Genomic DNA, 57,671 nt, shown 5'->3' with positions numbered 1-57,671 from the left:
TGACGGGCAGTACGAGATCGCCCGCAAATCCTATCCATACTTGATCCTGGAAATGATCATCAGCGGAAAAGGAAAGCTGCGTATCAACGACAAGGAGTACGAAGTCAGTTCCGGCTTCTGCTTCTGTGGCGGACCAGAGGTCGAATACGAATTCAGATCAAGCTCTCGCCAGCCGATCTCAAAGTACTTCGTCGTTTTTGGAAAAATCCAGGCAAGCAGTTTCGCACCACAGAAACGCCTCTATCCCGGATTCACCACTCGCTACGCGCTACCAGAAGAGATGAAACGCTGGTGCGAGCTGATTATCGCCGAAGGCTCGTCCCAAGAAGCTGACGCCCTCGAAAATATCTCCGCCCTCATCGGAATACTCGTCCGCAAGATCGCGCCTGACGCAAGAGGCAAGACCGCACGTCAACACACCGACGCCCTCGTCATCAAAGCCCTAGGCGTGATCGAACGTGACTTCAAAACGATCGGGACCCTGCAAGAACTAGCCGACTCCCTGTCCGTGAGCCGCGAGCACCTTTGCCGCGTATTCAAATCCAACGACAAAGCCCCTCCCTACCGCATCCTCATCCGACGCAAAATGGAGCACGCCTACGCTCAGCTAAAGATGACCCAAACGCCGATCCAAGAGATCGCCTACGATCTGGGATTCACAGACAGCTTCCACTTTTCTCGCGCCTTCAAGAAACGTTACGGGATCCCGCCCAGCGCCGCAAGGTAGCTAATTCCCTCCACAAAGGGAAGTCGCTCCAGAAGAAGCCCTTTACCAAGTTGGCGGAACTCCAGAGAAAATCGAATTTCATAAATATCGATTGCCAAGGCGTTGTGGTCCGAAGGCCATTGAAGCACATTGGAGATGCTTAAATTACCAACTGTATAACCAATGCCAAATACCCCTACCCCGACGTGTCCGGCATGCCATAAACTGCTCCGGCCACCCATTCGCTAGTCAAGCATCTCCTGCGAGAGTGCATGCTCTTTTGCCGTCCCGAACGGCAGTATTACACAACGGCGAAAGCGCCCCTTCCGCCCAGCTCACGAGCGTGAGTCCACCTCTTCTCGCTTCTACGCAATCCGACAAAACAAGACAGAAACGGATCCCACATTCGAATATCCGCGCCTAGCGGCCGATACCAAGCCACTCCAATTTACACGCCTGCTGAAGTCAGGTTGTGAACCCGCTCAAACCTAAATCCCGCCCTTTCAAGACTCTGCGAGTTGCCCCTCACAGGGAAAGCAATGGGAAACTCAATACAATTAGGAACGAGCAGGATCAATACTACAACGAACCTAAAATACCCTATGAAATATCACAGCAAATATCGCTGGCTCACTATGACTCTAGTAGCCGCGACCCCCTGCCTAAGTGTGAGCGCGCAGGACTCGGACGATTCAGACGAAGAGGACATCTTCGAACTGTCTCCATTCCAAGTGGACGGATCCAACGACGAAGGTTATCGTGGAGCCTCTACGACAGCCGGCAGTCGTTTGAACACCGAGCTCAAGGACGTATCAGCATCTGTCACGGTCCTAACGGACGCGTTCATGGACGACCTTGGCGCTACGGACCTGACTTCAGCTCTCGAACTCGTAGCGGGGGCAGAGACTAACGAACTCTCCGAGCAAACCTCCGAAACCGTTGCGGCGTTCGGGCAATACACCGGGGGCGATTTTGGCGACCCGACAGCCTCAGAAGCCTCCGTTCGTGTTCGTGGGCTCGGAAACGCAGCCAAGACTCAAGGCTTTCACGAAGTCTTCATCGGCGGCGACCGCTACAACGTGGAGCGCGCTGAATTCCTGAGAGGCCCCAACTCGATCCTTTTCGGACTCGGTACCCCCGCAGGTCTCATCAACTACTCCACCAAGAAAGCCCACACGAGTCGCGAGATCAACAACGTCGGCCTCGTCGCGGACAACTGGGGGACCTGGCGTACGAGCTTCGACTTCAACCGAGCGTTGATCGAAGACAAGCTGGCCTTCAGAGTCGCCGCGAAATTCGGCGACCAGAAGTACGACGTGGAGCACGCACGCGAACGCGACAATCGCGCCTACGCCACCTTCACCTACCGCCCTTTCGAAAAGACGACCATTAGAGCCTCCTACGAGGAAATCGATCGCTTCAGCCGCAAGCCGACCTACCGACTCGTACACGACAACGTAAGCGGTTGGTTGCCTCTCTACAACGACTTCTACTCCGAGCAAGTGTCAAATGGGCTAAGCGGCGACGCTCTGGAAGAAGCCCTTTTTGATGCAGGATTCTGGTGGGATCCTACCGATCCAAGCAACACAAACGCCAGCTCCGTCCGCTCCGTTTCAGGCATCATCGATCCAGACTACGACCTCGACGGTGTAGGTCACGGACGTCCCGCGGGACAAGTTCGACTCGGCGACGACTTGGACGGCAAGGACAACGCCTTGATCATCTATCATGACGGAGCCTTCCCAGACGACGAGCTGCACGGCGGTATCAATCTTTCGGGTACAAGGACTCCAACAGGCAGCCGCGGCCCGGCCTCGGCTCGCCGGACCCTTATCCGCACTGCCCACCCATTGGAAAATCGCACCACTGGATTCTTGGATCCGCAAGTGACAGATCCAGACATCTTCCCGTACCATGACTTCGATCTCGGAAGTCTGCCGGGCAACTACCGCGACGAAGAGAACGATAAAATCTCTTTCGAAATCGAACAGAAGATCACCGACGACTTGTACATCTCCTTCTCCGGATTGCACGAGGACTATACGATCGAGAACAACTTCCCGATCATCTCCCAAACCCGTGCGATCCAGCTGGATAACAACCGTTACATGCTCTACCTCGACGAGGACGGCAACAGAGTTCCCAACCCGAACTTCATGCGCCCATTCATCTACGGTCGCCCACTCGGTCTCTACCGAGAACAGGCAAGCGAATCTTACCAGTTCCAGGCGAACTACGACATCGATTTCGCGGAAAAATTCGACAGTCTGGGGTGGCTCGGGAAGCACCGCATAACTGGGGTCGGCAACTATCGCTGGTCGGAGAATTTTGAATACCGCTGGGAAACACGCGCCCACAACTACATCCCCGATGTCATGGCATCTGGCGTACGCGCCGGCCGCGAAGACAACTTCAACGATGGCGGACGCCGCATCTACAATATCTGGTACGTCGGCGACGCGGTACAACCGGGCGACACCTCGCTCAATATCAATGCGATGCCATCGAACATCGAGACCGAGGAAGAGGATCTCTACTACAACTACCTGACATCTACTCCAAACGTCATCTCGACTTCGCCGACTCCAGTCCAGCTCCGCCGTAACTCCATCGGCCGCGGAAACTGGAGAGAGCAGATCAACAAAGGTATGAGCGGCTCAATCCAAAGCTTCTTCTTCAATGGCCGAGTGGTTACTTTGCTGGGCGCCAGAGAGGACTCTGTTTACCCATACCTCCGCACACGCCAGTCGGACGCAGCCTTCAACCAAGCGGTTGGCCGTATCGACCCGAACGATCCATCGGGCGAACGCGAACTATTCGCGAACGATATCGAACGCTCCTACTACAATGCTAGACCAGACGCGGTAAATCCTCTCGAAGATGTTTCATCCGTATCCAAAAGCGTGATCATTCACATCATACCGGACAAGCTCCGCATCTTCGCCAACGAGTCCGAAAACTTCCAGGTCTCAAATCCTCGCTCCGACAACTTCGGTTTCGTCATCCCGCCACAAGGCGGAGAGACAGAGGAGTTCGGAATCGGAGCGAACCTTTTGGAAGGCAAGATGGACCTTCGTCTCTCGTTCTACGAGACATCCCAAGTCTATGCCAACGGTCCAAACTGGCTCCCTTCCCAGGCCATTCCAGGAATTGAGAACCGTATCTACAACGCCCTCGAAGACGCAGACCGTCTCGGCGAATGGTGGACCTACGACGTCAATGCCCAAAGAACGACTGCCCAGTATATTCGCCCTGACAACGTAAACGATACCCAAGATTCCACCTCCGAAGGATTCGAGTTCACCGGCACGTACAATCCGAGCAAGAACCTCCGCTTCCTGTTCTCCGTCAGCCGACTCGAAAACCAGGTCAACAATGTCTCGCCTCGCGTTGAAGCATGGTTGTCTGATCGCATGGCCTTCTACGGTCCATTCTTCGAAGAAGGCCTCAACAACGACGGCACTAACAACCCAGACATCTTCGAACGCGACTCCGACGGCAACCTCACCAACGAGCTGGCAGACGGAACCATCGCGCGCTGGTTCGTGGACAGTGTCGTAGGTCGCTATGCATCTGACTTGGCCAGAGAAGGCCGCCCTAACCTTGGCGTATCCGAGTACACTGGTAAGCTCGTGGCGGACTACTCCTTCCACGATGGACGCTTCAAGGGCTTCTCCGTGGGAGTGAACTTCATCTACGAAGACGGCAAGGTCATCGGCTCAAACCCGAAGGAAGTGCCCGTTACCGAGCTGATTCCTGAGTTTGAAGACATCCCTGGATTCAATGATCCAAACAATGTGGTGGTCGCAAATGTCGGCGATCCAGACAATCCACTGTTTGGCGACTCCGTTGTCACTGGCGGCCTCAAGCTGGGATACAAGACCAAGATCATGAACGACACCGTAGACTGGAGAATCCAGCTCAACGCATCTCGCCTCATCGACACTTCGAACGAGGGTGGATTCCGGGTAACCGGGCTGAATCCCGAAACGGCAGACTCCGACGGAAACGTTCTGGACAACAAGCGTTACCGACTCTCGGTCCCTACCACATGGCGACTCTCCAGCACCTTCAGCTGGTAGGCCTCTAAGGCCAGCTTGTTCATAAAGCAGCGAGCCCGACGCACATGGCGTCGGGCTTTTTAGTTTTCGAAGCCCAACGAAGGGAGAAAGCGGCCAGCTTCATATGTATGGAATTCTTGCTGCAACTTCTCCGTCGCCACCGGAACGTGAATTCGAAGAATCATCGACTAGAATTTCCCCAACTAGTCACGATCTATGAAACGTCGTCTCTTACTCTCTCTCGGCCTCATACTGGCTTCCGCATTCAGTTCCCTAGTCACTGCCGCAGATGACTACGAACTCGTCAATCGACAGGCTCTCGATCGCGTGTGGTCAGGGACCCACGTTCGCTTCGCTTTCCTGACTCAAGGTCAGCACCAGTACGTCGCCTACTACGACGCGAACCGACAGATGAGCGTCATTTACCGCCACGGGACAACGCCCTGGAGACACTACAAAGTGGACAGCTGGTATGGCTGGGATAGTCACAACTACATAACCATGGAACTAGACTCGGACGGTCACCTCCACCTGATGGGCAACATGCATGCCGACCGGCCCGAGTACTTCCGTACCCGACATGCTCACGACGTCCGGACACTAGAGCGAATCCGAGTCCTGGAGAACGAGGAACTCGAACGCTTCTTCACCTATCCGCACTTTCTCAAGCGCCACAGCGGAGAGCTCATTTTAAAGTACCGTAGCGGCGGCAGCGGGAACGGTGTCGAAGTCTACCTGAGCTACAACCCTGCAAGCAAAGTCTGGAGTCGCCTCCATGACACCCCCCTTATCGACGGTGAAGGTCTCATGAACGCCTACGTCGATGGTCCGATGGTTGGCCCCGATGGCCTGTTCCACATGGCATGGATCTGGCGAGACACTCCGGACGCCGGAACCAACCACGACATCAGCTACGCCCGCAGCGCCGATCTCAAAAGTTGGGAAGACTCCGCTGGGACCCCAATATCCCTCCCGATCACCTTCGACAAAAGCGACATTGTAGATCCCGTCCCAGCTCGCGGCGGAGCGATCAACGGCAATAACAAGCTCAGTTTCGACTCGCAGAATCGTCCCATCGTCGCCTTCCACAAATTCGACGAAAACGGCAACACCCAGATCTTCATCTCCCGTCGAGAGGCTGACGGCTGGATCACGCGTCAAGTCACCCGATGGGAAGATTTCCGCTGGTCTTTTGGGGGCACCGGCGCGCTCTCCTCCTTCGACGTTCGTATCCGCAAACCAATACTGCAGTCAGACGGAACCGTTAAAGTCACAGTCAAGAAACTCGACCAATGGCTGGATCTCATTCTGGAAGAAAAAACGTTCAAGCTAATCGAGGCGACCCCGGCCTTCGCCTACCCGCCGATTATCTCGGAAGTCGCCTCTTCCGACGATGTCCTTCTAAACGGGAAAGACTCCTACGGAACGGAACTCATCCTAAGAGCCCAGTCGACCCCAGCGTTCGACGGCGCGGAGGACGAAATCTTCTACATATCCTGGGAATCGCAAGCCCCCTTCCGCGGCCAAGCTCGCGACCACATACTCCCACCGAGCATACTCTACCTGCATCACCTGAAGAAAAGGTAGGGCTGTCTGGCCCAGACAGCCGCAAAGACCCGATCAAGTTTTCCAAACACGCCAGTCTAGGGCCAGACCGCCCTAGCAAACACTTCTAACTCGATCATGAACAAAAATACTCCATTTCACGCATCCAAAGCACTGCGGAGCCTACTCTCGGCAACTGCGCTCATCGCCGCTACACTTTCTCAAACAACATCCGCTGAATCGTCTCCGGCAGAACGGCCAAACATCATCTTCATCCTCACGGATGACCTCGGGTTCAATCAAATCGGAGCGTACGGCGACACGCCCATAAAGACTCCCAACCTGGATCGTCTTGCGAACGAAGGCGTGCTCTTCACCCAAGCCTATTCCGGCAATACAGTCTGCTCGCCCTCTCGTGTATCCCTTTTTACAGGACGCGATGGGCGGCTCATGACAAACAACTCTAACACCGTAAAACTCGCACCTTACGATCATACGATCGCCCACGTCCTCAAGTACGGAGGATACGACACTGCCCTCTTCGGCAAGTATTCCATTGGGCCTGAAATGGGAGTCACAGATCCACTCGCGATGGGCTTCGACACTTGGTACGGCATGTATACGATCCTCGAAGGTCACCGCCAGTATCCGCACTTCCTCTGGCGTGATGGCGTAAAGATTCGGATCGAAGAGAATGAAGGCGGCAAGCAAGGCGCTTATGCCCAAGAACTCTTCACAAACGAGGCCATCAAGTACATCGAGCAAGACCACGAAAATCCCTTCTTCGTTTTTCTCTCATACTCTTCCCCGCACGCAGAACTCGCCGCGCCACAAGAGTACATCGACCAGTACGATGGCAAATTTGAGGAGACGCCCTACCTCGGAATGAGTACCGGCAAAGAGGTCGAAAAATATGGTGCCTACTACCCTGCTCCAGTCGAAAAACCAAACGCAACGCTCGCAGCCATGGTCACCGCCCTCGATGATTACATCGGGCAAATCGTAGCCACCCTCGAGGAAAAGGGCATCGCCGAAAACACGATCATTTTCTTCTCCTCAGACAACGGGCCTCATGACGAAGGTGGAGCCAGTCCTGAGTACTTTGAAGCATCCTCTCCCTATAAAGGCATGAAACGCGACCTTTACGACGGCGGTATCCACGTTCCCATGATCGCTCACTGGCCAGCAGCCATCAAAGAACCTCGCATCGACGATACGCCTTGGGCATTCGCAGACGTTTTCCCGACCTTCGCCGACCTCGCCAATGTGGACATAAACATGATTCCTCGCCTCAAAGTAAACGGCGTATCCATCAGTCAACTGCTGAAGGACAACCCAACTCCTATGCCGGAGCGCACACTCTATTGGGAATTCGGCAAACAAGCTGGCGATCCAAACTCCGGAGTCATTGGAGTCGTCTTTCAAGCAGCCCGTCGTGGGAACTGGAAAGCGGTCCGATACGGACTCGATGCACCTGTTGAACTCTACAACATCGACACGGATCCTGGAGAGAGCAAAGAGCTATCCATCAAGCATCCAGAAATCCATCAAGAGTTCGTCGACCTCTTCAAAGAGCACGAAGGCTAACTTAGCTTACATCACTGCAGACTGTAGAAATGGATTATCCAATGTTCGAATGATTCACAAAGCGTTTCTCCCCTTGAACTAGCCTGCTAAAACACTGGGATAACTCCCATGAAGCCCCTGCGCTCAGCCTATCTCCTTATCATCGCTCTCAGTCTGAATGCACCCTCCCTAGTGAGTGAAGTGTCTCTTTCGAGCGACTTCACTACCCCATCAAATAAGGCAGGCGTCATCTACGATTTCTGGAACACTCACAACCGACTTCCTCCTTACGAAAAGATAAATATTCCAGCCTTTGGCATGGAGGGCTCATCGGTCAATTGCGTCCGGATGCTCGGTGGTTGGTCAAAGAAGGGCGAACGCATGCTCGACTACGACTGCTACAAGTGGGATGGCGATAAGTACGTCTATGACTGGGAGCCGTTAATCCGTCGCATCGACGTCGTATTAAACTCTGGGATACGCCTAAAACAGATCGTTCTCGACAATCCCCCTTGGGCTTTCCAGCACGGCATCACCTTCGTAGAAGAACCCGATGGAGTCAACTACCTCGCGTCTGACAAAAACTCCACCTACGGCAACGCCGTTCCACCCAACGATCCTGCTGCGTGGCACGAGTTCATAAAGGCAGCCATCTCTAAACTCGTCGAAACCTACGGAGAAGAACAAGTCGCCTCCTGGCGTTTCCGTGTTGGCTCCGAGATAGATACCCGCCCTGGTCATTGGATTGGCACCCGCCAGCAGTATTTCGACCATTACAAGAATACCATTGATGCCGTTCACGCCGTGCTTCCAAAGGCCAAGGTCGGAGCTCAGTTTCGCGAAGCGAGCTTCACTGGGAAAAAGGACTACATCGACTATAAGGGGAACGTCGAAGGCTCCTACGCTCGCGCTTTCATCGAGTGGGCTAAGAAAAACGGCATCCGCTACGACTTCATCGGCACCTCCTACTACCCCTTCTACGACAAGGAAGACAGCGTCGACATGGACATCGTCTACCGCGAGCAGATCGAACCAATCCAACACCACCCAGATTGGAGGCCCGGTGCCCTCTTTGAAATCCACGAGTTCTGGGGACTCTCGCAATTCCGAAATGGGGAGTTTGTCTGGTTGAGTAACTCCTACAGCTCCTCCCTGTTCGCCAGCATCTCAAAGATGGTCCTCGAGAATGACATCAAGCAGGTACACCTCTGGGGAAACATCCGAGATGGCCTCGTCGAACCAAACGTGCTCACTCAAAAAGCCCTACGTTCGATGCAAGGCATGGACCGCTACACCAACACCACGAGCGGCTCTCCATCAATAGAGGGGAATATGATCAACGGCATTTTCGCACGCTCGGCTGAGAGCGAGAACTACGACGCCCTCATCTTCAACTACAACAAGAAGAGCATGGACTATCAAGAGGACGAAGCCGTTCAGACCGTCTTCAAGGTAAACACGCCACCAAATACTCAATACAGTTTCCGAGTCGCGACTTACGGCAAGGATGAGTGCGCATTCCAGCAATTCGCCGTCGACTTTCCGAAAGCGACAAAACACGAGTCCGACGGCGGATGGATCAAAGACTCCTACGATACCAACGGTACTCCTTACATCATGCTCGTCAAAGAAGGCGTGGACACTTTCGTCGAGAACACCTACCGTTACACACACCTAAACGATCTGCAGTGGTCCGAATGGGAAACTACCGCATCCGAATATAGCGACGACGAAGGCTCTCTAATCCGCATTCAAACTCAACTCCCCTCCTTCGCTTTTCAGAAAATCGAAGTGCGTTCTATCTCAAACAAAAACTCCCGATGAAGAAATACATCCTCCCCCTTTTCGCCCTAGTACTTGGAATCTGCCATGCAGATTCCGACCGTCCCAACGTGCTCTTCATCGCGATCGATGACCTACGCCCCGAGCTCGGATGCTACGGTGATACCATCGTTCAAACGCCACACATCGACAGGCTTGCTTCTCAAGGGATGATCTTCGAACGAGCCTACTGCCAGGTCGCAGTTTGTGGAGCTTCTCGGGCGAGTATGATGACAGGTATTCTTCCCACGGATACGCGTTTCGTCGACTATCTCGCAAAAGTTGACGAGGACACTCCGAACGCGATCACAATCGGTCAGGTATTCAAAGAGGCAGGCTACACTACACTCGCTCACGGGAAGATATTCCACAAAGGCTCCGACACCGCAGAGCGAACATGGAGCCGAGGTGTCAAATCAGCGGGAAGAAGCCACACCACGAGTTTCGATCCTGCCACCACGTCTGCGCTCACCGAAGGTGGCCGAGCCCGATTCTTCGAGAGTCCTGATGTACCTGACAACGCATATGGAGATGGTCGCGTGGCAGAGAACACGATCAAGAATCTCCAAGAGCTCGCACAAAGCGAAGAGCCTTTCTTCCTCGCCTGTGGATTTATTCGTCCACATCTCCCTTTCTACGCCCCAAAGAAGTATTGGGATTTGTATGACGAGAAAGAGATCCCTATCGCTGACAACCAATTTAGACCTCACGATGCGCCCGACGCCTTGCGAGGTTCGGGTGAGTTCCGCTCCTACCATTTAGGCGATTTCGATCCTGACTCCGAGGCGTTTCATCGCAAGATGAGGCACGGCTACCTCGCCTCGACGAGCTACGTGGATCAACTCGTTGGCAATGTTCTAGCGGAGCTGGAACGCCTCAAACTCGCGGAAAACACCATCGTGGTAATCTGGGGTGATCATGGATGGCACCTCGGCGAACACACGTTCTGGGGTAAGCACAATACGATGCACAAGGCCCTCCGCATACCACTCATCGTAAAAGCTCCCGGGGCACTTGCCGGAGAACGCTCATCGTCACTCATATCGAGCGTAGACCTTTTCCCAACTCTCTGCGAGCTAGCCGGACTAGAAACTCCAGATTCAGTGCAAGGCAAGAGTTTCGTCCCAGTCCTCCAAGAGGCAGAAGCGACGATATCTGACGTCGTCTATACCCGATTCAAGAACGCCGACACCGTCGTAACGGACCGTTTCACCTACACTCTCTACGACAACGGCGAACAGATGCTCTACGATCTCCATAAAGATCCCCAAGAAAATCAGAACATCGCTAACAATCCCGAAAACAAGCCCCTCGTCCGATCGCTACGCGACAAATTGGAAGCCCAGATCGCTTTCGCCAAGTCAGCTCGTTTTTAGCCTTCCGAGCTGAAAACAAAGCTCGGGATCACCCATTTCATAACGGATTCGATTAGTATCGAATCCGTTGCTGTTGGGTCAGCCATCACTCCGTGGCTCAATGCGGGAACACGAGTCGAAACGGGTATTCGTACCCGCGAGACGAAGCGGCTTCTGCCAGCCTCCCTCTAGAAAGCACAAAAATCCCAAGCAAGCAGAGATCAGATGATCAATAGTCTAACGACACTGGAAACAGCACTCGAAAGCTCACTGAACATAATTCGGAACAACGTAGACCACTACTTCGACCGTTTTCAGCACGTCAGCGAGGACGGGGTCTATCCGAAGGAAGAAAACAAGCTTTGGACCATGGGATTCTACCCAGGGCAGCTCTATTTGGCTCACATCGTCACCAAGGACGATTACTTCATCTCTAAGCGTCAGGAGATCCTCAACTCCTTCAAAGAACGCTGCGAATCGGGCCATATGGATACACACGACATCGGATTCCTCTACGAGATGACGGCCTACTACGACTACAAGGCTACCGGTGACGAAGAGAGCAAGAAACTGTTCCTCGCTGCCGCCGACAAGCTGATGGATCGCTACAACGAAAAAGGTGGATACATCCAGGCTTGGGGACCGATGGAAGCAAACGCGGAAAAGACCCGGATCATCATCGACTGTATGATGAATCTCCCAACCCTCTATCTCGCAACCGAGTTGACAGGCGACCCTAAGTACAAGGACGCTGCCATCTCCCACGCGAACATCAGTAGCAAGACACTCATTCGCAAGGACGGCTCGAGCTACCATACCTATTGGATGGATGTACAATCCGGCGAACCGATCGAAGGGAGAACCCACCAAGGCTTCAAAGACGAATCGACATGGGCAAGAGGCCAAGCTTGGGCGGTCTATGGATTCTACAAGAGCTACACTTTCACCCAAAACCCGCACTTCCTCGATATCGCCATGAAGTGTGCAGATGTCTTTCTGGCAAACCTGCCGGAGAACGACATCAACTACTGGGACTTTTCTTTCACCGACAAGACTCCCGATATCCGTGATAGCTCCGCCACCTCCATCGCGATCTCCGGCCTACTGAGATTAGCAAAAGTGGTTAAAGGCGAGAAAGCCGAAACCTACCATAAAGCGGGCGTCGAGCTTTTGCACATCCTCGCAGAACGTTACCAGAATACGGAAGCGCAAGTGGGTGCAGGTATCCTCGAAGAAGGAATGTATCACAGAATTGACGGTGCCAGAGCCTATACGAGCTGGGGAGATTACTACTATGTGGAAGCGCTGGCTGCCTTCCTCGGCTATCCGGCGGCCTCCGAGGAGATGTAGTCCAACTACAAATACAGTACCTCAAAACTAAAACACAGAACAAATTGATATGTCTACTTCCGAACAAGTAACCCTAAATTACCGCTTCTCCGCTGGCCTCGAAACGTACGGAAAGCTCTCTACAGACGAATTGCGCAACAACTACTTGGTCGAAGGGCTCTTCGTTCCTGGCGTGGCAAATCTTCAAGCGACAGACCTCGACCGAGCTATCGTGGGAGGCATCGTTCCTTTGGCGGATCCCATTGTTCTCGAAACGATCGAAGAACTTCGCAGCGACTTCTTCTTCCAACGCCGCGAGGGCGGAATCATCAACCTCGGTGGAGCAGGAGAAATCGAAGTCGATGGCACCTCGTATCCCATCGAAAAAGGCGAGTGTCTCTACATTGGTCGTGGTTCGAAGAAGGCGACCTTCTCGTCAGCTGACGAAAAGAGTCCCGCTCTGTTCTACTTCCTAAGCTACCCAGCACACGCTGAGTATCCAACAACGTTCGCAAAGAAGGAAGAGGCCAAACGCATAGACCTCGGTTCAGGCGACACGTGTAACGAACGCTCAATCTTCCAGTTCATCCACGAAGATGGAATCAAGAGCTGTCAGCTCGTCATGGGGTACACCGTTTTGAACACTGGTAGCGCTTGGAACACCATGCCGTGCCACACTCACCTCCGACGCTCCGAGATCTACTGCTACTTCGATTTGGACGAAGAAAACCAAGTGCTTCATCTCATGGGCCAGCCACAGGAAACACGCATGATTTGGATGAAGAACCATCAAGCCGTCCTCTCTCCAAACTGGTCCATCCACTCAGGAGCTGGAACATCCGCCTACTCTTTCGTTTGGGCAATGGGCGGCGAGAACCAACGCTTCGATGACATGGATGGCATCGCCATCGCTGACATCAAATAGGTTCTCGTAGTCTGAATTTAACTACTTTCAAAACCTCGATTTAATCACACAAAAATGAGCATCATTAACGAACTATTCGACCTCTCTGGAAAAGTGGCCCTCGTCACCGGCGGTACACACGGTATCGGCATGGCAGTTGGCAAGGTATTGGCCAAGGCTGGCGCAAAACTCTGCGTCAACGACTTGAGCGACGAGAAACTCGAAGAGTGTAAAGCTGAATACGCGAAGGACGGCATCGATGTTTACACATTGAACTTCAACGTCTGCAGCGAAGAGCAAGTTGACGCAGGTATCAGCCAAATCGAAAAGGACGTCGGTCCAGTCGACATACTCGTTAACAATGCCGGCATCATTAAGCGTGTTCCTATTTTGGATATGCCGATCAAGGACTTCGAGCAAGTGATCGATGTCGACTTGGTTGCGCCACTGATCGTAGCGAAGCGCGTTGCCCCAAGCATGATCGAGCGTCGAGCTGGCAAGATCATCAACATGTGTTCGATGATGAGCGTCTACGGTCGCCAAAACGTTTCCGCCTACGCTGCGGCAAAGGGTGGCTTGAAGCTTCTCACCGAAAACATGACCTGTGAGTGGGCGAAGTACGGCCTACAGGTCAATGGTATCGGCCCGGGCTACATCGCAACATCGCAAACCGCTCCGATCCGCGTTGGCGGACACCCATTCAACGATCTCGTGATGACTCGTACTCCAGCAAACCGTTGGGGCGAACCAGAAGACGTCGCAAACGCGGCCCTCTTCCTCTCATCGAAAGCTGCAGAATTCGTCAACGGACACATCCTCTACGTCGATGGCGGTATCCTTGCGAACTTCGGCTACGTGAAAGGCGAAAACGAAGTCTAGGAACAGAGGCATCCCTAATTACATCATTTTCAGCAACTTGCAGCCTGGCGCAATTTCCGGGCTGCAACTTTTTTTACGCAAAGGCTGGGCTCGACCGCCGGGCGAGCCGCTCAAGGCCCCACCATACAAGCCCTCCTTCCACCCCAGCCCCGAATAAATACATACAGTTGAAAAAAATAGACCCGTTGCCGCTTCCCTAGCAGAACTATTAAATCAAGAACCCCGCGTTTGGTTGTGTGCATAACAACGCGAGAGCCCCCGTCCCAAGATTTTAGAAGACTTACAAACCTTATGATCGACAACAGTTGGACCGACGATGCCTGGAGTGCATTGGTCGAGAAAGTTAAGAAAACCAGCCTCGTCATCGGTGATCGATTTCCGTCAATGACCGACGAGGACGACAAATACACTTACACCGAAGATTTGTGGCGTTGGGTTACCGGCTTTTGGCCAGGTCTCCTTTGGCTGATTTACGAAGATACAAAACACAAGCCATTCGCCAACATCGCGCTCAGCTGCGAAATGCAGATGGACCAGGCCCTGAACGAGTACGTCAACCTACACCATGACGTCGGTTTCATGTGGCAACTAACTTCCATCAAACGCTACGAGTTGACTGGAGACATGGACGCCCGCCGCCGTGGACTCATTGCCGCCAGCCACCTCGCCAGTCGATTCAATATCGAAGGCAACTTTCTCTCCGCTTGGAATCAGAACGGACTCAATGATTCCGATCCCAGAGGCCTCAGTATCATCGATAGCATGATGAATCTCCCATTGCTCCACTGGGCAAGCAAGGAGACTGGTGATCCACGCTTCAAGCACGTAGCGGTCGCCCATACTGAGACCGTCATCAAGCATTTCATTCGCGACGACTTCTCCGTGAACCACATGGTCGAGTTTGATCCGTTCACAGGCAAGAAGGTCAAAGTGCAGAGCGGGCAAGGTCACTCCACAACCTCAGCCTGGTCCCGAGGCACATCCTGGGCAGTGCACGGCATGGCTCTCGCCTACAAGTACACAAAGGAACCCCGCTACCTCGAGGTAGCCAAAAAGGTAGCGGATTTCTTTATACACGAACTGCCAGAAGATAGCGTTCCACACTGGGACTTCCGAATCCCTCGTGATGCCGATACGCCACGCGACACCTCAGCAGGTATGTGTGCAGCTTGCGGCATGCTCGTTCTCTCTTCGATGCTCGAGGGAGAAGAAGCGGATAAGTACCTCTCAGCCGCCAACGCGATCACCAAATCGACCTATGAGAAGTACGGCAATTGGGACAACGACAGCGACGGTATCATCCATGGCGGTACATTCAACCACCCGGCAGGCATAGGCATCGACGTCTCGCTCATCTACGGAGACTACTACTACGTCGAAGCCCTTTCTCGACTCAGAAGTTTGAATACACAAACACAAGAAGTCGAAACAACCGCCAGCCAACAGGCGTAGAAAAGCGATTTACACAATCAAAGCCAACCTCGTCACAACGGCAGGTTGGCTTTTTGCGTTCACCTTTGTAGGGCTGCCGCTTGCGGCAAGCCGCAACAACCTCATAAACCGCCCTCCTGCAATGCACATCGGCGTCAACTTAAGCCTAAACGCTGTGCGCAGGAGGGCAATGCTCCGTCATTGCCGCGGAGCCTACGGGGAATAAACGATGTGGCAACGACAGACACGTTGCCCTCCAGATGATGCTATTTCTGTCAAGTTGACGCCAATGTGCAAAGCAGCACGGGCAAATGCCAGCCCTACCAGTTACCTACAGTACGTCTTTTCCGAATACCTCAATCTGAGTCAGAGCGGAAAACGCCGCTGAGATCTCTCGCTTGAGTTCGGAGAGTTCAATCCAAGTCACCTTCTTGGGCTCTACCTTGTACGACTGCCCTTCTTCGACCTTCTCCATTTTGATCGGCATGGAATCACCATCAGAGAAAGTGAGTAGTCCTGACTCCCAATTGATGTCGTGGTCGTCCGTGTAGTCAGCTCGCAAGTAGATGATGATTTCATCGATCAAAACCTCCCGACCGAAATCCAGTCGAAAGACCAAGTCATCTCGCAAACCGCCGCCCCAAGACTGGTAAGGCCAGGCTCCGTGTCCGTCTCTCAAAAGATGTCCATCAATGGCATTCTTTGCTTCGAACCAAGGCTCATCACGCGTCACAACATTCGCTGACGCGTGTGGAAAGTATCCAGTATCCCAGCGCATATCCAAAGAGTTCATCGCCAAGTTTCGACGCTTCGTGAGCTCTTCCTGCGGAACGACCGACATGCTGATCGAGTGAGACTCACCTTTGAAAGCATCGGGATCATAGGCTCGTGCCTTAGGCCCGACTGGAAGTTGGTAAACAACCTTACCATCCGGCACATAAACAATCGATTTATTGAAGGTAGGATCGATATCGATCTCAACAAATGCGCCCGGTTCTGTTTCGAAAATCAGGATGTCCTCAAAGCCAAATTCGCCTTTGATCTCGATTTCAACGCTCTGCTCTCCTGAAGCCTCGGTGAGCTTATTTCCCAAACGGTCCGTGTGAGTAATCTTCATACCATGTTAACCACACACATCCGCCGATGAGATGTACATGCCATCTATCTGTATGGATGGATTCGTAAGAAGCATAGATTTCCGCAAAACCTTCCCCATCCGCGTGTTTGAGGGCGCCGCAAAGATCGGAGTGGGAACAACCAAACGATCGATACGTATAAACAGGATCAGCGGGGTAATTTATCCGCTTCGCTCTTCAGCCGCTTAACTGGGCCTTTGTCACCTAGCAGGTACACACGGTGCCAGTCAGAACCGCGATGCTTCTCTGCCACGATCACACGCGCCTCAGGCGTCGAATTGCGGATAATCGAGGTAATCGCCCATCCAGCTTTCTCGCGACGTAATACCTCATCGCCCTTGGTGAAGGTCGCTCCGCCATCGGTGCTATTCCACCAGGCCACGATCCCCTGCCCTCCGTCTCGGTAGGCGAGCAGGAAGCTAACCTCATCAGCTGACCGGACGATAAAATCGCCGCGTGACTCGACACCGGCCACTGAATTTCCACCAAACCACTTGGTGCCGTTCCATCGAAAGTGACTGGTTTGCTTCGGACCGCCGGTCCGTTCACCAATGTCCTTGCCGATATTCATACTGATATGCGGATGCCCGTCGGGATTAAGATGCGTCGACCCGTTAAAGGTCCAATCCTCGCCAGTGCGAGCCACTAGGGTCATCTCATCCGCGTACTCCCTCGTGATAGGGATTGTCAGCTCTTCTCCACCGACGTTTCGCCAAGCCCCCGTTTTCGTATTAAAAACCATGTAATAGACATCGTGACGCTGGGGGCCATGACCACGACCGTCCTTTCCCGCATTGGAATCCCAGCAAAGGTGATAATCATAGGACATGATGATATCGTCTCCCTCGCCTCTCGTCACCCAAACATACCAACTGTCGACCGCTGCAAGATCATCGCGTCGCTTGTGCTTCATGAAGGAAACAGCAGGGCTAAACGTACGACCGTTGTCAGTGGATTTTTGATACACCCAGTCGCTGCGATGCGCGCCATGACGGTAAAACAAATAGATATCCCCGTTATCCATTTTCACCGCTTGGTTGTAAGTCCCAAACGGCGGGATCGTGTCCAATTCTTCCCATTCCGTAATATCGTAGGGACGCTTTGAAACGGCATGCTTGTTCGCTCCAAAATGCGTATTGCCTAGTTTATTCTCGCCGTGCTCAGCCGTCGCCCCATGCCCGCCAAAGAACACATGAATATAGCCAACATCATCGATGATCAGAGTCGGCTTTCCATGGTTATCGATCCTCGCCGGCTGCTTCGGGCTCTTTCCTAGCTCACTATTCCCCGCTTTATACGGTCCCTTCCACTCTCCGGTCTCGTGGTTGTAGGAAGCGACGTACGGATCCTCCTTCGGCCCTTGGTAACTCACATATGTAATCCCATTGTGATGCTCTCCCGCTGGGTGTTGCACGACCGCCAACGGGTTGCCCCAAGCATTGTCGGCAAAGTGGTCGACCATCTCGCAGACCGACGCTTTCACTTCAGTTGCACGACACTCACTGTCTGCAAACGTAAAAAGCATTCCGAGCGAGCACGCAGCTAAGAGATAGCGTAAGGAGAAAGAGCCCGTATGAGCGGAGCGAGAAGATGGGGTCATCATTTAATAGTTATCTGCTTCGGGATAGATAAGTTCCAGTGGCCATTTCTGCAAACTGCAGACCTGACCACCGCGATATAGTTAGCATTTACTTCGAAAGCACTCCTGCAAATACATCCTAATCGATACGTATGACACTGTATGAGAATAGGCACCTGCTACTTTAGGACGATCTCATCGAGCAAAACCTGTCCCAGCCCCGCCGAAGCGACGCGAATGTAGTTTGCCCCTCTGTTCAGCTTCACCTCTAGCGACACAGTCTGCCAGTCTTCGCCAAGCGTCTCGACATTGTTCACGAATACGCGATGAGGAACCCTCACTCCATTCACCGTGACCTGCAAATTACAGCGACCGTCATTCGGGTTGAAAGCGCTGCTGCGTATCTTAAGGATGTATTCACCGGCTGCACCGTCGTTTTCCTGATACCATTCAACATAAGCAGACTCAGCCTCCCCTAGGTCAACATAGCCCGCCCCGTTGAAATTTTTACCCGAACTCAAAACCTCAGCCTCAAATACCCAAGCATCCTCCGCCTGCTCTCCTATTGGTCCTCGCTTTGACTCCCCTGAAGTCCAAACGAAGCCAACATCATTCGCAAAACGCTCTTCCATCTCGAGGGTCGGTTCACCATCGATCATCACCAGAGCTCTAACCGTCGTACCCAGCGACACGTCGAACCCTCCCTTGTACAAAGTAGACTCAGCCGTCGGCTCACTGCCATCGAGCGTGTAGTACACTTCAATCATTGGGCGAACAAGCGCTCCACGTAACGCAAGCAGTTGCGTATCGATGTGAACCTTACGCGACGTGATGAGCTTTTTCTCTCCCAGAATCGCGCCCGCAAGCAAGATTACTGCACCTTCCGAGCCCTTCGATTTCACATAAGCACGCGTCAAACCAAAGAAACCAATCCGGTTGTTTTGCCCGTGATGCGGTTCGACATCCATCGGACTACCGTTATCCAGAGCATCGATCTCCGCGGGTCCCATCACATGAAAGTAGGTACGGTTCTCGCCATACGGATAGAAGTTCCCATCTAAATCCTGAGTGGCAACTCTGACCTGAACCCAATCCTTTCCACTCTCTGCCAGAGCTTCGCCGTCTATCGAGAGAGCATTCTTCGCCGGAGCGCCCGCACTCCGTACCACCTTTTCCAATACGGCTTCGCCACCCTTGTAGGCGACCGCCCTGAGTTCGCCTCGTTGCCAGCCAACCATCCACTGGCATTGCATTTCGTCCCAGGTTTCTCCGGGCGTACGCTTGCCGAGCGACTTGCCATTCAAAAACAACTCGACCGAGTCGCAGTTCGTGTAGGCCCAAACAGGGATCTGTGTACCCTCCTCCATTACCGGATGCGTCCAATGCGGTAGAAGGTGCAACATCGGCTCATCCGTCCACTGGCTCTGATAGAGGTAATAATGATCCTTTTCAAAGTTCGCTAGGTCGATGACTCCGCCCATGAAGGCCTTAAACGGCCAACCGCCGTGCACAAATCCAGCTTCCCCAAGATAGTCGTGCCCCGTCCAGCGGAACGACCCCGCATAAAACGGAATATCGCGCAGCTGAGCAATCGCCTGACGCGCATTCAAGCGGACGGTCGCGTTGTCATAGCTGGAGTTAAAGATCTGCTTGTGGCTACTCTTGTTGATCTCCTCCGTCCAATCATAGGTGAAAATCTCCTCTTCGGTCAGATCAGGAATCTCGTGTGGCCCGCGCTTAGGATTTGGATACCCATCCCGGAACCAGCTTTGGGTTCGGTAATATCCACGAACATGCCACGTATGCGGATTCTCAGTACCGACAAAGGCGACCCGACCATAGTCCCGCCCTTTCCTAAATCTCTCGAAATACCCCTTCGATTCACTCCCGCCATTTACCCCGAAAAGATCCATATCGTGATTTTCCGAGCTCCCGGAGGTTACCGGTCGCGTCGGATCAAGCTCGTTACAGAGAGCCACTAGATCCTTGGCGACTTCGCCATGCGTTTCATTGCCAACACTCCAGACGATGATCGAAGGGTGACTACGGTCCCGCTTGATCCAATCCGTCACATCGCGACGCCACCACTCATCGAAAGAATAGCGTCCGTAGTCATGCTCCGCCTTCTTGTTCCAACCGTCAAAGATCTCATCCATCACGAACATACCTATCTCATCACACAGCTCATAAAAAATCGGCGTCTGCGGATTATGGGAAACGCGGATACAATTCACACCCATCGCCTTCAACTGCTCGATTCGGAACCTTAGGATCTTATCGGGAACCGCCGCACCAAGTGCCCCCGCGTCCTGGTGGTTACACACACCGCGCAACTTAATGTTCTCACCATCGACCCACATGCCCGTCTCGGGCTTCCACTCGACGTCACGAAACCCAAATCGCGTACTGGCGCTTTCATACTCTCGATCTTCAACCTTCAAAGTGCTCACCACCGAGTAAAGATTGGGCGACTCCACCGACCAACGGGCCGTCTCTCCAAAATCCAAACGTTGCTCCACTGTCCCAAGTTCTCCAGCGGCAAGCTGCAGCTTCTTCTCATCGGAACCAATGACTTGCCCGCTGGGATCCTTCACAATCGTCTTCAAGTAGGCAGTCGACTCGTGCTCACTCGCATTTCGGATCTCCGTATCGATAGACACCGAATTTCCCTCAGTCCGGACAAACACGCCACTCCCGGGAACATGTACTTTCTCTCGGACCGCAATCCAAGTATGGCCATAGATTCCACTGCCGGTATACCACCGAGCCGCTGGTTGCTGCTCGTTGTCTACTCGTACCGCGATCGTCAAGGTATCCGAATTCTGGACAACTTCGCTTACGTCGTAGGAAAAGGATATCCAGCCATAAGGTCGCTCCCCAAGCTTCACTTCGTTTGCCCAAACCGTGCTGTTCCTGAAAATCCCGTCGAAAGCGACCTCGACATGCTTGCCCTTCCACTCAGCCGGAACCTCGATCGTCTTCCGATACCAACCGATCCCCGCTGGCAGGTAACCTCCCCGCGCTCCCATCGGGTTACTCTTAGCGTACTCGCCCTCAACACTCCAATCATGGGGTACGCCCAATACTCGCCACGATTCATCATCGAAATCGATCGCCTCTGCTCCCTGCACATCCCGTTGAATGAAGCTCCACCCTTCATCAATAGATATCTTCGCAGACAACGAAGTCACAAACACTAGGAGCAAAACAAAAACAGATACCGGTTTCATACTACCTCCTATCTCCTCGCGAATGCCCAAACGGGCCAAGCGAACAAACACTGTTCGTTTTGGCCAAATGCATCCAAACCCAAGAGCCAAATCATGAAATTTACATGACATCCAAGGTGGGGCAGCCGCTCCGCGGGTGCCCATTTCCCTCGACGATCAAAGGCTACACCTGAGACGATGCCGCCCGGCCTCCACCGCAGACACCGTACCGTCGGGCATCTCCACAACGCCCTCAGTATTGGGCGGTATCACCACCTCCAGCGTAAACGCGTCCCCCTTCAGCTCCCATGAGCTTTGTGCAAATCCGTACGGCGTTTCCAGTTTAGCAGACGCTGAAGTCACGCCTTTTCCTAGTACAGGGGCTATTCGAATTCTTCGATATCCTGGCTCTGCTTCGGATAGCCCAGCCACCGTCTCGTACATCCACTGCCCCACCGCTCCGTAGGCATAATGGTTGAGCGAGTTCATGCTGGCACCTTCGAATCCGTCCTCCTTCGAGTAGCTGTTCCACCGCTCCCAAATCGATGTCGCACCTTGCCGGATCGAATAAATCCAAGACGGATACTCTTCCTTCAACGCAACCTCGTAAGCCAGGTCACTACGACCAAATCGACTCAAGGTTCGACAGATCAAAGCTGTCCCCACAAAACCAGTACGCAAATGCCCATTCGCTTCCTCCACAACAAGTTGTTCGAGCTCCTGCATGGCCGCCGAACGATCAGCTTCGGGCAGCAGATCAAAGGCCAATGCCAACAGATAAGCAGTCTGCGTCGGCATTCCGTCTTCCCTCGGGAGCAAAACGCCGTTTTCAAAAAACGCAGCAGCGAAGCGCTCCCGCACCGCCTTGGCTCGCTTAGCGAACTGCTTCGCATCCGCCTCTTTTCCGAGGACCTCCGCGACCTTCGCTAGGATCGCAGCGCTACGAGCATAGTAGGCAGTCCCTAACAATGACCGGCTGGTATCGCCACGCAAACGAGGTTTCTCCTTCTGCTGGAAGGGTTGAAGCCAATCGTTGTAACCGTAGTCAATCCAAAGACCACCATTCGCCGCAGTTTCCATATCGTAGTACGATACCCAGCGTATCATCGCTTGGTAGTTGTCCCTCAGGATTTTTTCGTAACCGTACTTCTGATACATATCCCACGGCACGATCGTAATCGCGTCACCCCAAGCAGGCGTGCCAACAGGACGACTTTTGCCCCACATTACATCCGGAGCGACATCGGGGATCTTACCTGTATCATACTGCCCATCACGGAGATCGCGGCACCACTTCTCCAAGAAAGCGAGCGACTGATAGTTGAAACTAGCAGTCGGGCCAAAGACCTGGATATCACCGGTCCAGCCAAGACGCTCGTTACGCTGCGGACAGTCGGTCGGCACTTCCAAGAAGTTTCCCAGCTGGCTACGGCGAATGTTCTTCTGCAACTGCCCCCAATCCGCAACCGAACTCTCGAACTCACCTGTAGAGGCAACCTCACTCGTCAGCACGATGCTCTTCACCCAATCCAGTTGAGGCTCCAGATCAGGGCTCACACCAATCACTTCCATATACCGATAGCCGTGAAACGTAAACCGCGGCGACCATACTACCACCCCAGCTTCGGCTGCCGTGTAGCTATCAGTGCACTTCGCGGACCGAAGGTTCTCGTAATGCGGGCTTCCATCGGGGTTGAGCGCTTCGGCGAACTTGAGCTCCACCCTCTGGCCCGCATCGAGCGGGAGGGCGATCTGCGGCACACCAACTAAATTCACCCCGAAATCAAAAACAATTGAGCCACTCTCGGTGCGCTTCATCGAAATCGGCTCGATCTCCTCTACATTTTTCACTGCAGGACCGGCGTAGGCGTTGATCGGCAAACTTGGGTCTAGCTCCACTTCGACGCTGGCCTTCCAATCGGAATCATCGAATCCACTCGTGTCCCACCCATCACGCTCCTCTCGAGCGTCATAATGTTCTCCATCGTAAAAGTCCGCAAATCGCACAGCTCCCTCCGAAACCTTCCAGCTACTGTCGCTCACAACGAGCTCGGAGCGACCGTCGGCATAGGTCAGCTCCAGTTGGCATAACAAAGCTGGGACTCCCCCATTCCGCTCACGGTCGCCAAACAGTATATTCCCGCTGTACCAGCCATCGCTCAAGACCGCTCCGATAACATTCTCCCCTTTGTCTATCAACGCCGTGACGTCGATAGTGCGAGCGATCCGACGCTTGCGATAATCCGGCCAACCCGGTGCAAAGTAATGATCCGATACCGCGGCACCATTGATCGAGAAATCGACAATCCCTTCTGCGGTAAAATGGAGCCGAGCCTTCTCGACCTTTCCCTTCACCCGGAAGGGCTTCCTGAAGTGTGGAGTAGCATCGATTTCACCCGCCTGATCATCCGGGTTGCGAATCCACGTTCCCTTCCAGTCGGAAGTATACAACAGGCCGTATTCTACACTTGAAACGTCCGCCCAATCGGAAACCTCGCCCGAGGCATCCCAGTATCGAACCGTCCAATACAGTTCCTCACCCGACTTAGCTGGTCTGCCTTCATAATCGACAAAGGTACTTTGCGAAGAGTCACGTTTCCCACTGTTCCAGAGGTCCGCTTGCTCCGGTAAAAGCACAGGATCCGATGCGCAGCGGATTTCCCATGCTGACTGCTCACCGGCGGGCAACTTCCAAGAAAACTGCAACTCGCTCTCTCCGTAGCCGCGAGGATTCTCCAGCAGAGGCCCCACGGTGAGTGAATTCGCTGCCGGAGCGGATATCAGTTCAGAAGCAAGAAACAACGTCAGGGGGAGTATTTTCTGAAACATAACAAGGGGTAGAACTCTTGATGCGACTTTACCCAAGTAACACCAAACCAACAAATGTGGAAAAAGATGCACATTTCGAGCAACATATCTTCAGTCAATACGTATTGAAAACGCTACTCTTCCGCTAAGAGAGAATCGAGTCTAGTTGTAGCAGGAAGGATCAATTCTAGATCCCTCCCATTTTTTAAGGTCAAATGCACACGTTTCTCACCCCAGCCCTAATTACACTTTCAGCATCCTCGATGCTCGCACTGCCTTGCTCTGCCATAAGCGAAGAGGACTATCTACAGCAGCGTGCCGCTCTAATCGAGAAGCACTCCAAAGACGATGCGGCGCTCCCAGCTCTGCATAAACTGATGGAAGCCGAGGATACCTTCACCAAGGAACAATGGCTCTTCAAGATCGACCAGTATCTATACGGCAACTACAAGGAGTTTCAGCCTATCTACGACTCCTATAGGGAAGACCGAGACTTCAACGAAATCTACGACCTCGACCTAGAGACCGCGATCGCCGCTAAGCCCGCTCCTCCTCAAAAATATCCCGAAATCCCCCAAGGCTACTTTTCCGAAAACCTAAACGGAAACACCAACACCGGCTCCGCCCTCTTCGTGGACGGAAAGGTCTACATCGCCTATCAAGGGCATCTCACCGATCCCTACATCGCCAGCTACGATACCCAAAACGGAACTTGGGATGGTCCATATAAAGCGGGCCATAGCACCCTCTCCAAAAATGGACGCCAAGTGGATAGCCACGGCCGCCCTTCTTTAGAGATCAACGGCGACGGCCACTTCCACATTATCTTCGGTGGCCATGGCGGCGAATGGGTAGACGGTCTCAATCCGATATCCTTCGACACGCCACACGCTGGCGGTCGGATGCTCCACGTCGCTTCCACCAAGCCATACGACATCACCGGCTGGGAACAAAAAGACGACATCTCCCCCTACGCCTCCTACACCGCCACCTGCAAGATGGGCAATGGCGACATCTACTTCTTCACACGTGCCGGCACGCATAAATCCCCATGGGTCTACTACCGCATGAAGAGCGGTTCACAAAGCTTCGAAGCTCCCGTGAAAATCACTTGGCCAACCGTAAGCGAAGGTGACCCCATCGACGTGGATACATTCTACATCAAGCCGGCAAAGATCTCGGATACTGAAATCCTCGTCACCTTCCTCTGGCACGTCTGCAATTTCCGAGAGTACCACAACAAAGAACACTACAGCCGGACCAACACCTATTATATGAGGTTGGATACAACTGACGGCAGCTTCTACAACGTAGAGGGCCGAAAGCTCGAGCTCCCGATAACAAAGAAAAAGGCCGACAAATACACCCTCGCCTACAACTCCGAAGCCACCGGCGAGACCTGCTTCGGAACTCGCCCCCTTTCCAACCAAAACGGCCGACCCGCCGCCGCTTACGAGGCCAAAGGTCCTGGCTACCGAGAATGGCGAATGGTCACTTATGAAGACGGAAAATGGACACACGGCCTACCAATGCCCGGCACCGAAGAGCACACCGTTGTGGATACAAAGGGCAAGCGTATCAAAAGCATCCGCGAAATCTTTCCCATGAAAAAGGATGGTCGTACGGACAAGGCAGCTGTCGTTTACAGAGGCTCAAAAGGCGAAACCGTTATCGCAGCCGCAAAACGAATCAATAAAAAGGACTCCGAAGGCCAACACTGGAAATTAAAGAAACAGCAAACCACTGTTTCCGGAGCGCGAATCCAAACCCAACCTGTCCGTGATGAGTCAGGTGATGCGGTAGCCCTAGTCGTCAACATCCGCAAAGCAGGATCCCAACGCCTCTACCTCTGGCACGACGGCCAGTTCAGAGCCAACCCCACTCAAAAGTAACGCTCCCCCTAAAGCAGCGAAGCGTTGGAGTTCCCACTTTAGTGGGCTCTTCCATTCTCGAACCCGCTAAAGCAGGAACTCCAACAAAGCCCTTCTCCTATTCGACTCCCCTATGCCCCGTCACCCTCCCCTTCAAAGTCGGCCAATTCGAAATAGGCCTCGAATCCTACTGGTCACAGTTGCCCCAACTCAAAGAGAATCTCAACATGAAGCTTATCACCCTGGTATTCGCGGCCTTGCTAAGCCAAAGTACGTTCGCAGCGGCCCAAGAGACACAAGCCAGCAGTCGAAGAGCTGAAGAGCTTTTCACTTCTTCCCAAAGCCTCCCATGGGCCGAAGTCTTTCGCTTTTCCGGAACTGAAGACTGGGAAGAGAGCTGGTTCCTCGACGGCCTCAAGGCTCAAGTACGACCCACCGAAAAAGGTATGGTCTTTACCGCTGGCCCCATTAGAGACGACCACGCCTCCCACGCCGTTCTTTGGACGAAACGCGAGTTCAAGGGCGACATTCTCGTTCAATACGACTACACAAGATTGGATACAGTAAACTGGGCAGTGAATATCCTCTACCTGCACGCTCAGGGGAAAGGCGAGGACATATTCACTCCCGACATCACCGAATGGAGCGAGTATCGAGAGATCCCATACATGAGGCACTACTTCGACAACATGAACCTGTTGCACATAAGCTATGCCGCCCTCGGTAACGATGATGACTCGTCAAGCGAACAGTACATACATGCACGCCGTTATCCTACAGGCCCCAATAGAACCTTTCCGCAAACCGGCATCGGCGACAGACAGCCAGTAGGAGAATTCATTCTCCCCGGCGTGATCTACGAAATCACCGCCGCTAAAATCGGGGAAAGTCTACTCTTTTCCACTAAGCCCAAAGGTGCAGGCGAGGAAGAACGCCGTAGTTTTATTTGGGATACCAGCGACTTCGATCCAGTCACAGAAGGTCGAATCGGCCTCCGCCATATGTGGACCCGCTCCGCACGCTACGCCAACTTTCGCGTCTCCACAATAAAGGACTAGTCAAATCATAAAACTCTGAGACAGCCCGAAATCCACGCATTCAAGATGCTAAACACTCTTACCAAACTCTGGAAATTCGCAGCACTCGCAGTAGCCCTCGCAGTGACAACTCAGGCATTGATCGCCGAAATATCCCTAGAGTCAGAGATCCTTCTAAACGACCAATCCCTCTTCTTCGACGGCAAGAGAGTCAAGCGTCACGCTCCCAACCGTGAAGGGGCCTACGACTACTTCTTCGGTAACGCCCTCGTCCCGCACGGCGATTGTATCAAGACCTACAAGCAATACGTCTTCATGACCTGGTATCGAGGCGGCAAAGAAGACCGCCACGTCATGCTCACCCGTCTCAACACCGAGACCGGCAATATGGTCACTATCGAGTTTCCCCACCGCCACACGGGCTACTTAAACCAATACTGGATCGGCGAAACGCACAACACCATCGCAGTCGGCATCAGTCCCAAAAACGGCACAATCCATCTCCTCTACGACATGCACGCCTATCGTCCAGGCTTCACCGATGACGGTGCATTCGACAAGGACTATTTCCGCTACAGCTACTCCATCACAAATGCAGCAGACGTGCCGGACGAAGACTTCAACCTAGACCTTTTCGTCAAGTCTCCAGACGGCGACTACAAGCACCTCACTATGGACGGCGTAAAGAACCCCGATGTGTGGGGACGCCTCACCTACCCGACCTTTTTCCTAAACGACCAAGGCGACCTCTTCATGTACATGCGCAAAGGCTCCGCCTACAACGGACGGTACTTCATTAGCAAATACGATGGTGAATCCAAATGGAACGAGCCCATCTACTTCAACGTAAAAGACGCAAACAAGCACGGTCTCGACTACACTTACGGTGTGTATGGTAAAATGAAATACGCCAACGGAAAGGTACGAGTCGCCTTCCAACGTCGCTACAACGATCGCAACGACAAATACATCTACCAAAACGGCGTCTACTACGCCTACTCCGACAACCCGAACGGCAAGAGCGATTGGAAAAACCATAAAGGCGAGCCATTCGATCTCCCCCTCGCCGATCCCCAATTCATCAAAGTGTTTGAACCGGGCGACCTCGTCGAAGGCTCTGAAAAAGACAAAATCCACATGGTTGGATACTTCGATTTCAACGTCACCGACCGAGGCGACGAACACATCATCGCCCGCGTCAACGATAAGCAAAACAAGGTCATCAAGTTCCTGCACCTCTACCGAGCCTCGGGAGACTCAGACTTCACAGTCACAACAGACTTCGCCGGTGGAATCGAACTCTACGCCGCAGGCAACTACATCTTCATGATCACGCTCAAGGACGGTCGCCCCTTCGTGCAAAGCACCGAAGGAGGAACAAACAATTGGAAAACCGTCTACCAGCCAAAGTCCGGCCGAACCTTCGACAAAGGCATCCCCCACATCAGTAACGGCAAACTGTACTACTACCTCAAATCCCCCGGCACCGGCGACACCCGTACAACCTACCTGCAAATCATAGATCTGAATCTTGACTGAATAGGCCAATCCAAAGGCCTCCTAAAATTAGAGAAACATCGTGCTCCTTAGTGCCCTCTCGACACGCCATAGCGCGCAGAGCGACGGCGATTCGTGGGCAAATAAAACACATCAAGCTGCATCAGCAGCTTCCCATTTTGGATCGCCATCCAGCGATCCTTCACTTCCCAAAATCCGCGGTTTAAAAAGCACAACCTAATCAGCCACCAAATGTGTCAGCTTGCTACAACCCTAATCGCCACCGCCACCCTCTTCGCATCGACAGCATCGTCCGCCCCCGATCCAGCTGAGTTCGCCAATCCATCCAATCGCTACCTGCCCCGCACTTGGATGCACATCATGTGCGGCAATCTCAGCAAGGAAGGTTTTACGCAGGACTTCGAAGCACTTGCTGACGCCGGCATCGGCGGCGCCCTTGTCTTCCACATCGACCGCGGTATCCCCTGCGGTCCGGTCGACTTCGGCAGCGACGAGTTCCACGACATCCTCGCCCACGCCGCCGTCGAAGCCGAACGCGTCGGCATCGAAATGGGTCTGCACAACTGCGACGGCTGGTCCTCCAGCGGTGGCCCCTGGGTCACTCCCGAGCAATCGATGAAGAAAGTCGTCTTCGCCGAAACCGTCACCAACGGCGGCAGACAAACCATCACTCTCCCACGCCCCGATCGCAGCCGCGACTTCTACCGCGATATCGCCGTCCTCGCCTGGCCCGCCTCCAACGAAGTCCAACACCTCGCCACCCAAGACGCCAACTACTCCGCCTCCGCCACCAGCGACGACATAGAAACCCTCCGCGACGGAAACCTAGACACCGAACCAACAATCACCGCCGACGCCGACGGAAAAATTTGGATACAAGCCTCCTATCCCGAACCCGTCACCATCAAGTCCATTGTCACCGAGCAACGCTCTCGTCACGGCGTCTACACCCTCTACACCTCCTACGACGGCAAAACCTTCCAGGAAGTCGGTCCCCTCAACAAAGGCCGCATCGGCAAAAACCACTGGACCTGCACCCAAAGCTTCACCGACGGCCTTACCGCCAAGCACTTCCGCCTCGCCCTCGACCAGAGCTTTCCGGTCCGTCGCTTCGAGCTCGTCGGCTACCCCCGCATCGCCAACTGGCAAACCAAGAACGCCATGGTCAGCGAAGAAGCCACCCCCAACGACACCCTCCCCGCCGACGCCATCATCAACCCTTCCCACATCCAACTCCTCCACCAAGGCGACCTCTCCGGCGACACCCTCAAGGTCCAACTCCCCAAAGGCAAATGGCTCATCACTCGCTACGGCTACACCACCACCAACGCCTTCAACAATCCCGCTTCCGACGCCGGCCGAGGCCTTGAAATCGACAAGCTCGACTCCGCGGCCCTCGCCTGCCACTTCGAGCAATACGTCGGCATCGTTATCAAGGAAGCCCAAGCCCGCGGCTCTAACGCCCTTCTGTATTCAGAAATCGATAGCTACGAAATGGGCGGCAACAACTGGACCGCCAACCTCGACCAACTCTTCGCCGACCGCTGGGGCTATGACCTAATCAAATGGCTCCCGACCTTCAACGGCCACGTCATCGAGTCCAACGCCGCCACCCACGCCGTCCTCACTGACATGCGCGACCTCGTCGCGGACTTGATGACGCAAAACTACTTCCGCCGCTTCACCGAGCTCTGCCACGAGCACGGCATGCTCGCCTACAACGAGCCCTACGGCTTCGGCACCCTCAACGAACTCGAAGTCGGCGGCACGGCCGACAAGACCATGGGCGAATTCTGGGTCCGCGAAGAAGGCTTCGACGGCTTCTTCAACTCCGCCGTCTCCTCGGCCCGTATCTACGGCAACAAAGTCATCTCTGCCGAATCCTTCACCTCCTGGCACCAAGTCAACTGGCGCGGCCACCCTTACTCCATGAAAGTCTACGGCGACCACGCCTGGACCCAAGGCATCAACGAAACCACGTTTCACCGCTACGCCCACCAGCCCAACACCCACGTCATCCCCGGTATGACCATGGGCTCCGTCGGCTCCCACATCGACCGCAACCAAACCTGGTGGCACAACGCTGGAAAAGCCTGGTTCAAATACCTCGCCCGCGGCTCCTACCTCCTCCAGCAAGGCCTGCCCGAATCTGACATCCTGATCTTCAACGGCGACAAGCGCCCCAACAAAATCCCCCTCTGGAACAGCGGCATCATCCCCGAAGGCTACAAAGGTGACTTCGTCAACGCCGACGTCCTCATCAATCGCATCACCGTCCAGAACGGAAACCTCGTCCTCCCCGAAGGCACCTCCTACAAGCTTCTCTACCTGCACAACTCCGACCAGCTTCGCCTCGCCACCCTCCAGCGTCTCGAAGAACTTGTTGCCCAAGGAGCCACCATCGTAGGCCACGCACCTTGCAATCCCATCGGCTACAGCGAACAAACCGAAGAAGCCGACACCTTCGCCAAAATCGTATCCAAACTCTGGGGAAGCAACAGCCCTCTCATCCCCGACACCAACCTCAAAGCTGGACTCACCCGTCTCGACCTCGGACCCGACCTCATCATAAACGGGACTCCCGCGAAAGACTTCACCCGCCGCAGCATCGGCAACGGTACCCTCTACTTCCTCTTCAACGAAAGCAAGGACTACAAAGACATGCAGCTCGACTTCCGCGTCGCTGGCCTCACCCCCGAATTCTGGGACGCCGATACCGGCACCATCGAAAAAGTCACCGAATACCAAAGCGACGCCCTCCGCACCCGCTTCAACCTAACAGTCGAGCCCCACGGCTCCCGCTTCGTCTACTTCCGCAAGGGAGCAGCCCCCGAGTTCACTCCCTCCAAACTCCAGCTTCTGGATACACTCGGCCAAACCACCGCATCAGCAGATCCCCAGACCCTCCCCCTCGACCTAGACTGGCAAGTCACCTTCGACAAAAACTGGGGCGGCCCCGGTCAAATCCCCATGCCCCAGCTGCAAGACTGGACCGAGCATAGCGACGATGGCGTCCGTCACTTCTCCGGCACTGCGATCTACGACGCCACCTTCGAACTCCCCGCCGACTGGGCCAACACCGACACCCCCGTCGCCCTCGACCTCGGCGAAGTCAAAATCGCCGCCGTCATCACCATCAACGGCCAAACCTTCCCCACCCTCTGGAAGCCCCCCTTCGCCCACGATATCAGCTCCGCCCTCAAGCCCGGTCAAAACAGTATCCAAGTAGAGGTGACAAACGTCTGGACCAACCGCCTCATCGGAGACCAAGCCCATCCTGCAAACGACGGCTACGACCTCAAAGGCACCATGCCAAAATGGATCTCCAACAACAAACCCGCCCCCGATTCCGACCGCTACACCTGGACCTCCTGGAACTTCTACGCCACCGAAGAACTAAAAACCCTAGAACCCTCCGGCCTCCTAGGCCCCATCCGCCTCGTCAAGTAGTCAGAGGCCAATGCGCCGTATTAATAGCCACTACCGAACGAAGTAACACAGGAGTTAAGCGAGCAAACAAAAGGTACAAAAACTCAACCGACGCTAGCTGCCTTATAACCCAGGTTCTTTGAGCCTTTTTGTGGCAAAAAAACACGTTTACTACGCAAAGGTAGCGGCCGCGGTCCCTGTTGGGCACACACATACCAATAGCCGCCGGGGACGACGGAGCGCTATCTTTTGAGTAAACTTAGGACCATACATTTTCACGATCGGTAAACATCAAAACTTCGAATACAAAAAAGACCCAGCGTTCGGCTGAAGCTAGGTCTTTCGCAATTGTGCAAAGCGAAGCTCGTTGACTCTTACTCGCCGACGATGGCCTTCACGGCCTCTTTGATCTCGTCGTTGGTGGCGTTGGCGTAGAAGTACTCCTTGAACTGAGCACCACCAAGAGCGCCTTTCACCAAGTCTTGATCGAGTTTCTGCAAAATGGAAACCAAGTCATTGTGCGTGATCGCCTTCACGTCATTGAGAATCCCCCGGTTCTTGGCCATGATCGCCGCACGTTCCTTCGGGTAGCCAATACCCATTTCCTGACCGAAGAGCTTTTCGAAAATGTATTCGATATTCAATTCACCCGCCCAGCCGAAGCCCTTTGCAAATGGCATCGAGAGCGCGTTGCCCGCATTGATCTGCGAGAACAAAAAGGCGTCAACCGGATCTTGAGCGTGACCGCAGATCACGCCAGGGAAAGCATTCAATGAGACCAAAGCACCCTCGCCTGTACCGCAACCCGTCACCACAAAATCGGCAGCGCCGGAATTTAGCAGAACAGCGGCTAGAATACCGTTCTGAACGTAGGTCAACTGCTCGTTGTCCTCAGCGGTATACATGCCGTAGTTGAATACTTCATGCCCCATTGGCTCTACCACTTTCTTGAGAGCAGTCTCAACAATACAGTTTTTGCCGGCCTGGCTGTTTTCGTTAATCAGTGCAATTTTCATTTTTCTTTCTGTTTTTGGTAAATCTAGAGTGCTCGTTCGCGGGGATCAGGTTTACTCGGGTTCACCGGAATAGAATACGCCGATCACGCGAGTGCCGCCGCCTTTAACTCCTGGAAAATTCCCGCCGGGGTTACCGTCTTTATCCATCATATTGCATGTGATCGCGTAGCGACCGAGCTCGGGGATGTATTGAATATCTGGATCCTGTATCCTGTAATTGTCCCAGTCATCGACTTCAGTGGAACGTGGCGTGATGGTTTTTCCCAAGTATTCAAATGGCTCGAACAAACTTCGGGATCGCCATCCAGTGACCTTGTATGGACTTCCTGGAGACTCCCTATCGCAGAAGATGTAGTAATAGTCTCCGACCTTCTCGATCGTCGCGTCTCCCACCCCATATCGGTTCCCACCATCGGGATTGGGATCGACGGCTTTGGCATTGACGAGTGTCCAATCGCCCAAGCCCGTTTTCGATGTAAAGTGAGCGAGGCTCGTTCCGTCTGGGCCGTGGGGGAAATGGCCATGCTCACCAAAGATGTGAAAGAGCCCGTCCTCATAATAGACACCAAGATCGTCGCACTGCCTCTTTGGGAAATTCCCTGCAACTTCCCACTTACCACTAGCATCCTCCAACGGTCCTGAGTAAGTGAATACTTGGCCTCCTTCATAGATGTAGTAGGTGCCGTCAACCTTTACCCCATCATCATACTCGTAGTGATTGCCAATCTTGTACTGGTCGGAAACGAGTTCCCAGTCCTCACTGCTCCAAGAAAACGTTTTAGCACGCCACAAGTGGGCCACTTCCGGAGTATGGCTGACGATCAGCTTGTAGGGATACTCCGTCTCTGGCTCATAGAAGATGACAGAGTCGTGGTTATTACCCATCGTCGTAACAAACGCGTTCGCATCCACAGGACGATGCCATTCGAGCATCGGGTCGTTCTCGGGCGGAAGCGTTTCCGCAAGTCCTGAAACCACCCCCAAACTCAAAAGGCAGACAAACGGAACGGATCTCTTAATTCTATTCGTGCTCATTCGTGTCCTTGGTGGGCAATAAACTCACTCATCCTCAACTCTTTTCACCACGACAATCCACTCGTTATGGCTGGTCGGCGGCGTACCAAAATAGATCGGCTTGCCCCCTTCTTCGACTGTCACCTCCGGACCAGCAACTAAGTCGCCTCCATTAAACGGATCGTACCATTGTACCGAGTAAGTACCTGGAGAGTCGGTGATATCCAGATCAACCGCTGCGGCATGCTTAGTCCAAACGATGTAGAGATTGCCCCGGTCAGCCAAACAATAGCCATTGCGGATCAGCTCGTTTTGCGTGATGAGCTTAGGAAGCTCCCGGTTGATCTCAGGAATCTGAAAAAATCGAACGCCATGGGATACCACTTCCCAGACGGACTCGAGACGGCGGAAGTCTTCGATGGTAATATCTGTGTAATCGCTCAATTGATACGCTACATATACGCCAATACCTTCGCCCCCGGCCATCGCAACCTTCCAGAAGCTTTCGCGTGCCATGTCATCGTTTCCAGGGAGAATACGGTTTGGCTCATCGATAGGCACCACCCACTTCTTGCCGGCTTCGCGGGACGCCTTCACGTATTTGAGCGTTTCTTCATGGTAGTCCTCGTTGATCTGCAGAAACGCTCCATCCATGTACTCTTTCCCGAGCTGAGGTTCGTAAACGTCGTAACGCAATTCGCGCTTGCCGCTGCAGTGGTGGCCGACCGGATGGTTATAGATGTTGATCGTTTGTAGATACTCCATCCATTCGCTCATCTCTGGGGGACGCACATCGTGCGGCTCTTCTCCGATGTTCCAACGCCAGCTGAGGTGGTAAGAAAAGCGTGCGGCCATCTCGCGGAAATAGAGCTTCGTTTCAAAGCCAAGTTGGTCGCCGTTTAGCAGCGTGGTATTCTCGTTCTCGGTAAGATAAGTGTCATGATTGATACCGAGGCGATCCATGTGAGTGAATACGATGTCCCACTGGTCGAGTTTGGAGACGTCGTAAACATCGAGATTCTTGTATTTGGTTCGCTTATACTTGAAGTCCGGTGCTTCGCCCTCGGCGTACTCTAGTGGGGCAACCCACGGCCATGTGGTATCCGCATCGCCGTTTAGAGTGATGAGGACGTTGTAAATCGTATTAGCACCCATTTCAGCGAGATAATTGAGGGCTCCGATAATCCCCTTTCCGCGCCCCTGCCCCCAAGTCGGATCGCCTTCGCGCCAGTCATTGATATGTGGTGCATAGTTATGCAAGCCGTCTTCACCAAGGGCATCATCTGGGAGGTTGCTGCCTCTGTCATGAGTCCCGTCAAATCCCGCATAACCTAGAAAATCTTCAGGACTCCCCGGCCCTGCCTTCACAAACCACTCTCCGGTTCCCTGGTGCTGCACGTAATGTTCTCCCACATAGCGCAGCTGGCCTTTCGCGAAAAAGCCTTTTGCATCCGGAGATGTAGGAATGACTTTAAATGTTCCGCTTTTCCCATCAATGGGTTTAACCGCTTTACCCGCATTCGGCTTAGTGCTAACGGCGATGTCTTTGCCTTCCCGAAAAGACACCTTGTACGACCACTCACCAACCACATCCGGAGTGAACTTCACGCGCCACTTGTTGCCGGAGTCCGCACTGGTATTCGCTGCGTCTCCATCTGCGGCAAAGTATCCAGGGGCTGTTACGCTCTTCACCCCGTTGCTGAATACCACATCCAAACGATAGTTGCGGAAGGTCGCTGCGGATTCAATCGCCTCTGGGCCCTCGAAGGTAAGCACTATGGGTTCCCACAAGTGGATAGTATGAGCGTCTTTGGCATGCAGTGAAGCAGCAGCAATGAATCCCACCATGCATTGAGCGAGGACCTTTGATAGAAAACGTAGAGACATAATCGAGATGAAAGGGGCTAGAACGGATCTAAACGGTTTTGAGGTTCAGACCATTCGTTCGACTTCTTTGACCATTAAAGAGAGAAAACCCACTCTCCATTGTTTTCATCTGTATCGACACCTTGAGGCCTAACCCCGCCGGCTGCGACTGCTAGTCTCCGACACTTTGATCGCCTCATGATTGAACAGACTTCCCCCAACAGCGATAGAGCGGCCCTCTCCCTCTACGACCTACGATGCGAAAGCGTCAACCAGCCCGTGGGCATACATGCGCTCTCACCACGGCTCAGCTGGAAACTGGATTCAAAACTACGTGAAACCAGACAGACCGCCTTCCAAGTAGAAGTTGCAAGTTCAGAAGCAGGACTCGCCAACAACCAAGCAGATCTTTGGGACAGCGGAAAAGTCGCCAGCGAGCAGTCTCACCTCATCCCCTACGAGGGTGCCGAACTGAGTTCCCGCACCATAGCCTACTGGCGCGTCACCGTCTGGGACAACCATGGGCATTCTGCTACCTCGGACGTTTCCTCCTGGGAAATGGGACTCATCGATCCCTCCGACTGGTCTGCGGCCTGGATCAATGCAGCCGACCTGTCACCCAGTGAGGATCCCATCGTGCACGACTGGTGTGAGAAAGTCGTTTACCAACCGATTTCTGACGGAGGCTACGAACGTGAGCGCAAGCTCGACGAAGCCGCTATCGAACTACGCACAGAACGTATTGAAAAAGTCCAAGCAGCCGAACCCGCTACCTGGTTACGCCGCAGCTTCAGCATCCTCAAACCAGTAGCCAAAGCCCGACTCTACTCAGCAAGCCTCGGGTACTCTGAACTGATTCTCGATGGGCAGAAAATCTCCGACCGCGTACTCGACCCCGCTCAAACCGACTACGAAGTCCGGGCCCTCTACACCATCGACGTCCTCGACACCCAACTGACCGAAGGCGAGCACGAGCTCCGTATCCACCTAGCCGAGGGTTGGTACGGGCAAAGCATGGGCTTCTTCGATCCGCTCTTTCGCTACGGTAAACCACTGGCCATGGCGCAATTGGAGATCGAATACCATGACGGTACTCGCGAAACCATTGTTACAGACTCGCATTGGCAAGCCGCCTCCAGTCACCTTTTAAAAGCGAACCTCTACACCGGTGAAGTCTGCGACGCCCGTCTCACAGAAGCAGATCTCAGTTGGGGTCCTGTCTCAGGTCCCGACTCCAAACAACCGCTACCGCAACGACTCGAAGCCCAACTCCTTCCACCCGTCCGCAAGGTCGATACTGTTACCGCAAAGTCTATCATCGAAACCGCCCCCCGCACCTACGTCGTAGACATGGGTATCAACTTCGCCGGTTGGATTTCCCTCTCGCTCGAAGTCCCCCGTGGCTCTGTCATCGACTTGACCTACTCAGAGATCCTCACACCTGAAAACAAACTCGACTGGGACACCATGGGACGTCGCGCAGTTGGAGCCTATCAGTGGGATCGCTACATCGCCAGTGGCGAAGGTCGCGAGACTTACGAACCCCGCTTCACGTATCACGGTTTTCAGTACATCGAGATTACCGGTCTGCCAAAAAAACCTGAGCTCAATGACTTAATCGGCTACCAAGTCCGTACCGATTTCAAGCGCACTGGCACTTTCGTCTCCTCCGACCCGTTCTTCAACAAGCTTCACGAGTGCATTCTTTGGACCTACGAGGCAAATTTCGTGGGTCTCCCAGCCGATTGTCCGCACCGCGAGAAGTGCGGTTGGCTCGACGCTTACAACACCGCCGAGATGGTCTACCACAACTGGGACATCGGCCCTAGCCTCGGAAAATACATCGAAGACATCCGCACTTCATCCGACCTTCTCGACGGACTCCCAGGCAACATCGCTCCCGGCCGCCGCAACGGCATGTTCGAAGCCTTCGACTGGGGTATCTCCACCGTTCTGCTGCCGTGGTACAAATTTCAATACACTGGAGACATCCAGATCATAAGAGACCACTGGAAACACATGGTTCGTTTCCTTGAGTTTGCGGAAGAGAGATATCCGAGCGGCATCGCGAGTGGATCCCTCGGTGACTGGTGCGACCAACCCGCTACCCTCGAACTCTCCTTCACCCGAGTTGATGGCAGCCCCTTCAACTCCCATCCCGCCACCACCGCATCGATGCACTACTTCTTTGCAGTCAAATCGATGGCGACACTTGCACGAGAACTCGGCGAGAGCGAAGGACTCGTCAAGAGTTACGAGAAGCGTGCTGAGCTGATTCGGCAAACGATCAACGAAACCTACTTCCATAAGCGGGCAATGACCTTCAACAGCCAGACCGAGAACGCCCTCGCCCTCATCTACGGAGTGGTCGATCCGGAGAACCGTCAAGCTATCGCCGACCGACTTGCGGAGGAAATCGTGAACGGAAACCGAGGCCATTTCAATGTAGGTGCCCATGGAGCTGGGTTCCTCTACCACGCCCTCAGCGACTATGGTCACGCGGACGTCGCCTGGGAGATGTTCAACAAAGAAGAGTATCCTAGCTACCGATACATGTTCTCCCAAGGGGCTACCTCCATCTGGGAAAACATGAGCCGTTGGGATCCAATCAAGAAAACGACTTCAAAGTCCCTGAGTCACCCCTTCCAATCGAGTTTCCACCATTGGTTTTATAACGCCATTGGTGGCGTGCAACGCGATCCCTCCGTCCCCGGATTCAAGAAACTCATCTTCATGCCACAAACCGTTGGCATGCAAAATTCCGGATCCGCGAGCATCGACACACCCTACGGCACCGCCAGCAGCAGTTGGAACCTCGAAGCTGACAGCTTCACCTGGCAGCTCGAAATTCCTGCCAACACCACAGCAACTGTCGTATTCCCAGAGCGTATCCAAAACATCAAACTCGACTCAAACTCCATCGCCCCAGCTCCATCAACCCTGCTCGCCAGCACCCGCAGTAAGACCCTTTCCCTCGGATCAGGCAACTACACTTTCACAGGCTCAGACGACGGATCCCCAATCAACAGCAGCGTAACAAGCCGCCTCTAGAAACGCGGCCCCACCCTCCCCCAAAAAAAGGCACTCGCACAACCTCACTTCATCGGAAGATCCATCAATCTTATCTGTGTTATCTGTGGTTAAAAATACAACACGGGAGAACTCCCACTCGATTTTCGTAATGAATTCCAAACTCACAAAATCCCTCCTCCTAACCATTGCGTTAGGACTCACCTCCCTCGCTCAAGCGCAACTTCGAGCGCCCCAAGTAGAAGCTGCCCTACGAAAAACCGCTGATTGGCAACTCGCCCACCCAAACGAGAATCAACTCCGCGAGATCGGCATCCGTCAGTGGCACATCGCCCCGCTCTACGACGGACTTCTTCGCCTCTCCTACATGACAGGAGATCCCAAGTACCTAGGCGAAATTGTACGCGTTGGCGGGCTCGCGAACTGGGCACCTGGGACCCGACCGTATCACGCTGACGACTACGCCGTCGGACACGCTTGGCTGGAAATTTACTCCCTCGATTCCAAACACCCAGAACGACTCAAACTCCTCCAGAAACATGTCGACCACATCATCGAATCCGCTCCCAGCGTCGATCTGACTTGGTACAGCGAGAAAAAGACCTCGCAACGCACCGAAAAACACCACGATCGCTGGTCTTGGTGCGATGCCCTCTACATGGCTCCCCCTACCTTCGTTCGACTCTACGAAGCCACCGGCGATGAGAAATATCTCGATTTCATGGAGAAAGAGTGGCGAGCCACCCACGAAACGCTCTTCGATACAGAATCAAAACTCTACTACCGCGACACACGCTACATTGATCAACGTTTAGAAAACGGCAAAAAGATCTTCTGGTCCCGTGGCAACGGGTGGGTTTACGGAGGCCTCGCCCTAACGCTCGAAAAGCTACCGCAAGAACACCCCTCTCGTGCGTTCCTCGAGGAGATCTTCGTAGATATGAGCGCATCGCTCAAAGCACGCCAACAAGCAGATGGCTTGTGGTATCCAAACCTCGACGACGCCGCTCACATTCCGAGCAAGGAAACCAGCGGCTCCGGTTTCTTTGTCTACGGATTGGCTTGGGGTATCAATCAAGGCCTACTGCCTAAACAAGAATACTGGCCCCATGTAGAAAAGGGCTGGGCGGGGCTCCAGAGCTGTGTTCAAGCCTCCGGCATGCTTGGGTACGTTCAGCCCGTTGGAGCGTCACCCGAGGATAATATCAAGGCCGAACTCACTCACGTCTACGGTACGGGCACCTTCCTCATGGCGGGCTCCGAAATCCTGAAGGCACTCGGCAAGGAGGAGGTCTCCGACAAGTACGCACTCTTGCAAGCCGCTGAAACCGAAGCGACCGGCCAGGGTGAAAAGCAGGCTCTCGCCGTCTACCAGCCCTACCGCAAAGACGACATTGCTTGGGAAAATGACAAGATGGCGTTTCGCGTCTACGGTCCCGCCCTCCGCGACTCACCCGAGAACAGCGGCATCGATTGCTGGATGAAAAGCGTACCCACGCCGATCGTACAAAAGTGGTACGACGAACATCTCTCGGGCAAAATGAGTTACCACAAAGACACGGGAGAAGGCTACGATGGATACAAAGTCGGTCCTTATCGCGGCTGCGGTGGTACTGGACTTTGGAAGAACGGTGAACTCGTAACCTCTAACGTCTACCGCTACGGTCACGTCATCTGGACCCGCCCGGACGAGGCAAAAGTTTCCCTCACCTACTATTACGGCGATGGGAATTTACGGGAAACCAAGACCATTTCACTCAAAGTCGGTGACGAACTGTGTTCCGTCGAATCACGCTTCTGGGGACCGGCTGTGAACTCCGATACAACACCGTTCCAGGTCGCAGTCGGACTCACTGCTCAAGGCGACAAAGCCCAAGCCCTTTCTTCACGAAACGAAAGCTGGCTCGCGATCTGGGACCAATATCCAAACGGAGACGAAATCGGCACTGGAATCATCCTAGAACCAGACGCCTTGCGAGACATCAAGCAACTCGGCAAAGGCAAGAACAGCGAGCTCATAGCCATCCTCGAAACCGACGCCAGCAACACGGTCCGCTACCAGATGGGCTTCACCTGGATCCGAGGCGACCTACCGCGCAACCTACACGACTGGAGCCAGAAACTCGCGCAATAAGCACTCCTACCAGCCCCTCTAAGTCCACCCCATGAGAAACCTCCGACACATTAACACAGTTCTGCTCACCGCCCTCCTCGTTTTTTTGATGGCATGCTCAAAAGCTAAACACACCACCAACGACTTCTTCGCCACAAACGGCTGGGGCGAAGGCGTCGCCGTTGTCCAGCACCCCGCTGGTGAGCATCACGACGGCATTACCTATGTCGCCTATCAAGGAATTCTCGAAGATCCCTACGTCGCCGCTTACGACCACGAAAAGGACGAATGGCACGGCCCCTACAAAGCAGGAGTCAGTATTCTCGGCAAAGACCCCAAAGGTAAAATCGATAGCCACGGTAAACCCACGCTGATCATCGACGATCTAGGATATATCCATATCTTCTACGGAGGCCACGGCGGCGTCGAGGAGCTCCATGGCGAAAACGTTTTCGGCAACTCTCACTCCGGCGAAAACAAACACTCCGTATCCAAGAATCCCCTCGATATCACGAGCTGGGAATACCTCGACAACGTCTCTCCCTTCGGCACCTACAACCAAGCCGTTAAAATGGACAACGGGGACCTCTATCTCTTCTATCGCCACGGAGCCCATCGCAGCGATTGGGTGTATCAAAGATCCACTGACAATGGGCGCACCTTCGAAAAGCCCGTCTCTTTCCTCAAGTACAAACGACGTAGCGACGATCTTGGCGCCGACAGCTGGTACGCCTATGTTTCCAAAGGGCTGGGCGACGACATTGTAGTCGGCTTCGACTACCATTTCTGCTGGGATAAGGACGCACCAAGGAACAATCGCGGAGGACACTCCACAGAGCGAAAGAACCTCTACTTCATGACCTTCAATACCGCCGACAACACTTGGACAAACATTCATGGCGAGCCTCTCAACATCCCACTCACCAAAGAAGAGGCCGATCAAAAAACGCTAGCCGTGAATACCGGCGACAAATGGACCTTTAACGGAACCACAAAAGTCGACGCGGAAGGCAACCCACACATCGCCGCTTATATCGGCGAAGACATTGGCTGGCAAATCGGCGGCCCTAAAAACGCACGTTACTTCCGCTGGACCGGCAAGGAATGGGCCGGCAATTTTGACAACGGTCTCCCGATCGGGCGCGGTGATTTTCTGGCATCGGGCGAGAAGGTCCGCTTCCTACTCAGTGGAGTCGATCCCGAGATCGACAAGACCCGGGTGCTCTGGTGGGAAAGCAATAACGGTGGAGCCAGTTTCAAAGGAGGCAAAGAACTCCTGCGCTTCGGCGACTACTTCGAACCGGAATCTAAAAACCTCTACGGAGACCGCCCTGCCTCCCTCAGCAACCTCGACAGCCCCGGTTCCGCCGCCAGCGCCTTCATCCGAAACGCCCACCCCGACGCCCGCCTCATCGTAGCCGAAAAACCTGACGGCACCCCCTACCGGCGCATGTACCTCGTCGGCGACAAAGGCCCGATCAGACGAACCTCACCCAAAACAAACAAAAACTGATTGGAGTGACCCATTTCTCTGACAACACACAAGTGTCGTTTCATGCCCAAACCGTAGCGCGGTGCTTCAGCCCGCGTCCACGCAGTTTGGATCCTACCTTAGCGAAGCGGGCTAAAGCACCGTGCTACGTCCTGCCACAAACGCATAATGACATTACACTCGTGTAAATCTCCGAAGACACAATGACACGCACGAAACGCATACTCGCATTTTCCGCCTACCTAACAGGACTGATCCCACTCGCCTCCGCACAAAACGTCGCCCCTTCCTGGATCGACTTCGTGGATGGGCGAGCGGAAGGACGCGAAACCACTCTCCCCGACTACTCATTCGCAGGCTACCACTTCTCGGAGCGGCCGATTCCCAACTCCTCATCCTGGACACAGCTGCACGTCACTGATTTCGGTGCCATCCCTGATGACAACCTTCTAGACATTGAAGGTATCCAAACCGCCCTCGACGCAGCTCACGCGGTTGAAGGCCCAGTCGTGCTGAATTTCCCAGCCGGGCGTTTCATCCTTGGAGCGGGCGAGCTGAAAGACCATGTATTCGAAATCAACCGCAGCCACATCGTTCTCAAAGGAGCGGGCGATAGCGAAGGCGGTACCGAACTCTACTTTCACGAATATCGCGATAGAGAGTTGCCTGAGAAACCAAGACTTCTCGTCCGCCCTCCCGACTACGACCGTATAAACAAAGACCAGACCCTCCTAGCCGAGTGCGTCGAGAGCGTCCCGCACGGAGCCTTTTCCATCACCGTCAAAGACGCGAGCAAGCTCTCGGTCGGACAAGACATAACCCTCTTTCACCAAAGCCTCGAAGCGGTTCACAAAGTCGCTGAAGGTCTTACCTTCAATCCGCTCTGGAACATGGGCAAACGTGGGATCCGTATTTACGAAGAACATACCATCACTGCAATCGATGGGAACCTCGTTACCTTCAAAAACCCCGTGCAACTCCACATTCCGGAAGGAGCAGGCACGACCCAAATCTGGCCTTATAATCCAATCGAAGAGGTCGGCATCGAAGGCATTCGCTTCAGCAGCGGTTGGGCTCACTACCCGCAAGACTTCAAACATCACATGAATTGGGAAGTCGACTATGCCTACCGAGGAATTCACCTCATGGCCGTCAAGAACTCTTGGATACAGAACTGTACAATCACTGACTGGAACGTCGGTCTCACCCTCGACGATGCCCTCGCAGTCACAGTTGAAGATGTCACCTTCAGCGGCAAGGCCGGACACACCTCCGGCTACCCTCGTGATTCCTACGGTGTGCTCTTTAACCGTGTTATCAATGAAACCGACAATTGGCACGGCATCGGATTTCGTTGGACGACCACCGCCTGCGTCTTCCTCGATTCTGTCATGACCGAAGACCAGTCCGTCGATTGCCACGGTTACCACCCGTATTCAAACCTTATCGACAGCGTTAAGGGCGGTCGCTTCACCCACAACGGAGGCAATCAAGGCAGCTACCCAAATGGCGGACCGCACATCACCTTCTGGAACTTCGAGCACAACGCGAGCGCTCCAAGCACCGTCTACGATTTCTGGTCACCTGAAGTACGCAAGATTCACAACTACGTGAAACCAAACTTTGCAGGCCTCCGCTCCCCCGGAGAGGAGATCGTCTTTCAAGATGTGAACAAGGGAGAGGTCGGTCTCGACGAGCTACGCAACCAAGTCGCCTACCCACCCTCTCTCTTCCGTGCCCAACTACAACTCCGGCTTCACGGAAGTTTAATCACCGCCAACAATGCTGCCCCCGGTCACCCAGCCAGCCTCGCCAACGACAGCGATCCCACCACTAAATGGATTTCAGATGGAGAGCTCATCAACTCCGAGCTTATCCTCGACCTCGGCACCATCCAAACCGTATCCGGCGTTAAGATACAAGAACACACCGGCAACGTCGACGGCTACCAACTCCACGCCTGGCAAGACGGGGCCTGGGTAAAAATCCACGAGGGCAAGAAGATCGGCTCCGACCACACCGCCGACTTCGATCCAATCGACACGCGACGCGTGAAACTAACCCTTACCAGAGCAAAACGCGGCACTCTGGCCGCCATCGCCGAGTTTGATCTAATAACCCAATAAGCCCAGTCTCCAAGAGATAACTGTTATAAAAGTCTTTAGAGGCAGGCTTCTATGTTCGATCATTTGACTGAGTGTTGGAGCAGGTCGCGGTAAACCGCTCATCGTTGATTTTGGCTACTGCTGACGCCCCCCTTTAGATGCGCCGAGCCTAAAATGGCACGACGATAAATTCTGTCACGTCTACTTCGATAGACGCTTGCTCCAATCATCGATATTCTTCGAGAGCTCGCCTCTGATCCAAGTGAAGCCCATGCGGTAGTGGATTTGCCCTTCCGCATCCGTCTTGAGCACTGCGATCGACTCGCTGCCTTTGCCTTCACCGATTCGCTCGAACCCCTGCAAGGCATCTGGATCGACAGAAATGCCTGTCCCAATTTCATCGCCATTGGGGAATCGATCCCAAACTGCCATCCAACCTTCTTTCTTAGAGAACTCGACTTGCGGGTCTTTTCCTTGAGCAGTGAGACCGACAGCGACCTCCAAATCCACGAGAGCTGGCCCCCACTTCCCGTCAGAGAATCGTGATGACACTTCACAAAATTCATCGCCTAGCTTGAGCGATATGACCTTCTTCTCGCGAAGAACTTCGCGACTGTCTCCTTCGCCATAATAGTAATCCAATCCGATCTGCAACTCGTCGCGACGCGTCCACATAATCGCTGCAGTCTTCCAAACATTAGACGTTTTCAAGCGGCCATCCTCCCAAAGTCCCGTTCCTCCACAACCACGGGCCGAACCGACCTTGTATCCATCGTAACCTTCGCCGTGGTCCTTGTGATAGCTCTTCTTGCCCGCAAAATCGTCTGCGTACCATTTGCGAATGATCGGAGAAGGAACGCTCTTCATCCAGCAGTCGATACCACTGCCTTCAGGGGCATCCTTCAACGCTGGACCATAAACGCGGAAGGCCATCTTGTCGTTCTCCCAAGCAAGATCGTCCTTGCGATAAGGCTGATAAACAGCGAGAGCTTCCGGCACGCCATCGCCAAACGCCATCTCTTCCGCTCGGTCGAGCAAAGCCGCAGTCTCAGTGACTTCGTCGACACCGAGCGTCTTCAAAATCTCGGTACCAGCCAAAAGAAAGGCGCCCGTTGCATAGACGTGCGTGAGCTCCGGCTTAATATTGTCGACTGGTGCTGCTCCAACAGGCTGCACGTAACCGAGCATACCCGTATCTTGAATACAGCTCATCAAGCCACTCCAGCCCTTTTCGATACTCGGCCAGTACTCTTCCTTGGAGAGCAGGCCATTGTTGACGCCCCAGGCCATTCCATAAACATAGAAGCCGGTTCCACTGGTTTCTTTCATTGGAATATCCGTTGGGTCATCAAGATTCGGATACCACAAGCCATCCGCCTGTTGGCGCGCCTTGAGCGAAACGCTCATTTCCTTGAAGATGCCCTCTAGAAAGTCCCTGAGAGAGTGTTCCTTCGGTAACTTTTCCAAGGTCAACGCGAGACCGCCGTAAACCCAGCCATTGCCGCGAGACCAGAAGGTTTTCTTTCCATTCGGCAAACGCTTCTCGATAAAGCGCGAGTCACGGAAATACAATTGCGATGACTTGTCATAAAGAAGGCTATGAGTCAGTCGCCATTCCGACTCGATGAAATCGATATACTTCTCATCTCCGGTAATCTCGTACAAACGAGCAAGCGTCGGTGGAGCCATGTAGAGGGAATCTGCCCACGACCAGCGATCATGGTGCGTTTCCACGCGACCACCAACCAGCTTTCTTGAAGCATGCTCCAAACCGACTGTGGCAGGATGAGCGAGAATGTAATCATAGCGCTTCTTCCAAGGGGCGAGGCGTTCCTTATGATTGCGATCCAGCGAGTAGATATCCAACCAAGCATGCCCCACAGCAGCATCATCCGCATTATACACTTCGTCGCCAGGAGACCAATTGGTCAGTTCCGCCTGACGTACGACTTCCGACAAATAGCGAGCATCACCGGTAATAAGCGACAAACGCAGCAAGCCGTCATAGAGCGAGGCCATATGCCACTCGCGAATGCCAACCGGATATGCTTGGTTTTCATTGGGATGGGCAAGCTGCCAATCGGCACTATGCCTCAAAGCCGCCTCGACGCGATAAGCGTCGATCTGTGAAAAAAGCGGCGCCGCTAGGCAAACCACGAAAGATATGAATAATGTTCTGAGCATGTAAGGGGTGGACAAAAATCGATAGAGGGCGGCGAGAATTAGCCGACGCCTTCGCCTTCGAACGTTTTCCGACTTCCCGAAGGCATGCGATATCACCAGGAAAGACCGCTCCGTCAGGCAACGGGCCGATATAGAGAAGCAAATCCGATCGTCAAAGAAGCGACCAATACGGTTATGTTCTTTTACTCATCTAGAAGTCTATTCGCCTATTTGATTCGAGTTTTAGTTCAGTATCGTTCAGCACCAATACGCCCTCCACATTATTGGGAAGCGTGACCCATCCGGATACGACGCCTTCGGTGTCCTGTTTGAATTGACCTTCTATATAGCCATTCGCGTGAGGAATCTTGAACTTCGCTCGCTCTAGAGCCCCTAGGGATGGCTTGATCTTTATTTTCGAAAATCCCGGCCCAACTGATTCCACGCCACAAACAAGCGTCAGAAAATGATAGTTTGGGCTCGAGCTCCATGCATGGCAATCGGATCGGGTGGGATCAGGTTTTTCAGCAAAGGTCGTGAGGCCGCTGTCGAGCATTGCTCGCCATTGATCGAGAAGACCAAGGTATTGGGCTCCCAAGCCAGATTGCTTCAGGGCTTCATGTAAATAGAAACGGAAATACATGGTACACTGACTCAACGATACATCACTGATCACCTTTTCCATGATCTTTTTGTGATTCAAGCCCAAGGCATTCTCTGTATCAGCTAGAACCAGCAAGAGACTGGTATGCTGACTATAATCTTCCTGTTCTGGAGTGTCTGCCAATAAATAGCGTTCAGAATTCCAACACGACCTATAGAGAGTTGCCAGAATCGCTTCCCTTTTCTCCCTACAGCCCTCTGCCTCGATGTTCCAGCCAAAGTGCCTGTACAAATTTTCAGCATCCCTTAAGGCGAGAGCCCATTGCAGGTTCAATATAGAACTAATACCATCCTGATCAACAGGAGGCATCCCAGGTTTCCTCCCCTTTCCGTCATGCCGCCACTCTCGCGTCCAGTCGACGAAGTTCCACCAGGAGTCTGCGATATAGAGTCCACTCTCAGCATGCTGATTCTCCTCAAACCATTCTAAAACGGAACGCACCCCTTTTAGTTTGCTCCGCACAAAATCCGCATCTGGATTTAGCATGAAATAGTCGTGAAGCATATTTATCCACACCAGCGAATAAGGTGGAATATACTGTGGATCCTTACTTGGATATCTACTGAGCGTTAAACCGATCGAGGTTCGACTATTGTCAAACAACTCGATGGCCTTGCGCATCAAGGTGTCATCTCCGCTCACAAACTTTGTGACCAAAGCTTGAATACGCGTATCCCCCACATACATCAGTTGCTCATAATAGGGGCAGTCGTAAAAAACCTCGTGAGCACACAGCCGTTGCGTACGCCAACCGACTTCCCAAATCTTGCTTAGCTCCGGATCGTTTGTCTCGAACTCAGCCCGCTCTTCCAACGGATAGGCAGAAAAGACACTATCAAGTCGTTTCAGTTCGAGTGGATCAGAGGCCGTTTCGATTTCAACAAGCACATATCGGAAGGTTCGAAAACGGAGTGGGCGATAGAACTGATCGTCGCCTCCGTCTGGCAAAAATCGATCGAAGAACCCTCTGAACACCTTGCCTTCAACTTCATTACGATCGCCTTTCTCAAGTCCCACCTCACGCAGAAAGAGAGATTCAGCATAGCCTAGGCTTATCTGGCTTCCAGCACCTCCAGCCAGGACGAGTTCAGGAAATGCTTTGGTGAGTACTCCTTGATCCAGAAGAAAGCTGCAACGAGTGTTGGGCCCAATTTTCACGGTCTCCTGCCCTGCGAGGAAAGCGTCATCAACTCGGCACCCATTCGCCTTGCGCACAGCTGCAAACGTCTGCCGTTTGCTTTCCATTAATGGAATCATCCTCGGCACCATTGACCAGGTAACCGCTGTCCCCTGCTCGCGGCTACTCACTCTTCCAACAACCTCAACAGGCTCCCAGTCCCCATCAGAGAACGACTCTTTCTCCCAGCCCCATGGCACCAGTTTCCCATCGATCTCAACTCCTGGGTCCGTCACCATGTAGGCTTGGATCTGCTTCTTGTCTATCGGTATCGGGGAGTAGGCTTGGTTCTCGATTCCGATCCACGAAGTATTGGTGTTCACCACCGATTCCAAGGCGCTGTTTCCCTCGATGAGCAATCCGGTACGACGGCTGAACTGAGCCTGTGGTCTGTGAATGCCAAAATTCCAAACCTGAACAGCCAACACATTAGATCCTGAGTTCAGAAAGGGAGCAATATCAACGGATTCATAGCGCCAGTTTCCCAAATCCCCACGGGCGGGACCAATGAGAACTGGAGAACCGTTTACGAACAAACGATAACGGTTATCCGCCGAAATATGGATTATGAACTCACTAGGCGTACTGCCTAGCACAAACGGTTTCCTGAACAAATAAACTCCATAGTCGTTTGGTTCCGTACCCTTTGGAGCAACCCAGGATGCCTTCCAAAATCGCCCCTCCATGTTTTTTGGGGAAAGCTGAAGAGGTGTGTGCATCTTGGCAGAAATAGCAGTGATAAAGAAGAGTGAAAGCAGCGTACTAAGGCAGATCTTCATGTTGAGGTATTTTGCAAAAACTACAGTTCGAGGTATGTGAGCCACCGATCAGCGTGTCCACAACAAGGCGCCACTCGAGCAATCGTCTACACTCAAACGGAACCGTCGATAGCCCGATCATTCACATCGTTGAATAAATATTGAAAGGAGTTGATTTGCCGTTATGCACTAGGATTTCGATTCCTTCCCCAAGTTCACCTCGCTACACTTGGAACGTTCACCCAAACCAATACGACAGGCTCAAACTATGAAGATCACGATGGATGACATCGCGGAAAAGTTGGGGATTCATCGATCAACCGTTTCTCTGGCCTTGAGAAACTCCCCAAAGATCTCGGCTACCACACAGAAACGGGTCAAAGAAACGGCGATCCAAATGGGATACAAAGCGAATCCCTATGTCTCAGCTCTGATGCGCAGCCGTCGTAGCGGAAAGGATCCTGACAATCCTCCAGTAATTGCCCTAATCACGGCCGATCGGACCAAAGAGCATTGGAAAACTGGATACAATCCCAGACGGTTTGTTGATGGAGCAAACAAAGTGGCGCAGAACCTGGGAATTCGGCTTGAACCGTTTTGGGCGGGAGACACGTCCCACGAGCGTTTACATCAAATTTTACTTAGCCGGGGGATACAGGGAGCTGTCTTGCTGCATCATGGCGAGCTTCGTAACAAGCTACACCATGATTGGACAAACCTCTCTATCGTCAACTATGGCATTTGCGACCACTCCTTCAATACAGACTGGGTCTCGGCCGACCTATACGGCAACATGGAGTTGATTTTGGATACCTTGAACAACAGGGGTATCGAGCGAATTGGGTTCGTGATGGCTCCCCCCTACACTTTCAACAACCAGAATCGTTGGTTGTCCTGCTATGAAAGCGACCAACGACAAAAGAGTGAAGCCAAGCGGCTCGAGCCATTGATACACGAATCACCCAACTTCGACCGCTTCAAACGCTGGTTTAAGAAAAACCAACCTAAAGTGGTGCTTTGCGTACGCCCTCCAATGGTTATCAGATGGTTAGAACGAATGAACCTACGAGTTCCCGAAGACGTCGGTTTGGTAACGGTGGGAAACGCCGAAACCGATGGCGAGATATCTGGAATCATAGAGCAGCCTGAGCTGTGCGGGAAAATCGCCATCGAGATGCTTATGAGCCACATACACAACAATGAGTTTGGCGTTCTCGAGGAGCCACGCTTAATAACAGTTCGCGGTCAATGGAATGAAGGGCGAACCCTCTAGGCTTTCACCAGCCCCCTCAAAACTCCCTACGGTTCGACAGCTGTCTCTCCCGGTTGTAATAGTCTCGGAGTGATTCGCTCGTTTTCTTCAACCAGCTGACCACAACGTTTCCTCATTTCTTGGAGCACTCCGCGATATTGCTCACTACCCGCGAGGTTAACTAGCTGGTCCGGATCGATCTTTAGATCGTGCAAAAACTCATAAGCGGGATTCTGGTCGATGTACCGAGCATAAACATAGCGCTCCCCTCTTACACCTTCCCACTTTGGGATATCCGAACGCTCCATTAAATGCTCGCACAGAAAATCCTGACGCCAGGAACTCGCTTGAGTACCGTCAATCAATGAGAGCAGACTTCTGCCTTGGTATTCAGCGGGAATGTCAACACCAGCTATGTCGAGCATCGTTGCCGTCACATCTATGTTCAACGCCATTTCCTCCGCCTTGCTCCCCCTGTTTTCAGCAGGAACGCGTGGATCGAATATAATGAGCGGAACTCGGAGGGATTGCTCATAATGGCTCCATTTCCCTGCCAAGCCTCGATCCCCCATATAATATCCATTGTCACCCATATAGATAATGACAGTGTTTTCATCCATCCCAGTGAACTTCAGTGTATCCCGAATACGTTTGATCGACGCATCAATCCCGCTGATCATCCTGAAATAGGCACGCATATTCCGTTCAAACTTCTCGACTGTATCCCATCTCCAAAAATAGCGTTTGCGGTTCATCGAATCCTTCAGAAATTTCGGCAATGCCTCAAAAATACCTGAAGCTGAAAGCCGCGGAGCCGGAATGTGAACATCCTCATACATCCCATCCACAGATTGAGGCCAAGGAAAGTGGTTGGACAAGTCGTTGTCCTCCGCATGCGCTGCATTAAAGTTAACGGACAAGCAAAACGGCTGCTCCGCGCTGGCTGTCTTTAGAAAAGCAATTGAGCTATCGGCAATGAGATCTGTTTCATGCCTAACACTTCCATCCAATTGCTTTTTGAAATAGGGGTCACGCCCGATCGGATCAAAGTAGTCGAACATCTCACCTTCAAGCCCACCTGTAGTTGAAACTCCATACTTCCCAACCAATCCGGTTCGATAACCGTTTTTGCGCAACACGGCAGGATAACTCCTAGAAATGTCGCCCGCATCGATCGGTAGCGTACCAAAAGTAAAACCATGACTTCTCTCGTATAGCCCCGTAAAAATGGAAGCGCGACTCGCTGCGCATATCGAGGTTGTAACAAACGCATTGGTAAAATGAATACCAGACGATGCCAAACGATCGATCTCAGGCGTTTTAACAATAGGATGCCCCGAGCACCCCAAAGTATCGTTACGCTGGTCGTCGATCAAAAAGAATACTATATTTGGCGGATTCGCCTCTGCCCGCCCTTCTATACAGATCCCAAACAGGCAGACTAGCAGTAAAGACAATATTCGTTGTATCATTGTGGTAATATTAATTGCAATTAAATGACAACTCCAAGCTTGGGCACTCTCAGAGACTGTCCAATAAATCGAATCTAAATGTCTGTAGACGCGATCGTTGATCGCGTTACGCGGTCAGCGACCGCGTCTACAGTTTTCGAATCGATCTCCAATGTAGTTTACTCCACTTATTGACAGTCTCTAAGCGGTTTTGGCTTCGGGATAAACCTAAAGAATTAACGATCCCCCTGAAAAAAAGATGTCCCTTATCCGACACTACGGACAAGGAACACCCTGTGTGAAAATCCTAAGCTTGTTTACTCCCTAAAAAGTAAAGGTGTTTGTAAGCTGGACGTAGCGATCACGACCGACTCTCCACGCTGCCACCTCTCCATTAGAATTGATGCGAGTCGCGTTGATATCATCGTCGCCTATGAGGTTCTGGATGTTCATCTGGACCTTCCAATTCACCTTGTCATTGAAAACTTTCTTCTTGTAGGAGGCATGAAGTCCTACGTTGAAGAGATCCGGTCCAGTAAATGGATTATCGAGGTCCGAGCGAATGATGCCATCGACTTCAATATCTGGATACCCAATTGTCGCTCCCTCGCGCCAACGCATCGAACCGCCGACTGAGAGCCCCTTGAACTTGCCATCTCTAGCGAAGTTATAGTTCGTAACGAAATTAGCGCTATATTTCGCGAGAGCCGTGGACACCTTTCCATTTGCCGCCTCGGCATTTGCCAATGGCTTGCCAATTTTGATCCAGTACCAATCAGCCCATGTTTGGGCGGCACTTTTGTTCTCGTCAAAGAACTGCTCGAGATAAGGCAAACGCTGGTCGTTATAACGGACTAGGTCTAGAGCAGAGTTGGCCTGAACAGTCTCGACTTGGGTCATATTGAAAGCCATGCGCCACCTCGGCGTAGGATTGTAGATTGCCTCGAACTCGATACCTTCAGAGACGAAGTCATTCGTATCCCCTACGTTATTGGGCTTTTGATAATTGGCATCGAATCCCGGATTGTTTGGGTCCTTATCCCCCAAAGGATGCTCCCACTCAGCCAGCCTGTTGTTTCTTTTCAAGTAACCATATAGCTGACGCTCAACAGAGTTAATCCCCCAAGATGAAAGAAAGCCCACAGAACGATTGTCTGAGTTTACCTGAGAGGTTTCAAACCAGTTAACCTTTACGAGCAACTTATCATTGAAGGCGTCGAACGAGACCCCCCAATCCTTCCCTTCACCTCCAGCTGACGGAATCGCCTCACGGAAAATGTTAACTTTCTGAGCTGAGACCGCGAAGTTCTCCGACTCATTGTAGTGGAAACGAATCCAATCTTTTGGAGCGACAACAATACCTTTAGTCATCGTTTCTCCTGATTGTGGCTCCGTGTCGGGTTCATCAGCAAACTGCCATCCAGGCAGACTCGTATCCAGAGACACAAGCCCTGTCGTAGCATCCGGAGCAGGTCCTGTCAGGTTCCAGGAAGAAATTTCATCGTGGCGCCAACCAAAGGTAGTCACAACCTTACCATTCAGGAAGAAACTCTGAAGTGCCCCCCCATAGCCCTCGACTTCACTCTTGCTACGATTCGTCGGGGGATTGTGCACGAGTCGCTCAGTTGTAGACTGGGTTTCTTGCCAAGTCCCGGAATCCACATCGTAGTAATCAAACGTATAACTGCGTCCTGAAATCGGTCCTACACCATCACCTGGAAAGGCAGTGTAGTTTGGAAGATTCCCCGTGAGCGGATCTCCAACATAGTAGAACTGGCCAAATCGGTGATTCGCGTTCTGCAGATGATTGGACCAAGCAGGACCGTTCATCTGAGTGATCTTAGGCTCCCAACGGTAAAGGAATCGTTCCGTAGTATTTTCTGAATACACTCCTGTAAGCTGGTGACGACCTAGGTGGCGAAAAACGCCATCAGCCTTAGCGGCAAAATCGAGTTCATAAGAACCCGTCGCACGCCATGAATTTGCGTCACTCACCGTATTTGAGCCAAGGCCACGACCGTACACGAACGGGCGAAGGAAGTTGGGGTTGGGATCCCCATTGATCAGCCTTTCGTTCACATCCACCGCAATTCCTGCGGTTTGATTCATAATATGCGAATAACCATCATTTTCAATGCTATCTTCATAGTATCCGAATTCGAAGAAAAGGTCTTCTGTCACCTTTTGCTCGAGCGTGATGGCTATCTTTTCATCGGAGCTATTCTGGTAGGATTGTCCTAGCGTGTGGATATCCACATCCTGATACGGAAAAATGCGTTCGTCACTAACCTGCTTGTCAAACTCATACACATCCTCTTGCGGATCGGAACTACGGTAGAAACGCCGTTCTGGATCCAATCCTCCCCCGGTAGGACTGACGAGACGCGTGAAGCTCGTATAATCCGGGACAGTTGAGTTCATGTCAGTGAAAGCCATGAATGCATTGCCTGCGATTCCCGCTATTTCACGAAACGCCTTTGCTTGATCCGGATCAGAGAAGACATCCGAAGGGAGCATCCCTTCATTCGCTACGGGATCCCAGGTAGGTCGACCAGCTGCAAGCCAGCCTGAAACATTGTCCTGTGGCGGCGAGTAACGAGCTCTGCGAGCCTTGTTTTCACCATGCTCGGCCCCCAGCCGTATCGTAGTTGCTTTGATCGGTTTCGCTGTTACCGCCAAAAACACGCGCTGATCATTGTCGAAGGCCCGATCAAACTGGAACTTCCCATGTTCATCAAGGGCCATCAGACGAACAGCCAACTTATCATCGACCAAGACCTTATTGTAATCAATCGTACCGCGTACACTGCCGAACGAATCCAACTTAAGCTTAAAGCTTCCCACTCCTTCGCCGAAATGGGCCTTTTTCGTAGTGTAATCCAGGATACCCGCCGGGCTTCCCAATCCAAACAGAACAGAATTCGGTCCCCGGACAAGGGTCATCCGCTCGATGTTGTAGGAATCCAAATTTCCATTACCGACCTGAAAGAAATCAGAAGTCACATCGACGCTCGATAAGCCACGTACCCGATTATTGCCAGGATTTGGGCTCGCTTCAAGGTAACCATTAACAACGGCTGACGTATCAGTCACGAGGTCAGTCTCAACGCCAGCGACATACACCAAAGTGTTTTCGATGTCGGTCGCGCCGAGGTCTTCCATGAACTCCGAAGTGACCACAGATATTGATGCAGCAACATCCTTTAGCTCACTTTTCAATCGACTGCCCGCAAGCGTGCTTGTTGCACGGTAACCGGTGTCGTCACCTGCTTCGATGGTAAAAGGTGAGAGCTCAAAAATCTCTTCACCCTGAGAGTCGTCCTGCGAAAAGGCACTGATCGCAGGAACGGTTGCTGCCAAAAGCAATGAACAAATCTGCTCAAACCTTTTGGATCCTTTGCTTGGTATAGGTATTAGTTCCACTTGGTTTTGGGGTTGGTGGTTCTGGACGGCGGTGTCGCAAACATAGCCGACAGCCGCACGTAGTTCGATAACTCAAAACAATGAAAACCAGCTCGCAAAAACGATCAATTCCGCCCTAGGTCACATCGTTGACCTCCTCTATTGGCCTTGGTCCGCATTTGGAAACAAACTCTGTGCCAACAAAAACTCCCCGCCTAAAAGATCCAAATGTTCAATACAAAGCTCGGTTTGAGCAGGACCACAGGGACTCAGCTACTTAGCAAGTCAACTACGTGAATTCTCAGGAGATTGATCACTCTCTGCACCTTACATTCCATGACACGATTCGTACCAAAAACATTTCCCCATGAAAAACAGCTCTTCCCCCAACATTCTTCTAATCTTCACCGACCAACTTAGGGCAGATTGCATCGCCGAGCTTGGAAATTCGAAGATCAAGACTCCCAACATCGATCGACTTGTTCGCGAAGGAACGACTTTCAATCGTTGCTACACACCGAGCCCCGTATGCGTGCCCGCACGGCATTCATTGACCAGCGGATTGCCTCCACACGTCACCGGTTGCGTAGACAATGTCGACATCGAACCGGGGGATCAAAGTTTCATGGAGAAACTGGTCGAACAGGGGTACGAGACTCACGGTGTCGGCAAAATGCATTTCTCCAAGGAACTGGGCGATTGGGGATACACCAGTCGGGACACGTCCGAGGAATTGGAACAAGACGCAGACCGCGACGACTATCGGGACTACCTGAAAGCGAACGGGTACAATCACGTCCAGGACCCGCACGGACTGCGCAGCGAGTTTTATTACGTGCCGCAGCCATCGCAGCTACCAGAGCATCTACATAACACCCATTGGGTTGCCGATAAAAGTATCCAATTTCTGGAGAACCGCGACACAAGCAAGCCGTTCTTTCTCTGGAGCAGCTTCATTAAACCGCATCCCCCTTTTGAAAGCCCAAATCCCTGGGGTCGCCTGTACCGCATGCACGAAATGGACGAGCCTATCCTGCCGGAAGGGAGCGAGCAGCACATCTGCTTTTGGAACAAACTCCAGAACCGCTACAAGGTAAGAGACGGAGGCTCCTATGACCGCAATATGGCCCGCATGATCAAAGCGGCCTACTACGCCACAGTTTCATTTATCGATTATAACGTCGGACGCATTCTCGACAGCCTCGGAAGCGAAATCGACAACACCTTGATTCTCTTTTCAGCGGACCACGGGGAAATGCTCGGCGACTTTGGCTGCTATGGAAAACGAACTATGCTCGATCCTTCCGCCAAGGTGCCGATGATCGCCCGCTTACCCGGAGCGTTTCCAGAAGGCGAACGTTGCTCCCTGCCAACCACACTACTCGACTTGTATCCAACTTTCCTGGATTTCGCTGCATCTGGCGCTGAACGCCCCAGTCGCGAAGGAATCAGCCTGAGCGAAGCGATTGACGAGAAAAAGGATGACCGAATCGTCTTCAGCCAATACTCTCAAAATAGGCTCGGCCTCTACATGGCCACCAATCGCCAATACAAGTACATCTACAGTGCTCCCGACAACCGCGAGTTCCTATACGACTTATCCAAGGACCCTCTGGAGCTGTATAACTGTTTCGGAGACGAAGCTCATCAATCCGCGGGGCAAGCCCTGAAGCAAGCGTGCCTTGAGCGGTTTCGAGCTGACGACTATAACAAGGCGATTAGCGGAGACGACTGGAAGCGCTTCCCAGCAATGGCCCCTCCTGCAGCGAACTCCGACGACGGCATGCTCTTTCAGGACCCCACTGCGCTAGACGATCAAATCTCCCAGCTCGGAGAGTATGCCCGGCCAATGGAAATCAAAAACAGCGATTGCTTCCGTGTTTTCGAACGCCTGGTGAAAGAGTCGTTAAGTTAGCACCAAAAGGCTCATCCGCAAATGCGGTGGATGTGGCCGTTCACAGATTTCAGTTCTCGTGGGAAGCGG

Annotated in this window: 31 protein-coding genes (1 of these 31 running past the window's edge); 20 read left to right on the top strand and 11 right to left on the bottom strand. The window is 53.0% G+C overall.

The window, feature by feature from the left end; all coding sequences use genetic code 11:
• The 10 genes from JIN87_RS20995 to JIN87_RS20950 all read left to right on the top strand — a co-directional run.
• Positions 1–727: the 3' portion of an AraC family transcriptional regulator gene (locus tag JIN87_RS20995; protein ID WP_200357590.1), read on the top strand. 128 nt of this gene lie to the left of the window's left edge; only the last 727 of its 855 coding nucleotides appear in the window; its start codon lies beyond the left edge, outside the window; it ends in the stop codon at positions 725–727.
• Between the two features lie 581 nt (positions 728–1,308).
• Positions 1,309–4,788, top strand: a complete 3,480-nt coding sequence (locus JIN87_RS20990) for a TonB-dependent receptor plug domain-containing protein (protein ID WP_200357589.1) — start codon at positions 1,309–1,311, stop codon at positions 4,786–4,788.
• A gap of 195 nt (positions 4,789–4,983) precedes the next feature.
• Positions 4,984–6,354: a BNR repeat-containing protein gene (locus JIN87_RS20985; protein ID WP_200357588.1), complete on the top strand. Its 1,371-nt coding sequence runs from the start codon at positions 4,984–4,986 to the stop codon at positions 6,352–6,354.
• 96 nt (positions 6,355–6,450) lie between these two features.
• Positions 6,451–7,899: a sulfatase-like hydrolase/transferase gene (locus tag JIN87_RS20980; RefSeq protein WP_200357587.1), complete on the top strand. Its 1,449-nt coding sequence runs from the start codon at positions 6,451–6,453 to the stop codon at positions 7,897–7,899.
• A gap of 108 nt (positions 7,900–8,007) precedes the next feature.
• A complete protein-coding gene (locus JIN87_RS20975; RefSeq protein ID WP_200357586.1) occupies positions 8,008–9,702 on the top strand; it encodes a GH39 family glycosyl hydrolase in 1,695 nt (564 codons plus the stop codon).
• On the top strand, positions 9,699–11,075 hold the full coding sequence (locus tag JIN87_RS20970) for a sulfatase (protein WP_200357585.1): 1,377 nt from the start codon (positions 9,699–9,701) through the stop codon (positions 11,073–11,075). The genes JIN87_RS20975 and JIN87_RS20970 overlap by 4 nt, the downstream gene beginning before the upstream one ends.
• Before the next feature lie 204 nt (positions 11,076–11,279).
• Positions 11,280–12,404 (top strand): glycoside hydrolase family 88 protein, encoded by a 1,125-nt coding sequence (locus tag JIN87_RS20965; protein ID WP_200357584.1) that lies wholly within the window; start codon positions 11,280–11,282, stop codon positions 12,402–12,404.
• Positions 12,405–12,453: 49 nt separating this feature from the next.
• The gene (gene kduI, locus JIN87_RS20960) at positions 12,454–13,308 is read left to right on the top strand and encodes a 5-dehydro-4-deoxy-D-glucuronate isomerase (protein WP_200357583.1); all 855 of its coding nucleotides are present in this window, start codon (positions 12,454–12,456) and stop codon (positions 13,306–13,308) included.
• A gap of 54 nt (positions 13,309–13,362) precedes the next feature.
• Positions 13,363–14,166: a gluconate 5-dehydrogenase gene (locus JIN87_RS20955; protein WP_200357582.1), complete on the top strand. Its 804-nt coding sequence runs from the start codon at positions 13,363–13,365 to the stop codon at positions 14,164–14,166.
• A gap of 291 nt (positions 14,167–14,457) precedes the next feature.
• Entirely contained in the window at positions 14,458–15,618 is a 1,161-nt protein-coding gene (locus JIN87_RS20950) for a glycoside hydrolase family protein (protein ID WP_200357581.1), read from the top strand.
• Positions 15,619–15,928: 310 nt separating this feature from the next.
• Here JIN87_RS20950 and JIN87_RS20945 read toward each other — a convergent pair whose 3' ends face one another.
• From JIN87_RS20945 to JIN87_RS20930, 4 genes are all read right to left on the bottom strand, one after another.
• Positions 15,929–16,714, bottom strand: a complete 786-nt coding sequence (locus JIN87_RS20945; protein ID WP_200357580.1) for a hypothetical protein — start codon at positions 16,712–16,714, stop codon at positions 15,929–15,931.
• 167 nt (positions 16,715–16,881) lie between these two features.
• Positions 16,882–18,336 (bottom strand): BNR-4 repeat-containing protein, encoded by a 1,455-nt coding sequence (locus JIN87_RS20940; RefSeq protein WP_200357579.1) that lies wholly within the window; start codon positions 18,334–18,336, stop codon positions 16,882–16,884.
• 155 nt (positions 18,337–18,491) lie between these two features.
• Positions 18,492–21,542 (bottom strand): glycoside hydrolase family 2 TIM barrel-domain containing protein, encoded by a 3,051-nt coding sequence (locus JIN87_RS20935; RefSeq protein WP_200357578.1) that lies wholly within the window; start codon positions 21,540–21,542, stop codon positions 18,492–18,494.
• Between the two features lie 156 nt (positions 21,543–21,698).
• Positions 21,699–24,350: an alpha-L-rhamnosidase gene (locus JIN87_RS20930; RefSeq protein ID WP_200357577.1), complete on the bottom strand. Its 2,652-nt coding sequence runs from the start codon at positions 24,348–24,350 to the stop codon at positions 21,699–21,701.
• A gap of 242 nt (positions 24,351–24,592) precedes the next feature.
• Between JIN87_RS20930 and JIN87_RS20925 the strand changes: the two genes are divergently transcribed.
• The 4 genes from JIN87_RS20925 (at position 24,593) to JIN87_RS20910 (ending at position 32,205) form a co-directional block, all read left to right on the top strand.
• Positions 24,593–26,221 (top strand): BNR-4 repeat-containing protein, encoded by a 1,629-nt coding sequence (locus tag JIN87_RS20925; RefSeq protein ID WP_200357576.1) that lies wholly within the window; start codon positions 24,593–24,595, stop codon positions 26,219–26,221.
• Positions 26,222–26,427: 206 nt separating this feature from the next.
• Positions 26,428–27,258, top strand: a complete 831-nt coding sequence (locus JIN87_RS20920) for a hypothetical protein (protein WP_200357575.1) — start codon at positions 26,428–26,430, stop codon at positions 27,256–27,258.
• Positions 27,259–27,303: 45 nt separating this feature from the next.
• Positions 27,304–28,776 carry a BNR-4 repeat-containing protein gene (locus JIN87_RS20915; protein WP_200357574.1) on the top strand — a complete coding sequence of 491 codons (1,473 nt, stop codon included), beginning with the start codon at positions 27,304–27,306 and terminating at the stop codon, positions 28,774–28,776.
• A gap of 210 nt (positions 28,777–28,986) precedes the next feature.
• The gene (locus JIN87_RS20910) at positions 28,987–32,205 is read left to right on the top strand and encodes a glycosyl hydrolase (RefSeq protein ID WP_200357573.1); all 3,219 of its coding nucleotides are present in this window, start codon (positions 28,987–28,989) and stop codon (positions 32,203–32,205) included.
• A 353-nt stretch (positions 32,206–32,558) separates the two neighbouring features.
• Here JIN87_RS20910 and JIN87_RS20905 read toward each other — a convergent pair whose 3' ends face one another.
• From JIN87_RS20905 to JIN87_RS20895, 3 genes are read right to left on the bottom strand one after another with little or no spacing between them, the layout of a single operon-like run.
• Entirely contained in the window at positions 32,559–33,200 is a 642-nt protein-coding gene (locus JIN87_RS20905) for an RpiB/LacA/LacB family sugar-phosphate isomerase (RefSeq protein ID WP_200357572.1), read from the bottom strand.
• Positions 33,201–33,251: 51 nt separating this feature from the next.
• The gene (locus JIN87_RS20900; protein ID WP_200357571.1) at positions 33,252–34,235 is read right to left on the bottom strand and encodes a glycoside hydrolase family protein; all 984 of its coding nucleotides are present in this window, start codon (positions 34,233–34,235) and stop codon (positions 33,252–33,254) included.
• Positions 34,236–34,259: 24 nt separating this feature from the next.
• Positions 34,260–36,101 carry a DUF5060 domain-containing protein gene (locus JIN87_RS20895; RefSeq protein ID WP_200357570.1) on the bottom strand — a complete coding sequence of 614 codons (1,842 nt, stop codon included), beginning with the start codon at positions 36,099–36,101 and terminating at the stop codon, positions 34,260–34,262.
• 177 nt (positions 36,102–36,278) lie between these two features.
• Here JIN87_RS20895 and JIN87_RS20890 point away from each other — a divergent pair, with 177 nt between their 5' ends.
• The 4 genes from JIN87_RS20890 (at position 36,279) to JIN87_RS20875 (ending at position 44,841) form a co-directional block, all read left to right on the top strand.
• On the top strand, positions 36,279–39,131 hold the full coding sequence (locus tag JIN87_RS20890) for an alpha-L-rhamnosidase (protein ID WP_200357569.1): 2,853 nt from the start codon (positions 36,279–36,281) through the stop codon (positions 39,129–39,131).
• Between the two features lie 130 nt (positions 39,132–39,261).
• Positions 39,262–41,244: a glycoside hydrolase family 88 protein gene (locus tag JIN87_RS20885; RefSeq protein WP_200357568.1), complete on the top strand. Its 1,983-nt coding sequence runs from the start codon at positions 39,262–39,264 to the stop codon at positions 41,242–41,244.
• Between the two features lie 31 nt (positions 41,245–41,275).
• Complete coding sequence (locus JIN87_RS20880; protein WP_200357567.1) at positions 41,276–42,736, top strand: BNR-4 repeat-containing protein; 1,461 nt, start codon at positions 41,276–41,278, stop codon at positions 42,734–42,736.
• 182 nt (positions 42,737–42,918) lie between these two features.
• Complete coding sequence (locus tag JIN87_RS20875; protein ID WP_200357566.1) at positions 42,919–44,841, top strand: DUF4955 domain-containing protein; 1,923 nt, start codon at positions 42,919–42,921, stop codon at positions 44,839–44,841.
• A gap of 180 nt (positions 44,842–45,021) precedes the next feature.
• Here the strand turns inward: JIN87_RS20875 and JIN87_RS20870 are convergent, their stop codons facing one another.
• Positions 45,022–47,004 carry a glycoside hydrolase family 88 protein gene (locus JIN87_RS20870; protein ID WP_200357565.1) on the bottom strand — a complete coding sequence of 661 codons (1,983 nt, stop codon included), beginning with the start codon at positions 47,002–47,004 and terminating at the stop codon, positions 45,022–45,024.
• Positions 47,005–47,194: 190 nt separating this feature from the next.
• Positions 47,195–49,603, bottom strand: a complete 2,409-nt coding sequence (locus JIN87_RS20865; protein WP_200357564.1) for an alpha-L-rhamnosidase-related protein — start codon at positions 49,601–49,603, stop codon at positions 47,195–47,197.
• A gap of 247 nt (positions 49,604–49,850) precedes the next feature.
• Here JIN87_RS20865 and JIN87_RS20860 point away from each other — a divergent pair, with 247 nt between their 5' ends.
• Entirely contained in the window at positions 49,851–50,855 is a 1,005-nt protein-coding gene (locus JIN87_RS20860) for a LacI family DNA-binding transcriptional regulator (protein WP_200357563.1), read from the top strand.
• Positions 50,856–50,881: 26 nt separating this feature from the next.
• Here JIN87_RS20860 and JIN87_RS20855 read toward each other — a convergent pair whose 3' ends face one another.
• The gene (locus JIN87_RS20855) at positions 50,882–52,306 is read right to left on the bottom strand and encodes a sulfatase family protein (protein ID WP_200357562.1); all 1,425 of its coding nucleotides are present in this window, start codon (positions 52,304–52,306) and stop codon (positions 50,882–50,884) included.
• Between the two features lie 303 nt (positions 52,307–52,609).
• Positions 52,610–55,708, bottom strand: coding sequence for a TonB-dependent receptor plug domain-containing protein (locus JIN87_RS20850; protein ID WP_200357561.1), 3,099 nt, complete (start codon positions 55,706–55,708; stop codon positions 52,610–52,612).
• Positions 55,709–56,054: 346 nt separating this feature from the next.
• Between JIN87_RS20850 and JIN87_RS20845 the strand changes: the two genes are divergently transcribed.
• Positions 56,055–57,602: a sulfatase family protein gene (locus JIN87_RS20845; RefSeq protein ID WP_200357560.1), complete on the top strand. Its 1,548-nt coding sequence runs from the start codon at positions 56,055–56,057 to the stop codon at positions 57,600–57,602.
• Positions 57,603–57,671: the final 69 nt, after the last annotated feature.

Origin of the sequence: Pelagicoccus mobilis, from assembly GCF_016595505.1 — a bacterium.
GTDB lineage: Bacteria > Verrucomicrobiota > Verrucomicrobiia > Opitutales > Opitutaceae > Pelagicoccus > Pelagicoccus mobilis.
Note: the sequence above shows the minus strand (reverse complement) of the source record. Positions and strands in the feature narration are given on the sequence as shown.

What these genes read in the sequence shown, in the direction of transcription:
- JIN87_RS20990 (WP_200357589.1), top strand. Translation starts at nt 1,309, where the DNA reads ATGAAATATCACAGCAAATATCGCTGGCTCACTATGACTCTAGTAGCC.
- JIN87_RS20985 (WP_200357588.1), top strand. Translation starts at nt 4,984, where the DNA reads ATGAAACGTCGTCTCTTACTCTCTCTCGGCCTCATACTGGCTTCCGCA.
- JIN87_RS20980 (WP_200357587.1), top strand. Translation starts at nt 6,451, where the DNA reads ATGAACAAAAATACTCCATTTCACGCATCCAAAGCACTGCGGAGCCTA.
- JIN87_RS20975 (WP_200357586.1), top strand. Translation starts at nt 8,008, where the DNA reads ATGAAGCCCCTGCGCTCAGCCTATCTCCTTATCATCGCTCTCAGTCTG.
- JIN87_RS20970 (WP_200357585.1), top strand. Translation starts at nt 9,699, where the DNA reads ATGAAGAAATACATCCTCCCCCTTTTCGCCCTAGTACTTGGAATCTGC.
- JIN87_RS20965 (WP_200357584.1), top strand. Translation starts at nt 11,280, where the DNA reads ATGATCAATAGTCTAACGACACTGGAAACAGCACTCGAAAGCTCACTG.
- kduI (WP_200357583.1), top strand. Translation starts at nt 12,454, where the DNA reads ATGTCTACTTCCGAACAAGTAACCCTAAATTACCGCTTCTCCGCTGGC.
- JIN87_RS20955 (WP_200357582.1), top strand. Translation starts at nt 13,363, where the DNA reads ATGAGCATCATTAACGAACTATTCGACCTCTCTGGAAAAGTGGCCCTC.
- JIN87_RS20950 (WP_200357581.1), top strand. Translation starts at nt 14,458, where the DNA reads ATGATCGACAACAGTTGGACCGACGATGCCTGGAGTGCATTGGTCGAG.
- JIN87_RS20945 (WP_200357580.1), bottom strand. Translation starts at nt 16,714, where the DNA reads ATGAAGATTACTCACACGGACCGTTTGGGAAATAAGCTCACCGAGGCT.
- JIN87_RS20940 (WP_200357579.1), bottom strand. Translation starts at nt 18,336, where the DNA reads ATGATGACCCCATCTTCTCGCTCCGCTCATACGGGCTCTTTCTCCTTA.
- JIN87_RS20935 (WP_200357578.1), bottom strand. Translation starts at nt 21,542, where the DNA reads ATGAAACCGGTATCTGTTTTTGTTTTGCTCCTAGTGTTTGTGACTTCG.
- JIN87_RS20930 (WP_200357577.1), bottom strand. Translation starts at nt 24,350, where the DNA reads ATGTTTCAGAAAATACTCCCCCTGACGTTGTTTCTTGCTTCTGAACTG.
- JIN87_RS20925 (WP_200357576.1), top strand. Translation starts at nt 24,593, where the DNA reads ATGCTCGCACTGCCTTGCTCTGCCATAAGCGAAGAGGACTATCTACAG.
- JIN87_RS20920 (WP_200357575.1), top strand. Translation starts at nt 26,428, where the DNA reads ATGAAGCTTATCACCCTGGTATTCGCGGCCTTGCTAAGCCAAAGTACG.
- JIN87_RS20915 (WP_200357574.1), top strand. Translation starts at nt 27,304, where the DNA reads ATGCTAAACACTCTTACCAAACTCTGGAAATTCGCAGCACTCGCAGTA.
- JIN87_RS20910 (WP_200357573.1), top strand. Translation starts at nt 28,987, where the DNA reads ATGTGTCAGCTTGCTACAACCCTAATCGCCACCGCCACCCTCTTCGCA.
- JIN87_RS20905 (WP_200357572.1), bottom strand. Translation starts at nt 33,200, where the DNA reads ATGAAAATTGCACTGATTAACGAAAACAGCCAGGCCGGCAAAAACTGT.
- JIN87_RS20900 (WP_200357571.1), bottom strand. Translation starts at nt 34,235, where the DNA reads ATGAGCACGAATAGAATTAAGAGATCCGTTCCGTTTGTCTGCCTTTTG.
- JIN87_RS20895 (WP_200357570.1), bottom strand. Translation starts at nt 36,101, where the DNA reads ATGTCTCTACGTTTTCTATCAAAGGTCCTCGCTCAATGCATGGTGGGA.
- JIN87_RS20890 (WP_200357569.1), top strand. Translation starts at nt 36,279, where the DNA reads ATGATTGAACAGACTTCCCCCAACAGCGATAGAGCGGCCCTCTCCCTC.
- JIN87_RS20885 (WP_200357568.1), top strand. Translation starts at nt 39,262, where the DNA reads ATGAATTCCAAACTCACAAAATCCCTCCTCCTAACCATTGCGTTAGGA.
- JIN87_RS20880 (WP_200357567.1), top strand. Translation starts at nt 41,276, where the DNA reads ATGAGAAACCTCCGACACATTAACACAGTTCTGCTCACCGCCCTCCTC.
- JIN87_RS20875 (WP_200357566.1), top strand. Translation starts at nt 42,919, where the DNA reads ATGACACGCACGAAACGCATACTCGCATTTTCCGCCTACCTAACAGGA.
- JIN87_RS20870 (WP_200357565.1), bottom strand. Translation starts at nt 47,004, where the DNA reads ATGCTCAGAACATTATTCATATCTTTCGTGGTTTGCCTAGCGGCGCCG.
- JIN87_RS20865 (WP_200357564.1), bottom strand. Translation starts at nt 49,603, where the DNA reads ATGAAGATCTGCCTTAGTACGCTGCTTTCACTCTTCTTTATCACTGCT.
- JIN87_RS20860 (WP_200357563.1), top strand. Translation starts at nt 49,851, where the DNA reads ATGAAGATCACGATGGATGACATCGCGGAAAAGTTGGGGATTCATCGA.
- JIN87_RS20855 (WP_200357562.1), bottom strand. Translation starts at nt 52,306, where the DNA reads ATGATACAACGAATATTGTCTTTACTGCTAGTCTGCCTGTTTGGGATC.
- JIN87_RS20845 (WP_200357560.1), top strand. Translation starts at nt 56,055, where the DNA reads ATGAAAAACAGCTCTTCCCCCAACATTCTTCTAATCTTCACCGACCAA.